This window comes from Pseudoalteromonas sp. SR44-2 (assembly GCF_014163745.1).
Classification (GTDB): domain Bacteria; phylum Pseudomonadota; class Gammaproteobacteria; order Enterobacterales; family Alteromonadaceae; genus Pseudoalteromonas; species Pseudoalteromonas distincta.
The window spans coordinates 1-57,671 of sequence record NZ_JACJDW010000025.1 but is presented as its reverse complement, the minus strand read 5'-3'; the positions used below and the strand labels follow the sequence as shown (position 1 = coordinate 57,671).

The following is a 57,671-nucleotide window of genomic DNA, read 5'->3' as shown; positions in this document are numbered from 1 at the left end:
TTTTGATACAAAGCCTAAGGTGTCACAAGCTAAGCAATTTGCCCAGCAAAAAAAGCAGGCTCAATCTGAATTTTTCTTCTCAGACGTTTATATTCCAGATATAGACACCCACGGCACGGTTAAATATGTAAAACCTGGCCAAGATACTTTCCTAGCTAAACAGCTTCGCCGTGGTGACTTTGCACCCGATTTGACGCTAGATTTACATGGCTTAAATAAAGAACTTGCTAAAGATGAACTCGCTGGACTCATTCACGAATGTAAAAAGCAGCATTATTATTGTGCATGTGTAGTGCATGGTATTGGTGGCGGTGTACTAAAGCACAAAGTACCGCAGTATTTAGTACAGCACCCAGACGTAATAGCGATGCACCAAGCCCCTCTCGAATATGGTGGAAGAGGCGCTGTACTTATTTTAATTAATTTACCGCAAAGTGATGAATTTAGACGCTAACTTTAGCCATTACTAGGATGTAACTACGTGCATATATTTTCAATTATTTTTCCGCTCATTTTTATTGTTGCGCTTGGTTATAGCTGTTGCCGATTAAAATTTTTCGACAAGCAGCATATCGCAGGCCTGAGTAAGTTTACTTTTTATATTAGTTTGCCAGCTTTTTTATTATTAAATATGTCGCAAATTAACTTACAGCAAAGCATTAGCCTTTTTGCATTTTTGAGCTTTTACATACCTGTTCTGAGTGTATTTGGGGTGGGTATTTTAATTGACCGCTTTTATTTAAATAAAAAATACTTAAAAAATCACCAACAACACGGCGTCTTTGGACTTGCTTCTAGCTATTCAAATATGGTGTTAGTGGGTATTCCTATTGTTATTGCCTCGCTTGGCAAAGAGATGATAGCCATTGCATTTATGATCATTACTTTTCATAGCACATTGCTATTTGCACTTACTTTTTTAATAGGCGCTAAAGGTAGTAGCGATAAATTTTCGTGGTCGCACTTTGGAAAAAGTATGGTGTTAAACCCAATAGTACTGAGTATTGGGTGCGGGCTTATATTAAACATTTTAGGAGTTACACTGTTTACCGACTTAGCAAATAGTTTAGAGCTATTAGCTAAACCAGCAATTGCCTGTGCGCTATTTGTACTTGGCGCAAATTTAGCTTTTTATAAAATAGCTGCAAATTGGCAACCGGCGTTAATAGCATCAATTTTAAAAATATTTTTATTGCCTGCGCTAGTTTTATTAGTAGGCACCTATGTATTTAAGCTAGACACGCAAATACTTAATGTATTGGTACTTTTAAGTGCGTCTCCTGTTGGCGTAAATGCTTATCTTATTGCGACTCAAATAAAGCAGCATGAAGCTACTCTTGCTGGGGCTGTCGTACTTTCTACTATCTTAAGTGTTATTAGCTTTACATTTTGGCTAGCTTTATTACTTTAGCTTACAAACCGCCGGCTACATCAACAAAGCTACCCGTTGTAAAAGAAGCGTGCTCTGAAGCTAAAAAGTAAATTGCTGCAGCAACTTCCTTGGGTGTACCGCCTCTGCCAAGGGGCAGTTTACTTTTAAGCCGATCAACTCGATTTTTTTCACCACCATCGCCATGCATATCAGTGTAAATAAGCCCTGGTCTAACCGAGTTAACACGAATACCTTTACTTGCCACCTCTTTAGCCAACCCAATAGTAAATGTGTCCATTGCACCTTTAGATGCTGCATAATCAATGTACTCATTAGGAGAGCCCGTTTTAGCAGCTCCCGATGAAACATTAACAATACTACCGCCATTTCCCATTCGCTTTATTGCCTCACGGCTACATAAAAAAGCACTGGTAATATTTGTAGTCAAAACTTCGTTTATGCGCTCAGCACTCATTTCTAACAAAGGCATTTGTGGTTTTAAAATACCAGCGTTATTTATTAATACATCAAGTTGGCTAAATTCTTTATCAATAAAATCAAACAACGCCAAAACATCTGCCTCTTTCGATACATCAGCTTTTATAACTTGAGCTCTAACGCCAAAGCTTCTTACTTGATCAGCTACTAGCTTCGCACTAGCTAAATCTGCTTTATAATTAATGCAAACATTATAACCGTGCTTTGCAAAATATAATGCGGTAGCTGCGCCAATACCTCGACCAGAGCCTGTGATGAGTACAACGGGGGAGCAATTCATTAAAGCTATTATTCTTTTAAAGCTGCAACTACTGAAATTTCAACAAGGAGTGCATCACGTGCCATTTTAGCTTCCACGCAGGCACGTGCTGGTGCATACCCCTCGGGTACCCATGCATCCCATACTGCATTCATATCTACAAAGTATTCCATGCTCTTTACATAAATAGTCGCGCTAAGCATATGCTCTTTTGAACTCCCAGCTTCATCAAGCAGCGCCTCTACCTTATCAAGCATAGTTTGAGTTTGCTCTTTAATACCTTTTTGCGCGTCGGCGCATACCTGCCCACATAAATACACAGTGCCGTTGTGTTTTACTATGCGGCTCATGCGCGCACCTGTTTGTAAGCGTTCTATCGTCATATTACTTTTCTCAATTATTTATATTTAAAGGTTTTCTGGGGCATTTATACTTATATAACTACTACGCTGGGTTTGCTCATCATAACTAATAACAGCAACAGCACCTGTATTAAAAATTGGCATATTACCAGGGCTTAATTGGTCCACTAAATAACTTACAATAGGCATGTGTGCCACTATAAGCCATGTGTTGCATTGGGGATGAGTAGCAATAAGCGTTTCAAGATAGTCAGCAGCAATTTGAGGATTGCCTTCGGGGATAATATCGGACGTGGTTTCGCTAAATTTAAATACGTTATTTTTAGCCACACCTGCAGCTGTTTGCTGTGCACGAATGTAAGGACTAACTAACAGTGCATCAGGGCAATGTGCTTTACTGAGCCAAAGGCCCATTTTTTCAGCTTCATCGTGCCCTGCTTGGGTTAAATTTCTACCTGCATCATCAGCCTGCATGGGTGTTGCTTCGCCGTGGCGCATTATTAGGATTGTTTTCATAAAAAATCAACCGATTAAAGAATATAAAACAGTAGCCAGTTTGCCCATTTGTCAGCTATATTAACAACATAAATCTATTTATTTCTAAATAATTCTTTCATGAGATTCAGGTAAACCTTTAAGCTGTATTTCGCTTTCCTGAAGCCATCATCTGTTGTTAACAAGTAAACGTTTAGTTTCAGGAGCATCATTTGAATATCAGCCGCAATGATAACAGAGCATACCGCGCCTTTACACTGGACAATGGTCTAAAAGTACTATTAGTGCAAGATAAAGATTCTACAAAAGCGGCTGCATCAATGGCAGTTAACGCCGGGCATTTTGACGATCCTCTTGATAGGCAAGGTCTAGCACACTTTTTAGAGCACATGCTTTTTTTAGGCACAGACCAATACCCAGATTCAGGCAGTTTTAATAATTTTGTTTCGCAAGCTGGCGGGAACACTAATGCGTGGACTGGCACTGAGCATACCTGTTACTTTTTTGATATTAATAACCAAGAATTTGAACAGGCGCTTACCCAATTTAGCCGTTTTTTTATTGCGCCACTTTTAAATTCAGCCGAAACAGAAAAAGAACGCAACGCAATTGAAGCCGAGTTTAAGCTAAAAATAAAAGACGATGGTCGCCGTATTTATCAAGCCCATAAAGAAACGGTAAATCCTGCTCATCCATTTGCTAAATTTTCTGTAGGAAACCTACAAACCTTAGCTGACAGAGAGCGCTGTATTAGTGATGAGCTTCGCGACTTTTTTAATAGTCAGTACCAAGCTCAGTGGATGACTTTAGTTATTTGCGCAAACGAAACATTAGACACACTACAAAGCTGGGCACAAACTTACTTTAGCGCAATTAAGGGTAATAAAAACCTCAAAAAGCCAGAGATCAGTGAGCCCCTCTATCGCAAACAAGACATAGGAAAAATACTTCATATTGAGCCGCATAAGCATATGCAAAAACTTATCATAAGTTTTGCTATGCCTAATATTGACGACTTTTATCGCCACAAAACAGTGAGTTTTATTGCCCATTTACTTGGCTATGAAGGCGCGGGTTCTCTTTATTCTATTTTAAAAGAGCAAGGCTGGATAAACGCGCTTTCTGCTGGCGGTGGTATAAACGGCAGCAACTTTAAAGACTTTAATATTAGTTTAGCGCTTACCGATGAAGGTATTGAATACTTCGAAGACATTATTGAAATGGTGTTTGAATACATTTGCTTAATTAACGATAACACCGAAAAATTGCCGCGTTTATATCAAGATAAAAAAAATCTATTACAAATAGCATTCGATAACCAAGAAAAGTCACGCTTGATTGATTGGGTCAGTAATTTAAGCATTAATATGCAGCATTACGATGAAGCAAACTACGTGCAAGGCGACTATTTAATGGAAGGCTTTAAAAAAGCGACCCACGAAATGGCCATGCAGTGGTTAACGCCACATAATATGCGCATCGTACTTATACATCCAGATGTAGAGCCTGAACATAAAACCGCATGGTACAACACACCATATAAAGTAGAACATATTTCACCTAGTTGGCTTGATGCACTTAGCGAGATAAATAAACCGCTGAGCGAAATGCTGCTGCCTACCGCTAATCCTTATTTAACAAAAGAAGTGGTGTTATTTGATGTCATAAAACCACAAACAAAACCCGAGTTATTAGTAAAAGAACCCGGTTTTGATTTTTGGTTTAAACAAGACAACACATTTCGTGTTGCTAAAGGCCATTTTTATTTGGCCATGGATTCTGATTTTGCCGTAAAAGATGTAAAGCATATGGCACTCACCCGCTTATTTACAGATTTATTTATGGATAGCGTAGGCGAGCAATTTTATCCTGCAGAACTTGCGGGACTTAGCTACCACTTAACCTCGCATCAAGGTGGATTAACTCTACATACCGCAGGGCTTTCATCTAGCCAGTTAGAGCTTGTTGATCAATTAATAGATGCTTTATTTAATGTAGAAATTTGTGCAAAACGCTTTGCTGAATATAAAAAACAACTTGTAAGGCATTGGCGCAATAGCAACCAAAACAAACCAGTCAGTGAGTTGTTTAGTATTTTAGGCGCAAAAATAATGCCTTGGAACCCTCAACCTGGGGAGCTTGCATCGGCATTAAAAAACACCTGTTTTCAGCAATTTAATGAGTTCAGAACAGACTTTTTTAAAGCACTACATGTTGAATCATTTTTACATGGTAACTGGCAGCAAAGTGATGCATTAGCCTTTCAAAAAAAGGTCGCCGAACACCTAAAAAACGCAGCCATAATTGAAGATTTAAGACGCCCTCTTTTTGAAATTAAAAGAGTAACTCGCTACGAGTTAGAACTTCCTTGTAGCGACCATGCCATGGTAGTTTACTATCAGGCGCAAACGGATTGTGTGGCCGAAAAAGTAAAAATGATGGCGTTAAATCATTTAATCAATCAAGATTACTTTAACGAATTACGAACAACACAACAGCTAGGTTATTTAGTGGGCGCAGGTTATGCACCTTTTAATACTCGTGCTGGAATAGCATTTTATGTGCAGTCACCTAAGTTTGATGCAAAAACATTATTGCATCGTCATAACAGCTTTATTAAAAAATACCTTGATAACATTGATGCACTTGATGAAAACGATTGGCAACAGCAAAAACATGGCCTTAGTACTCATATTGCAGAAAAAGATAAAAACTTACGCCTGCGCTCACAACGGTTATGGCTTGCTATTGGTAACAGAGATCATGAATTTCATATGCAGCAGCGACTTTTAGATGCCCTAAACGCACTAACACTAAGAGAAGTAAAAGTTTATGCTCTAAGCCTATTTGATGATAATAGACCAAGATATGAGCTTTTAAGCTCGGCGAAAGTCAGTAAATCTCAAAATATGCCCGTTTACTCTCAATCTCTTTGACTCTAGGTTTAGCTTGTTTTAAATTATCATTTGTAAATTAGAAGTAATCAAAAAATGATAAAAACAATAATAAAACTAAGCATGCTTGTAGTACTTGCTTACTCATTTGAGCTTTTTGCCTTTGAGTCATCACTTAATTACAACTCAGACAATATACTTATACTAGCAAGCGCCATTATAGCGCTTGCTTTGCCCTACCTGTTATTTGTAATCCACAAACTTAGACGTTCACGCCGCCAACTTCGACTTTCGGAAAAACGCCTTAAAAGTACTGTAGAAGGTAGCGGCGATACACTTTGGGACTGGAACATAAAAACAGGCGAAGTTATTCGTATTAACGATAAGTATTTAATGGACTCAACTACGTTAATGGGGTTTCCACCAAATAAAGGCCTTATCCATCCTCACGATATTAATAACGTTGAGCACTTGCTAAAAGTGCACTTTGCAGAGCAGTCTGCTTTTTTTGAAGCCACCTACCGAATCAAAGATACTTTTGGTCGTTGGCACTGGGTGCTCGATCGCGGAAAAATAATTGAAAAAGACGCCAACTTATCCCCCCTTAGAATGACAGGTACCGTTCGCGATATATCACAGTTAAAATCAACTGAAGAGCGCTTAAACCTTTTTGCAAAATGTGTTGAGTCGCTTACTGACGCCTTAGCAATTTACGATAAAAACTTTAAACTGGTTGATATAAACCCTAGCTTTTTAACCTTGTTTGGTGGCGTACGCGAACAATACTTAGGAAAAGATTTTAGCCTATCTGGGTATGAGCCAAGCTACACAAACAGAATTATTGAAATAGTAAAAGAGCGCGAACATATTCAACAAGAAGTGAAGCTTCGTAATAGTGAGCGTATTTTATTACCGATAGAAATATCCATAGATGAAATTAAAAACGATCAAAATCAAATAACTAATTATGTCGTTGTATATTCAGATTTAACAGAGCGTAAAAAAGCTGAATCGCAATTACATAACTTATCGAATCGAGATCGCACAACCAGTCTGCCTAACCGAAATTTATTTTTTACTGATTTACATAAACTAGTAAAACTCAATTCGCATCACGCCTTGCTTGTATTCGATTTAGATAACTTTAAAAAAATAAATGACTCGTTAGGACATCAGCTAGGTGACAGCTTATTAGCTAAACTAGCAATGCGCTTAAATAAACTAACCCGCGAAAATGATGTGTTTTATCGTTTAGGCGGCGATGAGTTTGCTCTGGTAATGTCTGACACTAACGACATACATGTAATTACACGCATGGCTAAACAGTTTTTAGCAGCCATTGCTACACCATTTAAAATGGCAGGCCACGAACTAGCAATCACCTCAAGTGTAGGTATTGTATTATTCCCAGAAGACGGTAATACACCTGAACTGCTTTTAAAAAATGCAGATACCGCGATGTATCATGCTAAAAAGAAAGGTAACAGCTACTTATTTTTTAACGACACGATGAACCGTCAAGCCGTTAAACGACTGCAAATTGAAAACCTCATGCGCTTTGGTTTAAAAGAAGACCATTTTGAAGTGTACTACCAACCAAAAATGAATATTCGCACAGGCAAGCTAACCGGAATGGAAGCATTAGTGCGCTTTATTACACCCAAAAAAGGCATTATTAGTCCGGGAGTTTTTATACCTATCGCCGAGGAAACGGGCCAAATAATTGAAATTGGTGAGGTGGTATTAAACAAAGCCTGCAGAGACGTAAAAGAATGGCTAGATAACGGTTTATTTAGCGGCCGAGTAGCTGTCAACTTATCAGCAAAGCAATTTAGCCTCCCCGATTTAACCTCTCGTATTGACGTTATTTTGCAAAAAAATGAATTACCTTCTTACTTTTTAGAGCTTGAAATAACAGAAGGTACTGTAATGGATGACCCTAAAGAAGCCATTGCAATTATGCGTTCGTTAAGTGCCCGAGGTATTCATTTAGCAATGGATGATTTTGGTACTGGTTATTCATCATTAGCGTATTTAAAGCAATTTCCGCTTAATACACTTAAAGTAGATAAAGCATTTATAGATGACATGACCAACGAACGTGGCCGTAATATGGTCGACTCAATAGTCACTATTGCGCATAACCTTGATTTACATGTAGTTGCTGAAGGTGTAGAACAAGCCCATCAAATTGATATACTCAAAAAGCTTAATTGCGAAACAGTACAAGGTTATTACTATTCTAAGCCACTATCAAAAAGTGAATTTACTGAATTTTTAAAGCAGCAACAAACTAAAGCGGCCCCAAGTTTAATTAGAAAAAATAAAAATGTGGCATCGATAAATTAAGGGCGCCATATACACGCATTTATTCCTACATTTCTAACTAAAGCACGACGATAATGTAGATTAAACAAGCACCAGGCTACAGGTCCAAGTAAACCGCCTAAAATCAGCCATCGTTTAATTGGCATGCCTTTTTTAATGGTTTCTAAATACATTAAAGCTATAAATGCACTGCTTAGTAAAACTATAAACAAAGCTACCCCTTAAAGTTGCTCAAAAATACGGCGCTTATTCTAACGCTAACGTGATTAAATTTAAAGCAACAAATCCCCGCGCGCAAAAAAGCCGAAGCTGTTAAATACAGATTCGGCTTTTAAAATTATAATTTATCAGTTACTTTTCAGCACGACCCATAAATTTGTGTTCAACAGTATTAATACGGATACGGTCACCTGTTGAAATATGCTCTGGCACAGAAATATTTAAGCCAGTTGACATACGTGCAGGTTTTGAACGAGCACTTGCAGATGCACCTTTAATAGATGGGTCTGTTTCTTCAACAACAAGTTCAACACTTGATGGTAAATCAAGTCCTACTGGCGCGCCATCAATAACAATTACATGTACGCCTTGCGTTTCTTCATTAACAAATAAAATTTCTTCGCTAATAGCATCTTTGTTTAAGTTGTAAGGCGTGTAATCTTCATTATCCATGAACACATACTCGTCGCCATCAATGTACGATAGCATTACTTCACGGCGTGTTAAATCAGCCAGCGTTAGCATGTCACTGTCTTTGAATGTTTCGTCAACTTTACCACCGGTTACCACATCGTATAAACGCATACGGTATAAACTACCACCAGCACGACCTTGCGGCACAGAGCGCACAATATCTTTTACAACTAAAACGCGGCCATTGAAGTCAATAGCAGTACCTTTTTTAACATCACTCGCCTTTGGCATGTGTGAATTCCTATTATTTTTTTGATTGGCAGAAACATACCACGAACTGGATTTTGTTCAACTAAAATTACGTTGGTTTTACGCTACATGTTGTATTAGCTTGTAAAATTTTAATTTATACTAAAATACATATAATCAAATGTGAAAAAAACTGCTATGGTAGCTTTACCGAGTATGACTTCAAGGAATGGATCATGGACCAGAAAAAAGTACATGAGTATTTAGTTAAAAAACCACTTGTTCAGGTTACAAAACCATTTGCGCAAGAGGTTGATGTATATAAAGTGAATCATAAAATGTTTGCGACTCTTGCTATTGGCAATGACGGTCAAACTAATGATGATGGTGAGGTTATTTGGTGGCTTAACTTAAAATGCGATCCTGATGAAGCAATATCATTGCGTGATACTTTCCCGGCAGTGATCCCTGGTTACCATATGAATAAACGCTTATGGAACACAGTAATTTTAGACGGCACAATTGCACAAAGTGAAATTGAGAGAATGATTGATAACTCATTTAATTTAGTCGTAGAAAACATGCCAGAAAAAGACCGCAAAGCTATCGCACTTCACTTGTAGCACTTTTTGGGCTAGGCTACTAGCCCATTAAAACCTTACACCTTAAGCGTATAAATTAAATCGTCGTATAACTTTTCGCCTATTGTATGCACTTTAAAAAGTGTATCGGTATGGGTTAAGCCGCACTTACTAAGCACCTTTTCAGAACCAATATTGCCACGCGTTACGACTGCTTTAAACTGCCTAATACCACATTCTTTCCAAGCCCAATCAATCACAGCTCTTAACGACTCTGTCGCGTAGCCTTTATTAAAATACTCTGGCAATAATAAATAACCGAGCTCTGCGGTTTCTCCGTCATAGGCAAAGCCTGTAACACCCACTGGTTGTTTTGTTTTATTATTAATAATGAGTAAGCACAGTGGATGGCGTGATTTAGTATTCCACTTAGGTAAGCGTACCTCAAAGCGGTTTCTTATCAGTGACTCCATTGACATATCAAAACAATACTTAAGGACTTGAGGATCGCGATGAAGCGCTAGAAAAAGAGGCCAATCAGACTCTTCTATTTGGTACATGCTCAATCTTTGTGTAAATAATGTCATTAAGCTCCTCATTTAAATATTAAAAATCATAAAAAAACCGCATCTAAATGCGGTTTTTATAAACAGTAGAAACTTTATTCTTTTGTTTCAATCTCTTTAGTAACTTCAGGCTCAGTGGCACTTTGCTCTTGTGGCTCAGTGCTTTGTACTTCAGGAGCTACAACCTCAACAGTTGCTGCATTATAAAAAGTAGTACCAGAGCTTGCCATTGTTACCAGTGACTCACAAGGAGCAAAATTAGCATCGCTGTTAGCCAATGTAGACATATCAGAGCTTATTTTACTTGCGCCTAATTTATCCATATAGCTAAACGGGCCACCTAAAAATGGTGGGAAACCAATACCAAATATTGCACCAATGTCGCCATCACGAGGGCTGGCAATAATTCCATCATCTAAACAGCGTACTGCTTCGTTAAGCATTTTTGATACACATCGCTTAGCAATTTCGCTTTTGTTTAAACGTGGAGCTAGGGTAACACCCAATAGTTCGTAAACTGACTCATCAACCTTTTTGCCTTTTTTATCGTATTCATAAAAACCACGACCCGACTTACGGCCAAGGCGTTTTGAATCAATCATACGCATAAATGCATCAGGACCTTTAAAACGCTCACCTAATTCTTTTTCAAGAATTGGAGCAATTTTAGAGCCAATATCAATCCCTACTTCATCAAGTAGAGCCAGCGGTCCTACCGGAAAGCCAAACTCAACTAGGGCTGCATCAATCTTTTCAATTGGTTCACCCGCAAGCATTAAGTTAGCAGCTTCATTTAAGTAAGGCGCTAAAATACGATTTACGTAAAAACCGGCCATGTCTTTTACAACAATTGGCGTTTTACCTTGCTTACGTGCAAAGTTAACAACGCGAGCAATAGTCTCTTTAGATGTACCTTCGTGTGGAATAATTTCCACTAATGGCATTTTTTCTACTGGTGAAAAGTAATGTAAGCCAATTACATTTTCAGGACGTGCTGCCTGCGCTGCAATTTGCGAAATTGGTAATGATGACGTGTTACTTGCAAAAATTGTATTTTCTTGGCATTGCTGCTCTACGTCTGCAACCATACCTTGCTTAAGTGCAAGATCTTCAAACACCGCTTCTATTACTAAATCAATGTGTTTAAAGCCGCTGTAGTCTGTTGTACCTGTAATACGGTTCATTGTTAACTGCATATCAGCTTTAGACATAATACGGCGCTTAAGACGCTTATCTAAAATTTTGTAGGTGTAGCTCATTGCATTACTAATGCCCTGCTCTGCTACATCTTTAATACGTACCGGTACTTTAGCTTTAACAGCACTTACGTGCGCAATACCTGCGCCCATTAGTCCACCACCTAAAACAGCAGTTTTGCTAATTGCGGGGGCGTCATCATTGCGCCACTCTTTTTTCATTTCAGTGGTTGCAAAGAAAATACCGCGAAGCGCTTTCGATTCGTCACTCATTACAAGTGTTGCAAAGCTTTCAGCTTCTGTTTTATACGCTTTTAGCTCATCAAGCTCTACACTAGCACGCACAGCTTTAATAATAGCGAGTGGTGCTGGGTAGTGCCCGCCCGTTTTTTTAAGTACGTTTTCTTTGGCTTTTTTAAAGATAAAGTTACGACCAAACGGGTTTGACTCTAATAATTTACTAATATTGTCGAGCTTTGGCTCTTTTGCTTGTGGCTTTTTCTTAGTCGCAAATTCTTTTGCAACTTTTAGCAGCACACTGTGTGGTACACAGTCATCAAGCACGCCTGCTTTTTTAGCTTGCTTAGGGCGAATTTGTTTACCTGTTAGCATCCACTCAAGTGCTTTTTGAATACCAACAATTTTAGTTAAGCGCTGCGTACCGCCGCCACCTGGTAGTAAACCAAGTTGCACTTCTGGTAAGCCAATTTTTGTTAAATCGCTGTCGGTACCAACACGGTAGTCACACGCTAAAGCAAACTCTAAACCACCACCTAATGCAGCGCCATGAATCGCGCTTACTGTTGTGTATGGCAGTTTTGTCATATCAAAAAATGCTTGATGACATAGTTCGCTAATAGCTAGCGCATCTTCACGCTTTTGAACGCTATCGAGCATTTTTACATCGGCGCCCGCGATAAAGTTATCGCTTTTTCCGCTTATAAATACCATGCCTTTTACATTTTGCGACTTAGCGTCTTCTAATAATGCTTTTAAGTCATCGGCAAAACTACTGCGCAGGGTATTCATTTTCTCCCCTGGCACATCAATCGTTACTACGGCAATTTTGTTTTCATCTACCGCTAAATTAAATACTGAATCAGTCATTACGCGCTCTCCAATACAAAGGCTGCACCTAAACCACCAGCAGCACACGCTGTTGTTAATGCCAAACCGCCACCACGACGTTTAAGCTCGTGTAAGCTTTGCGTAATTAAGCGTGCACCTGTTGCTGCAAATGGGTGACCATATGCTAAAGAGCCGCCGTTAACGTTAAACTTATCCATGTTAATTTCGCCAATTGCTTTGCTGCGACCTAAATGCTCTTGTGCAAATTTGTCTGAGGCAAACATTTTCATATTGGCAAGTGTTTGCGATGCAAACGCTTCGTGCATTTCAATTAAATCTAAATCAGCAAGCGTAATACCCGCTCTATCTAGTGCAATAGGCGTTGAATGAGCTGGGCCCATTAACATGTCTTTTTCTACGCCAATTGCCGAAAATGCAAAGCTACGTACGTAACCTAGTATTTCATAGCCAAGTGCTTTTGCTTTGCTTTCGCTCATCATAAGTACGGCCGCTGCACCATCAGTTAATGGTGTTGCATTTGCAGCGGTAACAGTACCGTGCTGACGGTCAAAAACAGGTTTAAGCTTGGCGTAGCCTTCAACCGTTGAGTTTTTACGAATGTTGTTGTCTTCTGAAATAAAGCTTTTATATGGCGGTAAATGCGCCGTCATTACTTCATCTTTTAACTTACCATCAGCCCATGCTTGCGTTGCAAGTGAGTGAGAACGATGCGCTAATGCATCTTGATCTTCACGGCTAATATTATGTGTTTTAGCCATTTGCTCAGCAGTTTGCCCCATTGAAAGGCCTGTTGAGTACTCTGCAACTGCAGGAGGCACTGGTAATAAATCTTTTAAGCGCAGTTTTGAAAATATTTTTAAACGTTGACCAAGCGTACGCGCTTTATTTAAATCAACTAAGCTGCCTGCTAGCTTTTTACTAACACCAATCGGTAGTACTGATGACGAATCTGCGCCGCCTGCAATACCTACACTTACAGATCCCGCCATAATAGACTCAGCTACATTAGCAATAGCCTGAAAGCTGGTAGCACATGCGCGCGATACAGAATATGCATCAACCGATACAGGCATACCTGTGCCCAATACAATTTCACGTGCAATATTTGGCGCTTCTGGCATTTGTACTACTTGACCAAATACAAGTTGATCAATTTCTGACTTATTGAAATTTAATCGTTCAAGCATTTCGTTAACCACCAATTTACCCATATCAAGTGCTGGTACATGGTGAAACGCTGTTGCTTGTTTTGCAAAAGGTGTACGTAAGCCGCTAACTATGGCAATACGGTCGCCCTTTGGTGTTTTTAGTATGTTTTGCTCAGACATTTATGCTCTCCCGCTGACAGGTCTGACCTGTTTGTTTTCCTCGATTCTAAACAACCCGTGCCCTAAAGCCAATAGATAAACACAAATTTATATAAACAGTGTTTAATTACGACTATCACAATAGGCTTTTTTAGACGCATTTACAAAGTTTTGTGGTACGCTAAAATTCGTTAAAAAATAACGAACTATTTTAAAAAATACAGTCTAACTCTTGAGTTACCCAATTATAAACCTTATAAATAGGTCAGTATTTATCACCTAACACTATTAGGTACAAACCCAGCTGACGAGGACAGTCCACTTATTATGGCAGCTAACGCATTTTCACAATTAAAAACGTACTTAGATACACAAATCATTGGCCAGCCAGAGCTTACACAAGCACTACTTATTGCTATTTTAGCTGATGGTCACTTATTAGTAGAAGGCCCTCCTGGGCTTGCAAAAACACGTGCAGTTAATGCACTTGCTAAAGGCATTGAAGGCTCATTTCAGCGCGTACAGTTTACGCCAGATTTATTACCAGCTGATGTAACAGGTACCGATATTTACCGCCAACAAACTAGCGAGTTTGTATTTGAAAAAGGCCCTCTTTTTCACAACCTAATTTTAGCTGACGAGATTAACCGTGCACCAGCCAAAGTACAATCAGCACTATTAGAAGCCATGGCAGAGCGCCAAGTAACCGTGGGTAAAAATACCTATCCGCTTAGCGAACTGTTTTTAGTTATGGCAACGCAAAACCCGCTAGAGCAAGAAGGGACTTACCCGTTACCAGAAGCCCAGCTGGATCGCTTTTTACTGCACCTAAGTATTGGCTACCCTGGCGCAGAGCATGAGCTTGATATACTGCGTTTAACACGCGGCGAAGCGCTTAATGAACAACAACCAGTAATGCAAAAAATTAGTCAAAGCGACTTATTTGCAGCTCGTAAAGAAATATTAGGCCTTTATTTAGCAGAGCCGCTTGAGCAATATTTAGTACAACTTATTATTGCTACCCGTGAAGGCGCTAAATTAGACGCACAACTTGGTAGCTGGATTGAGTTTGGTGCAAGCCCGCGTGCAACAATAGCACTTGATAAATGTGCTCGTGCTCATGCATGGCTTCAAGGCCGTGATTTTGTAGCACCTGATGACATTCAAGCTGTTGTGCATAACGTACTGCGTCATCGCATTATTTTAAGTTACGAAGCCCAAGCCGATGGCATTACTAAAGATCAAGTAATAAGCCGTATAGTTGAACTTGTAGCCGTACCATAAGTTATGCAAAAACAATTAGAAACCCAAGCATGGCTCAAACAGAGCCATAGCCACGGTGTTAATTTAGCACTCAAAGAGCTGATGTATTACAAAGCCAAAGCGCAATTGCTTGAACTTGCCCCTAAGGTAAAAATAAAAAACACCTTAACAGGGCAATACCTTGCACCGCACAAAGGCCGAGGAATGGAATTTGCCGAAGTGCGACATTATCAGCAAGGTGACGATATTCGCTCTATTGATTGGCGAGTTACTGCGCGTACCGGCGAGACTCACACAAAGCTCTTTCAAGAAGAAAAAGAGCGCCCTGTGTTTGTGTTCACTGATTTTTCAAACTCAATGCTGTTTGGCTCAAAGTTACTGTTAAAGTCGGTGCAAGCTGCGCATATAAGCGCTCTTGTTGCATGGTCGGCGTGTCAGCGCGGCGATAGAATTGGCGGTATTGTGTTTAATCAGCACTCGCATTTAGAGCTAAAACCCAGCGCCCGTGAAAAAGCCGTGCTTAAGCTTTGTCATAATTTATGCGACAACCACCAGCAAGCGCTTACCAATATTGATAAAACAGCCACTAACAACTTTAGCGATAACCTAAAGCGCCTTAACCATTTAGCAAAACCAGGCAGCTTAGTGTATTTAGTGTCTGATTTTAATGCTCTGGATGATGCCAGCTTTAAGCAACTTGAAATATTAAGCCGCCACTGCGAGCTGATTGGTTGCCACATAAGCGATCCATTTGAGCATCAGTTACCTGCGTTTAAGCAAGCCGTTACCGTTAATGCAAATGGTCAAGACTTTGCCCTACCATTAATGGATAACAGCTTTAGAGAACGCTTTGCTAAAAATGCTGAGCAAGCATTTAGCGCGCGCTTTAATCGCCTAACTAAATCGGGTCTTAATTTAATATCATTCAATGCAGCAACACCGCTTGAGCTGCAATTAGTGAGAAAATAACCATGCAAACCAATCCACTCGATGGCCTGCACGATATAATAGCGCCAAGCCAAGTTAATTGGTGGCCACTCGCCCCTGCTTGGTGGGTTATTATTGCACTGCTGTTTTTAGCACTGTGCGCAGCTATTTATATATTTTATAAAAAACATAAATTTAAAAAGCCTAAACGCTTCGCAATACAATTGAGCCAAAGTGAGCAAAACCCTCAGCAACTGCATATTATTTTAAAACGTTTAGTGATTGAATATTACGACAAGCGACTTGCTGCGCAATCTACCTCTAAATGGTGCACAACACTTAATACACTCACCGGTTTAAGCTTTACAGAACAAGAAATACTAAGCTTGTATAACCCCAACCAAAAAGATACAACACTGTGCGAAAAATTTCGCCAAGGTATTAAACAATTTAAAATAAAGGAGTCAGTAAATGTTTGAATTTAGCTGGCCATGGTTATTTTTATTACTGCCCTTGCCTTTATTACTTTTACTATTAAAACCCGCAGCAAGTAATGCCAGTACGCGTTTACGTATACCCAGTTTTGCAAAGCACAATTTAACCAGCCAAAGTATCGAGCCACACGCACGACGTTTAAATCCATTCGAGTGGATAATTTGGTTATTACTTGTTATTGCCGCTGCTAATCCAACATGGTTAGATGAGCCAATCTCATTACCAAATGAAGGGCGCGATATAATGTTAGCGGTCGATTTATCGGGCTCGATGACCGAACAAGATATGGCTTACAATGGCCAATATGTTGACCGCCTCACCATGGTAAAAGCCGTACTCAGTGATTTTATAGAGCAACGTCAAGGCGACAGGCTTGGGCTGATATTATTTGGCGACACCGCGTTTTTACAAACCCCCCTCACGCGCGACGTTAAAACAGTAAGTAAAATGCTCAGCGAAGCCCAAATTGGTTTAGTAGGACGCGCAACAGCCATTGGTGATGCATTGGGTCTTTCGGTAAAACGCTTTGCCAATAAAGATGAAAGTAACCGAATTGTGGTGCTATTAACCGACGGACAAAATACCGCTGGTAACCTAAATCCAGAAGATGCTCTACTGCTAGCCCGCGAAGAAGGGATTAAAGTGTACACCATTGGCGTTGGCTCAGATAATCCACGCGGCTTTAGTCTCTTTAATATGGGTGGCTCTAGTGGCAGTAATTTAGATGAAAGCTTACTTAAAAAGATTGCCGAGCAAACTGGCGGATTATACTTTAGAGCCAAAGATGTAGCTGGCCTTCAACAAATTTACGCAGAGCTTGATAAGCTTGAACCTATTAGCGCTGATGAACAAACATTTCGCCCACAAAGCTCATTATTTTACTACCCGTTACTTATCGCTATTTTACTTATTAGCTTAAAAGTAATGCTTAGTACACTGCGTGCATTAAAGGAGCCAAACTAATGGATTTTGAATTTATTCGCCCCGCTCTTTTATGGTTACTCATACCTGCTGTGGCATTATTTTTTGTTGCCTTAATTAAGCATAAAAAAACGACTAGTGAGCAGCTAATTGCACCTCATTTAGCACGATTTATAATGAGCGAAGCAAATACTAAAGCCAGCCAGCCACTTTGGTTAGTTGCTTTGTTTTGCAGCCTTGGCATTTTATTTAGTGCTGGGCCTAGTTTTGAGAAAAAACAAGTTCCTGTATTTCAAAGTAAAAGTGCCCGTGTAATTGTTATGGATATGTCGTACTCAATGTACAGCACCGATATTTTGCCAAATCGTTTAATGCAATCACGCTTTAAAGCGCTTGATATGATTGAGCTATTTAAAGAAGGTGATACCGCGCTTGTAGCTTACGCAGGCACGGCCTATGTAATTTCACCACTAACAAACGATGCCACAACACTCAGTAATTTAATTCCAAGCTTAAGCCCTGAAATAATGCCAGACAAAGGCTCAAACGTTTTAGCGGGTCTTGATATGGCCAAAGAGCTATTAACGCAAGCGGGTTATATTGATGGCGACATTATTTTAGTGACCGACGGTATTGACCAACAAGAACAAAGCGACGTGAGTAGCTTTACCAGTAACACCCAATATAGATTAAATATATATGGTGTAGGTACCGCTCAAGGCGCACCAATTAAGTTACCTGAAGGCGGCTTTTTGAAAGACAGATACGGCCAAATTGTAGTACCTACAATTAATGCCTCTCAGCTTAAAAATTTAGCATCGAGCAGCGGCGGTAAATTTGCTAGTTACCAACCTAGCAATAACGACATAAATACGTTTGCTCCAAATGCGCAGAGTGAATTATTGAAAGACGAAAAACAAAGCCATGCGCTTTGGCGAATAGATGCAGGTATTTACGGGCTCTTGTTATTACTGCCATTTGGTTTGTATTTATTTAGACGTGCTGCCTTATTAGGCGCGTTTTTAGCTTTTTGCTTTTTACCGCAGCAAAATGCGTATGCCGTAGAGCTCCCTACTCTTTTGCAAAATGCAGATCAACGTGCATTAAAGGCTTACAATAATAAAGAATACGATGCAGCTACACAGGCGCAATCGAGTGAGTTAAAAGGCGCGGCGCTTTACCAGCAAGGTAATTTTGATGCTGCACTTAATGAGTTTAGTAATGATAAGTCGGCTACCGGTTTATACAACTACGGTAATGCCCTTGCCAAAGCTGGCAAACTTGAGGACGCAATTGAAGCGTACAAACAAGCCCAAACCTTGCAAGATGACTTTACGCAAGCAGTCGATAACCAAGCCTTAGTTGAGCAATTACTAAATCAACAAGAGCAACAAAACCAGCAAGATCAGCAAAGCGACGGCGACGACTCTCAAGACCAAGATGATAGCCAGAAAGAAGATGAGCAAAACCAAGGGCAAAATTCTGATGAGTCAAAACAGGATCAGCAACAAAATGGTGATAAAAGCGATTCTGAAAAAGGCGAAAACGAAAGTCAAAGCTCAAGCGATGAAAAATCAGATAAAGAGTCTGAACAATCAAAAGATCAAAAAGGTGAGCCTGGCGAGCAATCAGATAAGCAAAATGAACCTGATATGCAAGCCCAGCCACAAAGTGAGCAAGGGCAAAATAAAGACGCTGACCAGCCTAAAGAAGACGAGCAGCAACAAAGTAAGCCGCAAGCAATAAGTGAGCAACCAGCTACTGATGAGCAAAAACAAAATGCTCAGCAACAAGCGATGCAAGCCCAAGCAAGTGAGCTCACTAATGAAGAAAAAGAAAAAGCACAACAGCTTAATCAACTACTTAGAAAAGTACCGGACGATCCGGCTATTTTATTACGGAATAAAATGCAATTAGAAGCCCAAAAAAGACAATATAAACGTCGCCCTACAGGAGTCGAAAAATCATGGTAATGCGATTATTTTGCTGTTTATTGCTATTAAGTACGATGCCTTCGTGGGCTGCCACCAAATTAGAAGCCAGCATAGATAAAAACCCTGTATTAGCGGGTGAATTTTTTATGCTTAATATATCGGTAGACGATACAGTTAAAGGCGAGCAACCAGACACCTCATCGCTGTTAAAAGACTTTGTTGTAGGCCCGACGAGCTTAAGCTCTCGTACCAACATTATTAATGGCAGTATTAATAAACAAACTACGTGGTCAGTTAAACTAATGACCCGTACAGAGGGTGATTACACGATACCGGCATTTAGCGTTGCAGGGTTAACCTCACAACCTATTAAATTAAAAGTGGCAAAACGCTCAGTTGATGCAGATAAAAATAACGAAATATTTTTAAAAACGTCGCTCTCAAGTAATTCATTATTTGTGCAAGAAGCCGGTGTTTACACTGTTAAGCTCTACCTTGCCAAAGAACTGCTTGATGGCAGCTTAAGCACACCAAGTATGGAAGATGCTCAGCTAACCCAACTAGGTAAACAAACTGAGAGTTATGAGCTAGTTGATGGCAAACGCTACCTTGTTATTACTCGTGAGTATTTGATTCAGCCACAAAAAAGTGGTGCCTACACGATTGCAGGCCCTGCGTTTCAAGGGCGAGTACAGCAAAATTACCGCCAACTGGAGGTATCTGCTCTTGGCGATGATCAGCAAGTAGAAATAAAACCAATCCCGAGTGACTATAAAGGTGCATGGTTACCAAGCGAATTGGTTAACCTTGATGAAGAATGGCAACCTAATGACAACACAGTAGAAGTAGGTACGCCTATAACTCGTACTATTACACTTACCGCGCTTGGAGTTACAAAAGAGCAATTACCTGAAATCTCTATGCCTACTATTGATGGCATACGCAGTTACCCTGATAAAAAAGAAAATAACAATGCTGTACGAGACGGACGCGTTGTGTCGCAGCAAACGGCATCATATGCCTTACTGCCGCAAAAACCAGGTACTTATACTTTGCCTGAAATAAAGCTGCCTTGGTTTAATACCAAAATGAACCGTATTAGCTTCGCCACATTACCAAAGCGTACTATTACAGTAACGCCAAGTACTACCGCGCCTAATACAGCCATAGCAAACCCACAACCCAGCACAAATAATTCACCTACTCTTGAAAATATTTCGAATCAAGCAACTGGCACACAACCTATTGAAACTAAAAGTGATACTCCTCTTTGGTTAATAGTTGTTGCCGCTTTAGGGTATATTTTATGGATTGGTACTGTAATTTTTTACTTAATAAGCCGTTCTACTAAAAATACGACTGAAAAATTACAGCTAAACACCCGTGGTACTTCTCAGCCAAGCTTAAATGAGCTTAAAGCATTAGCCAAAACACACGATGTGAAAGCCTTTTACACCGCATTAAATAACTTTTCTGTAAAGGTGACCCATAAAAATGTTGGCGCAATTGATGAGCTCTGCATCCACGTAAACAGCAGCGAGCTTAACGGTCTCATTAGCCAATTGCAGGCAAAACTTTATAGTAATAAAGGCGCAAACACGGATCTTAATGCTATTATTAAAATTCTTGAGATCTATCAAACTCAGGCATCAAAGTCGCAACAAGCTGTATTAAAAGACCTTTATAATTAATAACTACGAACCTTAGGTCTTTTTTTGCAATAACTAATAATTTTTAATTAAAAAAGTGCTTATGCTTGGAAAGAAAAAATCAAACAATCAGGTCTTAATCGATATGGCAGAGAAACAAAAGCGTTATGAAGCCTTGGTCCACGTTTACAATAAAGAGCTTTATCGCTTTGCTTATTGGTTATGCCGTGATCCGCACATAGCAGATGATTTAGTACAGGAAACGTTTTTACGCGCATGGCGTTCACTCGACTCTTTACTTGATCAAAAGGCAGCTAAACCTTGGCTGCTTACTATATTACGAAGAGAAAACGCACGCCGATTTGAACGTAAACAGTTTGATTACAGCGACGTAGAAAACGATACGCTTGTTGATGAAACCAGCCATTCATTAGACGATGAAATGGAACAAACGGTAATTCAACGCCAGATTGCACTGCTATCTGATGAATACCGAGAGCCATTATTACTGCAAATTGTAATGGGCTGCTCTGGTGAAGAAATTGCAGGCATACTTAATTTAAATAAAAACACGGTAATGACTCGTTTATACCGTGCCAGAAATCAACTTAAAGAGGCTTTAAGCCGTGATGATGAACAACTTAAAGGGGCATCAAAATAATGGATGAACTTGAGTTTCGTCGCCGCACTATTGCGCAGCCAAACGACATTGACAAGGAGCTTATGGAGTTTGCTGACAATAACCCAGAGCGACAAAGTTTTATTAACGATATGAAAGATTTTGATAAATTCATTCAAGATTCTTTAGATATACCTGTGCCTGAAAATCTTGCAGACCGCATTCTTTTAAACACATCGTTAAAAGAAAAAGCACTCCAAGAAGAACAAGCAACAGGCAAAAACGTGGTTGATGCTCGATCGCGTTTTAAGTTTGATCGTATACATATTGCGTTAGCAGCGTCTTTTGTAGTGGCGATTAGTGCCTTCTTTTTTAGTACAGAGCAAAATATTGCACACGAAGCGGGTGAGCATGCGCTTGCCCATGTGTACTACGAAATTAATGCGCTTGATAAAAAAGAGCCCATTAGCCTACAAAGCGTTAACGACAAGCTTGCAGTATTAGGTGGTCATCTTGATGAACTTCCTGGCGCTGTAACTTATGCCATGTTTTGTGATTTTAAAGGCGAAAAAGGTCTGCATTTAATATTTGAGTCTGACTTTGGTCCAATGACGGTATTTATAGTGCCTTCTGAAAATAAATCATTTGGTTTTGGGGATGACAACTTCCGCGATGAGCGCTTTGAAGGTCACATTAATCGTGGCTCACAAGCTGATACTATTTTAGTGGCAAGTCTTGGAGCACCTCTAGATACATACAATGAACGCGTTACTGGCGCAATTCGTTGGCTTTAAAATAGACAAATTTACCGCTTAGTTTCTACTGAGCGGTTTTTTGATTATATACTCACCAATAAAACGTTTCTTCTACACCCAAAACCTCTGATTTTTAAAGTAATTAATTAAATTCCTAAAGAAAGTAAATTATAATCGCGGCTCGATTTTAATTAGGGAATTTCATGAAGAACATCATCGTTATTTTTTCATTATTGGCATTATTATGTACTGCCAATTTTGATGCACACGCACGTAAAAAGTTTGGCAGTAGTAAACGCGGACAGACACCTGCAACACAACAAACAGCGCAAAAACAGCAAACAGATACAACAACACCTAAAGCCACATCAAATAAAAAAGGCATTATGGCAGGCGTTTTTGGAGGGCTTTTAGCGGGTGGCTTAATTGCAGCAATGTTAGGCGACGATTTTGAAGGTTTTCAGCTATTAGAAATTATTTTATTAGCTGGCGGACTCTTTATTTTATTTAAGCTAGTAACGGGCTTTTTACGTGCTAATCGTGCCCCACAACTTGCCAGTGCAAGTACAAGTGCTCAGCAAAATGCTTTTAAACAAGCACCTATCGAGCAACCAACAAGTACAGGCTTTGCAAGCAGCGCCCCACAAGGTGAAAGTGTGCCTTTTAATTTACCACCTAACTTTGACGTTAATGGCTTTTTGCAAGGTGCCCGTAGTCATTACCATACGCTACAAACTGCATGGAACAATGCCGATTACACCACAATGGCTGAATACTTAAGCCCTGCACTTGTTGCCGAGTTTAAAGCTGAACGTGAAGCTATACAAAGCGTAGAAACAGAAGTGATGTTTATTGATGCCGAACTTGTGCGCGCAGATACAAACGCGCAATCGTGGCAGGTTAGTGTTCGCTTTAAAGGTAAGTACCGTGATTTAGGCGATAAAAAAGAAGAGCCTATTTTAGAAATCTGGCACTTAGAGCGTCTAATTTCAGACGACGCTCCATGGCTAATAGTGGGTGTTGAAGATTTAATTGATACTCAATAATTTTGTATTGTTTAAAGCACCGCGCTTTTAGCGCGGTGTTTTTTTATTTAAAAAACAATTGATTTACCACGTCCTGATGCTTCAGAAGCGGCATCTAATTGGCCCTCTTTATTAATAATAACGTGTAAGTCACCAAAGTGATTCTCATCTATGGTGTAACCCATTTTTGTAAGCTCTGCTTTTACGCTATCGGTTAAACCTATGTGTGTTCTAATTATATTTTTAGGCCACAGTTGATGATGAAAACGAGGGCTATTTATAACCTGCTCTGCAGTCATATCAAACTCTACCGCATTTAAAATAGATTCGTACACAGAGCTAATAATTGTTGTGCCACCAGGCGAGCCTGTCACCATTTTAACGGTATTGTCTTTAAGGAGTATTGTAGGCGTCATAGAGCTAAGCATACGCTTGTGCGGCTGTATTTCGTTAGCTTTACCGCCTATTGCACCAAACACATTCATAACGCCTGGTTTAGCACTAAAGTCGTCCATTTCATCATTTAAAATAAACCCTGCACCTTCAACAACTACACCGCTACCAAACCCTAAGTTTATTGTGGTGGTATTTGCGACAGCGTTACCCATTTTATCAACGATTGAAAAGTGCGTAGTTTGCTCACTTTCTTTAAGGCCCGGTTTAATATTTTCGGTAGTCGAGATAGCGGTTAATGAAATGCCATTACTTCGCTCTTTGAGGTAGTTAATATTAGTTAATGCGTTGACTGGTACATCAAAAAAGTCAGGATCGCCTAAATACTCCGCTCTATCTGCAAATACACGTTTACCTATTTCAGAAAGTAAGTGTACATATTGAGTAGAGTTATGCGCTAAGCCCGCATCTGGTTTTTGTAACTCATACATTTTAAGCCACTGTAAAATAGCAATACCACCTGAACTCGGCGGTGGCGAGGTAAGTACTTCATAACCATTCCAACTCGCTTTAATAGGTGTACGTGATTTAGCGGTGTAACCTTTTAAATCATCTTGATTAATTATACCGCCATGTTGGTGCATAAATTTAGCAATAATATTTGCAGTTTCGCCTTTATAAAACCCATCTTGTCCGTTATCACGGATACGCTTTAGCGTCGCCGCTAACTCGGGTTGCTTAAATACTTTATTAGCTTTTACATCAGCAAAGTATTTTTCGAAGTTTACATTTATTTTTTGCTCTTTTAGGTGGGCTATATAATTGCTCACACCTTTTGCTAACTTAGGCGGAACTACAAACCCTTGCTCAGCCAACGTTACCGCAGGTTGTACTAATTCTTCCCACTTTAAAGTGCCATGCTTTTGATGGGCAAGCCACATGCCCGCTACACTGCCAGGTACACCGCTTGCGTGAATGCCATATATTGATTTGTTTGCAATAACATTACCTTGCTCATCTAAATACATATCACGATGAGCTGCTGTTGGCGCTGTTTCGCGATAATCTATAAAATCACCCTTGCCATCTTTTTGAATAAGCATAAATCCCCCGCCGCCAATATTGCCGGCTTCAGGAAGTGTTACTGCAAGTACAAATTGTGCCGTAATAGCCGCATCAACAGCATTACCGCCTTGCTCTAATATACTTTTAGCAGCATCGGCACTGAACGAGTCAGGCATTGCTACCGCGCTTTGCGATAAAGGCTGCGCTAAAACGCTAAAAGCAGCGAACTGTAAAACCAGCACACTTTTGACGATTAATTTACTTGGTGCAAAAAACAATCCCATACAACATCCTTAATTTATTATTTTTTAGTTACGCATTCTTATTAATGCACGTCACTTAAGGACAGGTCAATCTTTATACTGTTGATATTTAATCATCTTTAAACATTTTTTGAATAAAGCACCGCAGGTAAGTCGCCTTGCTCGTCTGTATGTGTATAATTTTTTATAAATTGCAGACCTAGCTTTTTCATTATATTTATAGAAGCCGTATTATCTTTTAGTGCCGTTGCACTTATCGCCTTAACGTCATCTTGCTTTATAAGTTCATCACATAATGCTAAAGCCGCCTCGGTTGCATAACCATGCCCCCAACTTGCTTGCTTAAAGCGCCAGCCTATTTCAATATCACTGTAGTTTGGTGCATCAGTAAAAAAGCCCATAGGCCTTATTAATACCCAACCTATAAATGTATTGGTTTGCTTTATAGTGACACTCCACAGCCCCCAGCCTTTAAGCTCATTTCGATATGCGAGCATACGAGGCACTCCCTCATTTTTTATTTGCTCTAAAGAGGTAGGTTCACCTCGTGTTAAATACTGCATTACAGCTGGGTCTTGGTCGAGTTCAAATAATTGAGGCCAATCATGCTCATTCATTAATTTAAAATTTAATCGTTTTGTTACGGGGGCGTTCATTTTCATTGTTGTATAGTCTGCCTCGAATTAATTATCAGTCTCTAAAGGAGATAGCACATGAATAAATTAGCAGGTTTAGCTTTATTAGGCACTTTAATTACATTAACTGGTTGTGAAGATGCCAACGAAGTAAAAGAAGATGCAAAAGATAAAAGCGCACAAATGCAAGAAAAGCTTGGTGATGCATGGAACGACGTTAAAGAGACAACTAACGATCTTAAAAATGACGAGTCTTTAAACGAGCTATTAGAGCAAAGTAAAGCAATGGGCTTAGACATGTACGACGACGGCAAAGAGATTGCGGTTGATGCATGGATTAAAAGCAAAGAAGCTGCTGGCGAGTTAACTGAAAAAACTAAGCAAAAAGCGCAAGAAATTGCAGACGAAATTGAGCAAGCGCGTCAAGAACATAACGAAGGTTAATTGAACTCTCGATAATAAAAAAGGAAAGCCTAGGCTTTCCTTTTTTGTTTTGGGCTATTTAGCCCAGATATACGTTTGCATATAGGGCTTATAAGCTCAAATTAACCTTTGTACTTACTCATAACTAAAGTCGCGTTTGTGCCACCAAAGCCAAAGCTATTAGACATCACAGTATTTAACTCAACGTCACGACGCTCAGTAATAATATCTAAACCTGTCGCTTGCTCATCTAGCTCATCAATATTAATTGAAGGTGCTACAAAGCCGTGCTCTAGCATTAATAATGAGAAAATAGCTTCGTGAACACCTGCAGCACCTAAGGCATGACCCGTCATTGCTTTAGTTGCGCTGATCATTGGTGATTTGCCACCAAACACTTCTTGTATCGCACCTAACTCTTTAACGTCACCTACTGGCGTTGATGTACCATGCGTGTTTAGGTAATCAATACTATCTACATCTTGCATAGCTTGGCGCATACAACGTGCTGCACCTTCGCCAGATGGAGCAACCATGTCGTAGCCATCTGATGTTGCACCGTAGCCAACAATTTCAGCGTAAATGTGCGCGCCACGTGCAAGTGCATGTTCAAGTTCTTCAACTACAACAATACCGCCACCGCCAGAAATAACAAAACCATCGCGATTAGCATCGTATGTACGAGATGCTTTTTCAGGTGTTTCATTGTATTTAGTAGAAAGTGCGCCCATAGCGTCAAATTCCATTGCCAATGTCCAGTGTAGCTCTTCACCACCACCAGCAAACACAACGTCTTGCTTGCCAAGCTGGATTTGCTCTACGGCATTACCAATACAATGCGCAGATGTTGCACACGCAGAGCTAATTGAATAGTTAACACCTTTAATTTTAAATGGTGTTGCTAAACAAGCAGATGTAGTGCTCGCCATAGTGCGTGGCACCATATAAGGCCCTACACGTTTTACGCCTTTTTCACGTAAAATATCAGCAGCTTCTACTTGCCATTTAGACGAACCACCGCCAGAGCCAACAATAATACCCGTGCGCTCATTTGATACTTGGTCGTCAGACAAACCTGAGTCTTCAATTGCTTGCGTCATTGAAATATAAGAGTAAGCAGCAGCATCTCCCATAAAGCGCATTGCTTTGCGGTCAACGTGTGCTTTAACGTCAATATCAATTTTACCCGATACGTTACTACGTAACTTATAATCGGCAAATTCTTGATTAAAAGCGATGCCGCTTTTGCCCGTTTTTAACGATTCTAATACTTCTTCTTTGTTGTTACCTATACTTGATACAACACCGATACCTGTAATTACAGCTCTTCTCATGGGTAATTCCCTTAGCTTAATACTTAATTGCATTCTATTTTACGCGAATTTAATCACCTAAGTGGTCAGCTTTCTAGCGTACACTTGTACTCTGAACTGCTAGCTTATAAATAACGCCAGACTATTTCAAAGAAAACCCGTAAAATAATTAAAAAATATATCTATAAAATTAAAAAATCATGATCAAAAATGCACATATACACTTTAATAATTTAGGTACACCTTTCGCTAATGACTTCGGTGATATTTATTTTTCTAATGACGATGGCTTAGCTGAATCGCATTATGTGTATTATGAGCAAAATAATATAGATGCACGATTACAAAATCATGACCAGCCACATTTTGTTATTGCCGAAACCGGCTTTGGTACAGGTTTAAACTTTTTAAATACATGGCAACGCTTTACTGACCACCTTGCACGTCAACAAGTTCAAAATCAATTAGATAATGGTGTTAAACGCTTACACTTTATTTCATTTGAAAAATATCCACTGCACATAGACGATTTAAACAAAGCACTACAGGCATGGCCATCATTAAGCGCCTTTAGTAACAAATTATCTAAACAATACCCAATTAATTTAGAAGGATGCCACAGACTCGAATTTGACAATGGACTTGTTGTTCTCGATTTATACTTTGGTGATGCACTTGAATCAATACAAGCAATGAGCTATCCGCAAACAGGAATTGTTGACGCTTGGTATTTAGATGGTTTTGCGCCAAGTAAAAACCCCGAAATGTGGCAGCAAAGTTTATTTAATTCTATGGTCAATATATCAAGGGCAAATGCAACCTTATCAACATTTACTTCAGCAGGTTTTGTTCGCCGTGGATTAATTGATGCAGGCTTTAATACTAAAAAAGCCAAAGGCTTTGGCCAAAAAAGAGATATGCTTGTTGGCCAACTAGAGTGCGTAAATGATGCTCAATCAGCTCCTGCATATTTTCATCAAGATAGCAGCGCTTTAAAAAAAGTAGCGGTCATTGGCGGCGGTATAGCCAGTAGCTGCATTTTATATAGTTTGGCTAAACGAGGCATAGCAAGCCAATTATTCTGCCAAGATGAAAAACCTGCTATGGGGGCATCACACAATGTGCAAGGTGCTATTTACCCTCACCTACAAGCAAAAAACTCGCCGCACAGCGAATTGTTTGCACATAGCTTTTTATACGCAAAGCGCCTATATAACAACTTACTTAGCAGTGGTTTTAATTTTGATTACGATTGGTGCGGCGTATTACAACACGCAGTAAAAAAACCACTGGCCGATAAACATGAAAACTTAGCACAAAAACAACTGTGGCCAACCCAGCTAATGCACAACGTAACCGCAGAGCAAGGCGACGAAATAGCCGGCGTAGTAACAGGTTATTCGGGCGTATTTTTTGAACAAGGCGGCTGGGTTAACCCTCCTCAATTAGTAAACGCCATGTTAAGCGCTGCAAATAGCATAAACCCATTTAAAAGCGTATTTAACTGCAATATAAAACAGCTTAAAAAAACTGACAGCGGTTGGTTTTTATTAACGAATGATGAGCAGTTAGGTCCTTTTAGTGATGTAATTCTTTGTGCAGGCGAGCACAGTGATGCATTTGAGCAAACAAAAGCGCTACCAATAGTAGGCGTACGCGGGCAAGTTTCACATATTGAGGCAAGTGAGCAATCACGCAAACTTAAAACAGTGCTATGCCATAAAGGGTATTTTACCCCAGCCTATTTAGATCATCACTGTATGGGTGCCACGTTTGAAAAAAATACCAAAAGCCGTCAAGTTACAGCGCTCGACAACCAATTAAACCAAGAGCAACTACTTAGCTTTTATCAGCAAAGTGAATTTGCCTCACCCCTTGGCAACATTACCTCGGCAAAAGCAGCTGTACGATGCACATTTATAGATCACCTACCAATGGCAGGGCAATGGTGCGAACAAAGTGATTACACTATGGCTTTTGCTAACCTACGTTTAGGTAAACGCTATCAATATGAGCAACTTAATAAGCCACAACAAGGCCTACATATTTTTACCGGCTTTGGCGCACGCGCTTTATGTAGCGCACCGCTAAGTGCAGAACACCTCGTAAGCTGTTTAAATAACGAGCCCCGCCCATTAAGCGAACGTGTAAGCCAAGCTATTCACCCTGCTCGGTTTATAGTACGAGATTTAATTCGTAATAAAATTTAAATGACAAAGGTGCTTATTGAAGTAAAATGAGTACCAATAAATGGAATTTATTATTTAAAGGACTTTAATGAAAACTTTAGCATTTTTAATAATACTGCTATGCACTCTATCGTTTAATGTACTTAGCCAAAACGTCACTGAAATCCCACTTCCTGAAGAGTTTGTTACAACAATGGATGTAGCCGGCGAATACCCAATGGTTCGCACTGGTTATTTAACAGATTCAATTTCTGATATCGCTCGCTTTTATCAGCAAAAATTAGGAGAGCCGTTAAAAACAAGCGGCAATAATACATATCGCACTTTGTTTTATAATTACCAAGAACATAAAGTTCGTATTAGTCTATATCGCCGTAGTTATGTGACCGAAGTGAGTATAATGGTTGAATAAAAAGTTCTAAAAAACACGCCAAAAGCAGCTAATTTTAATGCTCAGTTAAGTATTGAATTTTAATTAAAGTATTTTTTGAAATTAGCTCATTTAAACTCTTTTTTACCCTTTAAAAATTATCCCCTACCCCCAAGGTCTGTTTGTAAGCACATTACTTTTACTATTTATTGGAAGGAGTTAATTATGAGTAAGACCCTAATTATTGGCGCAAGCGGACAAATAGGTAAAATGGCAACTGAGCTACTTTTAAAAAATGAGCAAAATGTTGTGGCATTAGTGCGAGACAAAAACAAGCTAAGTGATTTAAACAGCTCTTTTTTAACTATTGTTGAGCAAGATCTTGAAGGCGATTTTGGCGAAGCAATGAAAGGCTGTGACCAAGTGATTTTTGCTGCAGGTTCTGGCGGAAGTACGGGCGATGATAAAACTGTACTTATTGATTTATGGGCTGCAACTAAAGCAGCTACCTTTGCAAAAGAGCATGGCGTTAAACACTTTATTATGGTCAGCTCAATCGGTGCAGACGACCCAGATTCGATTCAAGGTGATTTAAAACCTTACTTAGTTGCCAAGCACATGGCTGACGAGCACTTAATCAATAGTGGTTTAAATTACACCATTGTTCGCCCTGGTACACTGACTGATGATAGCGCTTCAATGCAAGTAACGACGCAGCGACCAAGTGATCGTTCTGAGGCTAAAATTAGCCGCGAAAACGTAGCCAATGCATTATTACATATTGCGACTAACTCATTTATTAGTAACCGCATTTTTGAGTTATTTGATGGCGACAAACCAATTAAAGCCGCTGTTAAATAAGCTTTAATACCAATTTAATTAAACGTATGAACAATTATTGCAAATTAGTATAGTTCATCGATAAGCCAAAAAATTACAGTGTAGTCGCTCTATATCAGTAACTTTTTGGCGCAATGAATTATTTAATCCGCTTAAGTGATTTATGTTTAATAAAATTAAATTTACTCCACTAAGTAAATTAGTGGAGTAATATTTTAATACCTTGCCAACCGAGTTGTAGCGTTAATAACGTTAAAACGACTCTAAAAATACGCTTAAATTTATCCCCAGACATACTTTTAAGTAATTTAATTCCAAACCAAGTACCTACAGCACCACTTATTACCATAGCAATTACAAGCGGCATCCATTGCCAAAAGCTAAAGCCAACTGCACCATAAATTACCGCTTTTAACAAATGCTGCACACTCATAATGCTCGAAAACGTTGCCGTAAATTTTAACTTTTCGTAATTATTTATATATAAACAGCTACCAACTAATGGCCCGCTCGCTCCCACAAACATAGAAATAAAAGTCGTTATGCCACCGGCGACCATACGACATAACTTAGAGGTTAATTTTACTGGCGGTGTTTTACCCCACAGTAAATAAATAACAAAAATAGCGACCACTAACTTCATAGCATCAAGCGATATATCATCAATAACAAAACTTGATAACCCCGCCCCTACTAAGCCGCCTAACGCAAAATATACAAACATGCTTTTATCAATATGCTTAAAGCTGAGTAATAACCTATTTGCATTAGAGCCAAGCTGTACTAAACCATGCACAGGCACAACAACTGCCATAGGCATAAACGACGCCATAACAACAAGCAACATTAGCCCGCCACCCGCACCAAATGCAGCAGATATAAAAGAAGTAAAGCCAGCGGTGATCATCATTAATAAAAACAAAAATAAAGACATACTGTCGGGAAGTAAAAAGTCCATAAAACTCCACTGCCTATTTAGATACTTTAAAGTCGCAGTATTTTAAACAATAAAAGGTACAACATACACTTATAGCAAGCGTTATAAGCCTCTATTTCAGGCAATGTATTATGTTGCGTTGTTTTTGCACTTTGTTTGCACATTTAACAAATATTATACATTCAACTTCATTACCGGATATTTTTGATGAGAAGATTTAACGCACCAATTTTAGCACCGCTTGCAGTGTGCATACTTGCATTGGGCTTAGCTGCCTGTAACGGTAGCGATACTCAAAGTACCGTCGTAACTGAAACAACCACCGATGAGGGCACTACAACAGATACTTCAACCGATTTTGTTGTAGAAGTTGACCCTTTTAACTTTGAAAGCGATGCGCTCATTTCATCAATTACCACTCAAACATGTACGCTAAGTAATGGCGATGAAGCTTCATGCTACAAAATTGATATTGCCGGTGCGCCTTCAAATTACGAGATTGGTGTATTTTGCCCTAGAAATATCACATCAACAGCAGACGAAGCCGGTATTTGGTTTGATGGCACCGGTGAGGTTTACGATATAACTGGCGACTTTATTTTAAATCTACCAACATTATATAACGATAGCCATTGGCAGCTATACGACGAAGGTACAGGCCTTGTAAATGTAACCGACACACAAGAATCGTGTGATGGCGCTGCACGTCCAAACGTAGAGGAGCAATACCAAAACCACTGCGTAGAATGCTCTATTGATTATGTTGATGGCGGTATATCAGAATCATTTTTAATACCAATAACGCCTGTTGCAACCACTCAAAATAGCAGTATTGGTAACGCTAATGTGGGTGTTGCTCTCAATGGTGTTGTACTTGCTGCACCCGCCCCTGTTGAGGCTATTTTAGGCGCATACACTATTGCAGCCTTTGATGATTGCGCAGGGCATATTAACTTAGTAGCAGGTTATCACTACCACGGTGAAGCAGGTTGTAGCCAAACACAAATCCAATCAGACGGTCATGCCGCCATGATGGGTTATGCACTCGATGGATTTGGTATATTTGGCATGCTTAACGAAGATGGATTAGAACCCACTGATTTAGACGAATGTAGAGGCCACACCGACGATACACGCGGATACCACTACCATGCAGCCGATGTATCTGAAAACATGTTTATTGGTTGTTTTAAAGGTGCTACCGCAAGATAACTCGCATTCTGGCCAAATAATTAACTGAGATACTAATGAAAATATTTAACGTAATAAAAGCACTAACCACTGGCTTTTTACTTGCTACCTCATGCTCAGCGCTAAGTCATGCAGGCCACGGTTCAAACGCGCCTTGGGAAGCATGTGAAGAAAAAGCCATTAATGAAGATTGCAGCTACACAAGCCATGATAAAAAAGCGACAGGCACATGCCAAGCAATGAACAAAGTACTTATGTGCGTTCGAAATAAACCACTTGAAACATTAATAGACAAAGCAACCCAACCAGCAAGTGATCAAAAGCAATCTATAAAATCACTCGCTAAACGATAAAGTAACAGCTACACGCCAAAGCCTTAACGCTGTTTGTTAAGGCTTTTTTAATCGCAAATCATTAGAAAGCATACCCTTTATCTGTTAAGTTAACTTTGTGTATCAAATAATAAAAATAAAATTCCAAAAATGGAATTACACAAGCAAGGTACTAACGTGAGCGCCACATTTAAAATTGTTTTTAATGGTCAGTTATATCAAAATACTGACATTACCTCTGCCCAAGAAAAACTTAGCCAACTTCTTAATATTCCTCATAATATAGTTGTTCAGTTATTTGATGGAAAAGCTTACGCTTTAAAAAAAGACTTATCGAGTATTGATGCTGTTAAAACAGAATCCTCACTAAAAAAGCTAGGTTTGATTACTAAAGTAGAACCTCAACTCTCTACTGTAAGCTCTCAGTCTCAAAATAATCAAATAGCACTCACTGAGCACAGTAAAAATACAGATAAACACATTAGTGAAAGCACTAACGGCAAAAATATCTCAATACAAAACGAACGCCTAGATACAGACGAAGCCCCAAATACAGCTGCAGCTATTAAGCAAAGTTATAATAAATATAAACTACTGCGTAACACTTTAAAAAGCGCATTGTACTTTTGCTATTGCGCACTTTGTATTATTACCATAATAGGCGTAGTGATCAGTGTTAATGCACTTAAAAATAACTTTGGCACTCTAAATAATGGAACCACAAATAACACAACTACAAACAGCTTAAGTTACCAAAACTATAAACAATATTTGATTGATCAAAATAGCCTAAATAAACCAACACAAAAAGTAACAAACGAGCAAACAGCTAACCCTACACAGCAAAAAAGTAATGAGTACTTTAGTCGCTTTTCATCGCTAATAAATAGCTACGCGCAAAGTACAGGACAAGCTGATATAAAAGCGATGGGGGGCAATAAATTACAACAGCACCTGCAAGAAATAGATGACCTAGGCCCTAAAAATGAATTTTGGCAGCAACTGATACAACTTTCAAAAAGCTTAGATAACGATAAGCACGCAATAGGGATGCTAAACAATACTGACCCCGCCAAAGTACAATGGATAAACGCGGTAGATTGGATCAGCCAAAGCTATATTAGGCAATATCAAAACTCGCAAACTATAAATAACTCTCCTGTCGCTACCTATGAGCTAAGTAACCCCATACTTAACCTAACGTTGTTAATAAGTATGCTGTCATTATTTAGCCTGCTTGTGATTGCAATAAAAATAAAGCTACGTGCTATAAGACATTCTTAAACTTTATTTTTACTTTATAAATTTCATAAAAAAACCCGCAAATTTGGATTAACAAATTTGCGGGTTTCTTATGGTTTTCGAATAACGAGTTCAAAAACCTTTATTGGTGGAGCTGGGGGGATTTGAACCCCCGTCCGAAAAGCCTCGACCGTCGGTACTACATGTTTAGTATTGTCATTTAATTAACCTTTAAGTCCCGGACAAACACGGTAAATAAAGGCGAGGCCGCTTAGTTTTAACGCTTCAACCCCGGCCAGGGTTTCCGTCGCGATCAGGTGTTAGGGTGACACTCCAAAATCCAGTCCACAAGAATACATGGAAGGAGCGCTAGCCAGCCTAAGCTGCTAGAGAGTAGTTATCGTCGTTTGCGATTACTTTAGGTTGCGGCTGTTTAACGAGGCAAACCGCACCTCGACATGCACCTTGGGCTTCTTGAATTCCGTCGAATCCTAATCAGCCCCTGAATTAGTAACTCAATCCAGAGCGTGCAAACAGTATAACTGAGTAAAGTACTGATACTCAAGGCCTAGTAACGCTTTATTTTAATTGCGTGCACTAACCGAGCATTAAGTAACCAAAATTTAGTTTATGCAAGCCCATCTAAACATTTGCTTAACAATGTGTTTAACCTGTGTTCAAATAAGGAGTTAAGGTTTTTGTCATTTCTAAACCTTTAGTTGTAAAAAAAAATAATAACAGGCATAGAGTAGGGAATTAATAAATGTCGGTTTTTTCATTTGATCAAAATACAGGGTTTGTCTCTTTAGTTAGTCACCCTATTGATAGTGGCTTTCCTGTTACGAGTACTCAGCTTACGCAAATGCTCGAACAATCTGAGTTTAGTGAGTACGAAGCTGTCATTCCCAATATTGGAAAGCTTTTTGCGCCAACTAAAAACTATCAGGAAGTATCACTTGTCGTTGCTAAAGCGGTAGATGCGTCGCTTGTCATTAATATTGATGAAAAAAACATGGTCGCAGAAGCAACATTAACTACCGCTAAAGGTGGTGCGCTTTTGTCTATGGAAGGTGCACAAAAAGCGCTTGCTAATGCAGGTGTTAAAAAAGGAATAAGCCCACGCGCGCTTGATACCTTTTTAGGCCAGCAATTTGAAAAACCAGCAGGAAGCTCTTATAGCGCCATAATTGCACATGGGCGTAATCCTAAAAAAGGCAGCGATGCTAAATTTGTGCGTTTATGCTCAACAGCCCAAGACCGTGTGCTTAGCCCACAAGCTAAAGAAGGCGGTAAGGTTGATATGAAAAATCTTGGCGCTATTATCACCGTAAAACCTGGTACTCCCTTAATGCAGCGTATTGCCGCTACCCCTGGAGAAGATGGCTATACGGTATTTGGCGATTCAATTAGTGCAAAACCAGGTACAGATCACCAACTCCAGCCTTTCGAAGGTACAAAAGTAGATCCTAATAATCCTAATATGCTTATTGCCGACTGCAAAGGTGTGCCCGTTGCCCTACCCCGAGGTATGCGTGTAGATGACGTTTTATGCTTTGATAATGTAGATGTAAGTACAGGCCACGTTGATTTTGATGGTAGCGTAATTATTACTGGCGATATTAAAGACGGCATGCGTGTAAAAGCCAATGGTGATATTACGGTACTGGGTTTTGTAGAATCAGGAGCTGTTGAAAGTAAAAGTGCGGTAACCATTATGCTTGGCGCAATTGGTAGAAAACGTGAAGGCGAGGAAGCATTTACATGCTCTATAACCGCTCAACGAACTATTTCTATTGGTTATGCTCAGTACTGCAATATTAAATCAGAACAAGATTTATTTATTGAACGCCAAGCTCTACATTGTGATTTAAGCGCTAGGCGATTAATACGTGTAGGCAAAGCAAATGATCCGCGAGGTAAAATTATTGGCGGTAACATTTTAGATGCTATGCGCATTGAAACGGGTGAGCTAGGCGCGCCAGCCGGTACTAAAACACGCGTATTTTTAGCACAACTCTGGTTTGAGCTTCGCCAAAAGCAAACACAAATAACCGATTTTGAAAAAGTACTTGCGACTAAAGTAACCGCTTTACAACAGGCTCGTGAAAAAGCGAGTAAAATTGCGGGGGCTGCTCAGCGTCAGCAATTCATGAATAAGATAACTGAAAATGAAAAGCATATAAAAATACGCTCTGCGCATATTCATCGTCAAAAACTACTTATTAAGCAAAAAATAGTGCAATTACTTGCCAGTAGTCGTTTAAAAGTAAATGAATTAATGCACCCTGGTGTGGAGCTTAAAATAGCGAAAGATTCTAAACAATTTTCGCGTATTTACCCGCCCCACCTAGTTAAGCTAACTGAGGGTAAAATTACTCAGACGTTTTAGTTTCTTCGTTATTTTGTGTCTCAGTTTCAACTTCGGCATTAGCGTCGCAATCGTCGGTTGGCGCTAATGGCCAACCACCTAATTGCTGCCAGCGATTTACTATTAAACAATAAAGCTCAGCTGTACGTTCTGTGTCGTAAAGCGCTGAGTGTGCTTGGCTGTTATCAAACTCGATACCTGCCGCTCTACATGCTTTTGCTAATACAGTCTGCCCTAACGCTAAACCCGCTAAAGATGTTGTATCAAAGCTTACAAATGGATGAAATGGCGTACGCTTAATGTTATTACGCTCTATTGCTGCATTTAAAAAGCCATGATCGAATGCGGCATTATGCGCCACAATAACTGAGCGTTGGCACCCAGCGGCCTTTTGCGCTTTGCGTACTACTTTACATATTTCTTTAATTACTTCGTCTTCAGGTACTGCGCCACGTAATGGTGAAAACGGGTCTATACCGTTAAAGTCGATGGCTGCTTGTTCAATATTAGCGCCTTCGAATGGCTGAACATGAAAATGAACAGTATGATCTATGCTGAGCAGTCCTTCGTCATCCATTTTTAAAACAGAAGCTGCTATTTCTAACAAGGCATCTGTCTCTTTGTTAAAACCAGCAGTTTCAACATCAATAACAACAGGAAAAAATCCACGAAAGCGTTTTGCGAAAGGTGTTTGCTCAGTATTTGCCATAGTCTTCTTTGTTTATACGTGTAAGCTGACTATTATGTCAAAATTGATGCCCCCTAGGCTAGGGGATTTAAGTATTTATTGCTTTAAAATTGTAGGCACATAACTTGCTTTAACTTGTAAGTTAGTTACGTAGAGAACAAACTAATCATTGCAGTCGTTAATTTGCCAAATTATTGTCATTCCCGGATAGCTGGAGAGCACCATGAAGTATAAGTTGTTATTTATTAGCCTTAGTATAAGTGCAGTGCTTTACAGTACTCACTCGCAAGCTGCTATGCGCCAATATACAGCAACCCAAGACAACTCCAACTGGGAAGTCGTTAAAACAACGCGCTTACAATGCCAATTAAATCATGAGGTTCCTTATTATGGGGAAGCTATTTTTAAAGCTTCAGCAAGTAAAAATAAAAACTTAACGTTTAATTTAGATATGGTTGTACGCCCAGATAACTACGCAATTGCTGGTTTAAAAGCCGTGCCACCGTCTTGGCGTGCAGGCTTACCGGCTCGCGATATTGCAAATATGAAATTACTTAAAAAGTTTGATGGCGAGCTGGGCAATAAAACCGCATGGGAGATGCTTAGCGAGCTTGAAAAAGGCTACTACCCTACTTTTTATTATCAAGACTGGCAAAACAGTGCCGATAAAATTGCCGTTGGTATATCGAGCGTAAACTTTAAACAAGCTTACTGGGCTTTTTTACAATGCCGTGATGAGCTACTCCCTTACAGCTTTGAAGATATTTCGTTTACTGTAATGAACTATCAATCTAACAGCAGTAAATTAACTAAATCGTCGCAACAACGCCTTGATAAGATTGCTGAGTATTTAAAAAATGATGCAAGCATAGAGTCCATTAGTATTGACTCATACACTGATAGCTATGGCGGCCGCTGGAATAACTTAGATTTATCGCGCAAGCGCGCCAAAACTATAAAAGATTATATGGTGAGCTTGGGTGTCGATGAAGCAAAAGTGCAAACCACCGGTTTAGGCGAAAAACGCTTTGTTGATAATAACGATAACATTTTAGGCCGAGACAAAAACCGTCGTTTAATTATTCAAATAGAGAAAATGTAGTAAAACTAATTTGTGTTTACTCTCTTTCGCTTTAAAAATTTATCACCAAATTGGAAAAAACCTAGGCTAATTAAAATAATAACCGCACCAATGATTAGCTCTTGGCTTAATGGCTCATTGTTTAGCCAAGCTCCTAAGCCTAACGCAAAGCTAGGGGTTATGAGCGTAGTAAGTGATACCGTACTCGCATTTAGGTTTTGCAGTACATGAAAATACGCCAAAGCCCCAACTAAAGATCCAAACACACCTAGATAACCAATTGCCCACAATGATTTTGCACTCCAGTTTTGTATATGCAACTGACCATCTAATAACCACCAAGCAATAAAAAAGAGTGGGGTTACAAAAACTAAGGCACCAAATGTTGTCGCCATAGGGTGAATCGCAATTTGTACGCGCTTAATCATCACACCACTTAAGCTAAAAAAGCAAACAGCCATAAACACATAAAGTAACCCGAGCCCTTGAGTTTGCGAGTTTTGTACTTGGTTATAACTAACAAAATATAAGCCGATTAGGGCGCACGCTAACGCCACTAATTTAATCGGGCTAAATTTAGGTTCATTTAGTAATTGCTGAGCAAGCAACCCTGACAAAATAGGTGCAAGGCCAAACATAAGCGAAATAATACCCGAAGGGACTGTTTTAGCTGCCATATAGCTCAGTAACATACCGCCAAAAATACCTATACTCGAATAAAAATAAAGTAAGCACGCATTCTTGCTCCAAGGTACTCTAATGTTTGTTATGGCAACAATTAAACCACCTAAAAACAACCCCACCAGCATACGCATTAATATAGCAAGCGTTGGCGATACTGTTTCACTACTCCACACTATACCCAGTGGTGTAGTGGACCATATAAGAACCATTAAAAAATACGATACTTTTACCGGCACATGCCAATCCTTAGCGTTTTATAACGCAATCCAACGTACATAAAATTATACCCTCACCACCCTATTTTAATACTTTTAAATGCATACAAGTCCTTAATAAATACAGTTGTAAATTGTAAGTTACATTTTAATACAGCTCTTTTATTACAAAACTATTTGAGATTTGAGTAACTAGTTATATCGTGCATGTATATTAATAATAATTAAGGTAATTAAGTGCTTAAAAATAAAACAACTGGAAGCATGTTAATTGTTGCAGGCACAACTATTGGTGCAGGTATGTTGGCACTGCCAATTGCATCTGCCGGGCTTGGGTTTAGTACCGCGCTTGCATTAATAATTGCTAGCTGGTTACTAATGACCTACACCGCACTACTCATGCTAGAGCTACACCAATATGCACCACGCGATGCAACGTTAAATACGTTGGCTAAATTATGGCTTGGAAAGCGCGGACAATACATCGCGAATTTTTCGATGGTTTTTTTATTTTACGCTTTATGCGCTGCTTATATTGCAGGTGGTGGTGCACAACTCCAAGCGCGTATAAATATAGGCTTTGATGTAAATATAGCCCCACAGTTTGGCTCTGTGATCCTCGCTGTTATTATTGCAAGTGTGGTAACGTTGGGCACTAGCAAGGTAGATAAACTAAATAGAGTGTTATTTACAATAAAAATTATTGTATTAGCTAGTTTGTTTTACATGCTAACCCCTTATGTACAAGGTAAGCATTTATTAGAGATGCCTGTAGAGCAAGGATTAATCCTTTCGGCTATACCGGTTATATTTACTTCGTTTGGCTTTCATGGCTCTATTCCTTCTATTGTTAAATATGTTGGTGTAGAAATAAAAGTACTGCGCAAAGTAATGATTGCTGGAGCCGCCCTCCCTTTAGTCATTTATATTTTTTGGCAACTACTTAGCCAAGGTATTATGAGCCAAGCTGACTTACTCAACAGCCAAGGCCTTAGTGGCTTTGTATCAAGCGTGGCAAGTATTGCGCATAACCCAAGTGTGGCAACGGCCGTTAAGTTATTTGCTGATTTAGCACTTGCGACATCATTTTTAGGGGTGAGTTTAGGGTTATTTGATTTTTTTGCTGATACATTTAAAAAAGGTGACAATAAAACGGACCGAATTAAAACGGCCTTAATTACGTTTATCCCGCCGCTTGGCTTTGCATTATTTTATCCTCAAGGCTTTATTATGGCTTTAGGTTACGCTGCAATAGCACTTGTCGTACTTGCAATATTTTTGCCTGTAGCAATGGTTTATAAACAGCGTACAACATCAAGTAAAACAGGCTACAAAGTTAAAAGTGGGAATGTTGGGCTTGGCATAGCAGCTATATGTGGCATAACGATTATTACTGCGCAGTTTATGCAAATGGCGGGACTAATTCCTGCCATCGGTTAAAGCTTTTTTTTAATTTAGATAATAAAAAACCGCACATCATTAGAAATGATGTGCGGTTTTTTATATTAACTGCGTTTATTTACAAACGTCAGCTACAGCATTTGAAAAGTATTCAATATTTGACTGGCTAACGCCTGCAACATTTACGCGGCTAGAACCAACAATGTAAATACCATATTCTTTTTGTAGGCGAGCAATTTGCTCTTTATTAATACCTAAGAAAGAAAACATACCGTTTTGACGTTCAATAAATGAGAAGTCTTGCGCAATATCTTTAGTTGCTAAGCTTTCTTTAATTAAGCTACGTAAGCCATTTATGCGGCTACGCATTTCATCAAGCTCAGAGTGCCATAAGTGTGTAAGCTCTGTACTGCTTAAAATAGTATTAACAATATCAGCACCATGCGCTGGCGGCATTGAGTAAATACTACGTACAACGCTTAGCATTACAGAGTTTGAAATATCTGCTGTTGCGCTATCTTTTGCAATTAGTGAACATGCACCAATACGCTCGCGGTATAAGCCAAAGTTTTTAGAACATGAAGAACAAATAATTAGCTCTTCTACTGCATCAGCTAAAATACGTAAGCCACGTGCATCTTCTTCAAGTGAAGCACCAAAGCCTTGGTATGCAATATCAACAAGTGGTGTAAAGCCAACTTCTTTTGCAAGTTCGGCAACTGTGTTCCACTGTGTTTCGTTTAAGTCCATACCACTTGGGTTATGACAACATGCATGCACTAAAACCACATCACCTTTAGGCACTTGTTTAAGTGTGTTGATCATTTCATCAAACAGTAAGTCTTTATTTTCGTAATCGTAATACGGGTATTCTTTTACTGTTAAGCCTGCAGCTTCAAACAAGCTAATATGGTTTGCCCATGTTGGATTAGTTACCCATACTGTTGCATCTGCATTGCAACGCTTAATAAATTCAGCTGCAACGCGAAGTGCACCCGTACCACCTGGCGCTTGCGCAGTACGTACGCGATTTGCTAGCAATGCTTGATGTTCGCCTAGTAGTAACTGCTCCATCTTTTGGCAGTAATCTAAGTTACCCGCTAAACCAATGTAAGATTTGCTCATTTCGTTTTCAAGACGAAACGCTTCAGCTTTTTTAACCGCTTTAAGAACCGGTGTATTGCCTTGCTCATCTTTGTAGACACCTACACCTAAATCAATTTTATTAGGGTTTGTATCTTGTTTATAGGCCGCCATAAGGCCAAGAATAGGATCTGTTGGTAATGGTTTTAATACTGAGAACATTGGCTATCTCTTATCGTTATTTAGGGGTTAGCTGTTAAGCTAAGCTTAACATAAAAGCACATCATGTTGACTAGCGTTATTTACACTAGAAAGTGAGGAATTTTAATACAACATGCAATTAAAACGGCAAGCGTCTTTTCATCAAAAAAATCATTTTTAAAAGCTTCTGCATCTACAATACCAACGCATTCATTTTGTGTATTAAATAAAGGTAAGCAGGTTTCTGATTTAACTTTAGGATCGCATGTGTAGTATTCACCACCTTGTGATAAGTACTCTTCAACGTTATTAATAATACGGCCCTTGTGAGATAGCGCAACCTGCACGTTATTACTACCTGCCGCAAATGCTTGCGTTAAAGGGAACAACGGACGACTAGGCACACCATGATAAGCCAATTTTAATAGTTGCTTACCTTCACTAGTATTAGTTGATTGATAAATACCATACCAATCAACACTTGTTTGGTGCTCAATGTAGCTCACAATACTTTGTAAATTAGCTAGCTTGAACTGGGTTTGCTCATCATTTTCAAGATAATCAGTTAATTTGAATGGCTCATCTTGTAGGTAACCAAATAAACTACACGCACCGCCCTCGCCAAGCTCAGGTATTTGATACTCCCAACATACATCAGGCAAAGCTGTGTTTGCTAAATGTAGCTCAAGCTTTTCAAGCTCTGTTGAAATCAAAGCTGGATTAGCACTTAGTTGTGCTTTTTTTAGGTAAGAAGAAATCATTTGGCCATCCATACATCTAAAGTTTCGAGAATAATAGCATGGATATTTTTGCAGAGCTAGCTCAACTTGTAGCACATTTCAACTTGGTTACCGCTGGCGTTATAAGTTACCTTTTCGGCTATTTCTTCTAGTAAAGACACCCCTCTACCAAATTCATTATTAACCTTTGCCAACTCATCGTGCTTACTACTAAACCCTCGGCCTGAGTCACAAATAATGAAATATAAACTGAGCGTGTCGGGGCAATAGCGCATATCAATAATAATCATAGCATCTGTAAGTTTAGCAAGAGCTGCCTCTCTTAATTCGTAATATCGAAAAAAGCCGTCTTCTTGCTTTTTAATCTCTGAGTCTAGCCCTAATACACCATGATCAAGCGCATTGTTATAAGCCTCAGACAACAGTAAAAATATATTAGAGCGGTGAGCATTTAACCCCTCAACACTGCTTAAAATATTAACAACGTCGTAAACGGGGTCTGTTTTTTTTATTTGTTCTGAGTTTAAACTCAAAGATAAATTAAACGCTAAAGTAGAGAATGCTTCTCGCTCTTGCTCCTCAGGAACCAAAGGCAGGCAATTTAGTAAAACAATGCTTAAATCATCTTGCTGTTTAGTGCCATCAGCAAAATTAGTAACATTAGCCACTATATCTTCGCTACTAATCATCGATTTACTTTTTAAGGTTTGTAAAAAACGCTCTTCCCCAAAAAATGTATCTTCTTTGTTTGCTGTTTCTATAATACCGTCGGTTGCTAGTACTAGGCGTGTATTACTATTTGTTTCAAAGTGAATAACTTCATATTCAAACTCTTGGTCGTCTAAAATCCCCAGTGCCATATGTTGCGACTCTAATGTTTGTTTTACATTACCGTCTTTATCTATTAGATATGCATCTGGCAGGCCGCCCATCCATGCAGAAATACTTTTACCGGATGCACTAAGCTCTATAATGGTTGCAGCACAAAACATGTGTCCAGGTAGGAGGTTGTAAAGCAATGTATTTAGTTCACAGGCAATGTCATTAATCGCCATGCCTTTTTGTACCATAGTATAAAAAACACGAGAGATAGGTAATGCCCCAATAGCTGCCGCTAAACCGTGCCCGGTAAAGTCTCCCAACATGCAATACAGATTGCCTATTGGACTTTGCGCCACTAAAAACATATCGCCGTTAAACATAGACGCCGGCGATAAATTAAAATCGAGGTATTCTTTAAACTTGCCTTGATTCTCTAATGAGTTATTAAAAATATGCTCAATTATTTCGTGTTCACGTTCAATTTGATTGTGATGATATTCAAGCAGCTTTTTTTGTTGATTTGATTTTTTACTCAACTCTCTGGTGCGGCTATGTGCTTTAATTTTTGCATGCAAAATAACTTTTTCAAATGGTTTATGAATAAAGTCATCGCCACCTACCGCAAGACAGCGCTCAAAACTTGCTTGATCGTCTAAGGAGGTTATAAAAATAATCGGTAAGTATACCTCACTATACTGCTGTTTTATTTTTTCAGCGGTTTCAAAACCATCCATTACGGGCATTAAAACATCAAGTAGAACAATGTCTATTTGCTCTCTTTTAAGTACATTAAGTGCATCTAGCCCATTGTAAGCCAATGAGATTTTATAACCTTCCTGCTCAAGCATTTTACTTAGTAAAATGCGATTGAGCGCCTGATCGTCAACAATCAACACATGTATCATTAGCTAATATCAAACTTTTTATCAAAACGTGAAATTTGTAGGATTTTTCTAAGCTGAGGTTGGCAGTTACTTATCTCGATGGTTTTCACTTGGCTATCAATGGTTTTTTTCATATTAAGTAACATGCCAAGTGCTGAACTATCCATATAATCAGTCTCTCTTAAATCGATAATAACCTTTACTGTTTTTTCGCTCATTTGAGCATAAGCTTGGCGAAAAGATTGCACTAAATTAAAATCAAACTTACCTTTAATTTGTATTGTTAATGTAGTGCCATCGACTGATTCATTCTTAGTTAAACTCATAGTAAACTCCAATAATATTTCCTTTGAACTAAATATAACCTGTTAAAAGTATTTAGCAAAAAGAAAAACACACAACTTCAAATTTGCTATCATTTACACCAGTATTTAATTCATTTTTATGCACAAAGGTAAGGTATGAGTGATAGTCACTTAGTATATTCAACTAGCACGGGTCGCATTGACCAGCCAAAACCAGAAAAAGAGTTACACGCTAAACTTTTTAAAGATGGTTTTATTCGCATTGAGCGTCAAACAAAAGGGCGTAAAGGCAAAGGCGTAATGCTAGTTGTTGGCATTGATCCAAAAGATCACGATTTAAAAAAGTTAGCTAAAACTATAAAAAGCAAAATGGGCCAAGGCGGCGCAGTAAAAGAAGGCATTATTGAAGTACAAGGTGATGACCGAGATAAACTAAAAGGTATTTTAGAAGCGTTAAAATTTAAAGTTAAAATTGCGGGTGGTTAACCCGCAATTTTATTAACTAATTACTTCGCTATTTGCGAGTTCATTTAACCTTTCATACAAATTCGGTAGATCGTGCTCAGCAATTGGCTTACTAAAATAATAACCTTGCACAATGAAGCAATTATTATTTTGTAAAAACTGCATCTGCTCTATTGTCTCAACCCCTTCTGCAACGACGTCTAGCTTTAACTTTTGCGCCATGGCAATAATAGCTGCAGTGATTTCCATATCATTCGTATCCTCTGGGATATCTTTTACAAATGAACGGTCAATTTTCAATATATCAACCGGGAATCGTTTTAAGTAACTGAGCGACGAATAACCTGTACCAAAGTCATCAATAGAAATAGATATACCTAATGCTTTAAGCTCGTGCAATTGTGTAATGGCTGCCTCTACATTACCCATTAGCATGCTTTCGGTCAGCTCTAAGTGAAGGCGCTTTGCTGAAACGCCCGACTTAATTATCATTTTGCTCAGCATTGTAACTAAGCTTGAATCTTTAAACTGGCGGGCCGATAAGTTTATCGATATATTATTTTCTAGACCTTGTTCTGCCAATCTTACGGCAAAATCACAAGACTCTTGAAGCACCCATTCACCTAATTCAACTATAAGGCCTGTCGCTTCTGCAATAGGAATAAATTTATCTGGAGGGATTACGCCTTCAGCTGGGTGGAACCATCTTAATAACGCTTCATAGCCAATAACCTGATGAGTACGGCTATCAACTTGAGGTTGATAGTAAACTTCAAACTGCTTTTCTTTGAGCCCTATACGTAGCTCATTTTCGATAAATAAACGCTCATTTGCGGCTGCGTTTAATTCTTGGCTATAAAAGTGGAATGTATTACGCCCTTTTGCTTTTGCCTCATACATTGCCAAATCAGCATGTTTAAGCAACTGATCTTCCTCTAAGCTGTCGTAAGGAGCCATAGTTATACCAATACTTGCACTGACAATAACTTCGTTACTACCTAGTTTTATAGGCACATTCAGTGTTTTTTGAATTGTATTGGCAACATCAGCCGCATGAGCTTGGCTTTCTATACCGCTTAGCAATACTGCAAATTCATCACCACCTAAGCGCGCTATGGTGTCCTCAGCTCGTAAACGTTTTTTAAGTCTGTTTGCCACTTCAATTAATAATTGATCGCCAGCATCGTGGCCTAATGTGTCGTTAATACGCTTAAATTCGTCTAAATCAAAGTAAAACAAAGCAAATGCATAATGCCCGCGCTCTGCTAATGCCATTGATTTACGCAATTGCATTCTAAAAAATGTTCTGTTGGCAAGGCCCGTAAGGGTGTCAAAGTAAGCTAGTTGTTCCATTTTACGCTGACTTTCTTTTACAAACGAAATATCTTGTGCTGATGCTACATAACTGGTTATTTCACCGCCCTCTTCACGAATTGGCGAAACACTTAAAGACACCCAAATTGGCTCTTTGTTTAAACCAGCTATTAATGTGTCCCCGCGCCAGTAATTACGGCTGCGTAAATCTATGTCTATATCTTCAACTAAAATAGACATTTCTGAGGCAATAATATTAAGTAATGGTGCTCTATTAAAATGGCTTTCTGGATAGCCTGTCATTTCGAGCATTTTGGGGTTTACGTACTCAATGACAAAATTTTCATCGGTGATCACAACCCCAGTGCCCGAGAACGCGACCGCTTTAGATAAACGATTAGCTGCTTTCTCAGCAATTTCTTTTTCTGTAATTCTTTGGTTTAAACCATCAATAAGCTTGCGGATTTCTACCGTCATGTCTCTAAATGAGCCATTAAGGGTACCAATCTCATCTTTGTTTTCTGGCGGAAACTCTGTTGTTAGCTGGCCTTTACCAAAGCTTGTTACTGCATAAACTAAAGTATGTAAACGGCGAAGCACTAGTTGATAAAGCGCCTGATGCAGCAATAAGGCAACTAATATTGCGTATAAAATAAAGAGTCCAAAAAACTTCAGTTTTAAATCTTGTAACGCAGATAACGTTGATGAACGTTTTTTATAAACCCCTATGTACCAATCTAAATCATCAATTTTACGGATATTAATAATGTGAGCTTCATCATTTTGTTCAAATGAATTGGCGTATTCTGGTAACTTCACCGCAATTGCATCGTCAATAATTGACTGCAGTTCTGGGTTTACAAATTCGTTAGTAGCGAGTGCTTTATTGTCACTACCGTAGTCAGCTAATAATGCAGGGTTTAGATTGGGATGGGCTAACAATTGCCCTTTACTATCAAATACAAGTAAGTGTTTTTCTTTATCGCCAACAGGTAAAAATGAAATAAGTTTGTTAAGGGAAATATCGCTTCCCGTTACACCTAAAAACTCGTTATCAACATACACAGGCACTAGTAAGCTAATAACCCACTTTCGCCATACTGTATCGTAATAAACTTTTGACCATGCAGGCTCTCGCTCTGACCCCAACATACTTTTAATATATTTATACGTTGTACCTTGCGTAACTCTAAACTCGGCTGGTGCATTTAATGCCCAGTTTGGAGGAGAAACACGAATGAAATCGTCATCGGTAATTAAATAAAAGTTAAAAAAGTCATGTACCAGAGTCGGAGAAATTATACGCCATAACATTTCAGAATCATTAAATAGGCGTTTATAAAAAGGAGAGTAATTTTGCTGTGGTAAAAATGCTGCTGATAACCCATCAGCCGAGGCACTTCGAATGGTACCATCGCTATTAAACTGTAATTGTGATTTATTACCTAAATTAATTGGTGAATTAGATTGAAAAAGCTGCTCTGTCACTACGTTATTAGCTTGCTGAGCAATATTTATTTTTGTTTTAATACGCTCATTAAACTGCTTCACTAATAAATCTGTAGAGCTTTTTAGCACCTCATGTTCTTCAAAAACAAGTTGTTTCTCTTCAGATTTAAGCATTAAGGCAGCCGCACATACCCCTGCTATTAAACAAATAGCAGATATAAGCAGTGAAAGTTTTACACTTAAAGAATTCAATCCAAAACGAGATGGAGGCCGTCTGTAAACCACGGGTCAACCTTAATTATTAATAATTGTTATTATTTGAACCAGTTAACGAAATATACCAGATCCGCATTCATATTTATAAATTATTTGTAAAGTTTCTATAATAACCACCTAAGGTAAATAAATAGTACCCTAAGCTTATTTAGATCTTTATTGACATTGTTGGCAACTCTCCATACATTAACCGTATGAACATATTTATCTCTCGCACTTTTTTTTCGTTTTTTAGCTTCTTTATATAGAAGAGGCTTACCTGTTTGTGAGATAAAATCAATCGAATAGTAAAGCCTCCCAACAGGGAGGCTTTTTTGTTTTTGCTGTGTAATAACAGCCTACTTTTGGAATGAGGATACCAAAATGACAAATGATGTATTAAATGCATTAAGACACGATATAAATGAAATAGACTCCGACTTACTCGTGTTATTAGCTAAACGCCGTCGCATTAGCCACGGTGTGGTTGAATATAAAATCGCCAACAACAAACCAATTCGCGATGAAGCACGTGAACTCGCACTTCTAGAAAAATTAATTGGTTATGGTAAGTCACTGGGTTTAGATGCTTACTACGTAAATAATGTGTTTCAAACTATTTTGGAAGATTCAGTTTTACACCAACAAGCAATGTTACAAAAAAACCTTAATCCAGATGCACTGAGTGAAACACACCGTGTAACTTATTTAGGTGGTCAAGGTTCTTATAGCCAGCTTGCATGTCATAAATATTTTAGTCGCCGCCCTGGTAAATTAATTGAAATTGGCTGTACATCGTTTGACGAAATAACAGGTAAAGTAGAAAACGGCCAAGCTGATTTTGGTTTATTACCGATTGAAAACACAAGCTCTGGTAGCATTAACGAAGTATTTGACTTATTACAGCACGCACAAGTCTCTATTGTTGGAGAAGTCACTCACAGTGTAGAGCATTGCTTACTCGCAAACCCTGATACTGAACTTAGCCAACTAACAAAAGTATTTGCACATCCACAACCATTTGCACAGTGCAGCCGTTTTTTACAGGGCTTAGGTGATTTACAACACGAAACTTGTGACTCTACATCAAGCGCATTACAATCAGCTCTAAACACACCAAATAGTGCTGCAATTGGCTCTGCACAAGCAGGAAAAAATGTCGGCCTTGAAGTCATCAAATCAAATCTTGCTAATCAAAGCGAAAACCATAGCCGCTTTATTGTTGTTGCGCGTAAACCTCTGCAAGTGTCTAACCAAATTCCAACTAAAACTAGCTTAATCATGTCGACAAAACAGCAAGCGGGCTCACTAGCCGATGCGTTGATGATTTTTAAGCAGCATAAGATTAATTTAGTAAAACTTGAGTCGCGCCCAACTCCGGGCAATCCGTGGGAAGAAGTATTTTATGTAGATCTTGAAGCAAACTTAGCTGATAGCCAAGTAAAAGAAGCACTAGAAGAGCTTAAAGAACACACCCAATATGTGCGTATTTTAGGCTGCTATCAAAGCGAGTCATTACAGGCTGTAAGCGTTAATACCTAATACACACTTTCATAATTAAAAAGGGCCGATATCGGCCCTTTTTAGTAAAAAGTGACAAGTATTAGTCTAAAACTTTTGAATCATTTGCTTTATTTAATAAGCTTCGGCTTTGTGTTAAAAAGTGCTCTGTTGAGTCAGAAAAGTAAACTTTCGCCTGCGCAAAAGAATCAATAAGCGCTGCTTTATTTCCTGCTTTTAATTTTTCCAATGTACTTGCAAAAGTGTCTTGGTACTGTGCGAGTAGGCTCTCTACATCATCGAATTGCGCTAACATAATATCTGAGTACAACTCCGGCGACTGCGCAAATAAACGCCCTACCATCATCAGCTCTAATTGATATATAGGTGACGAGCAACTACGTAACTCTTCTAGTGTATGACTTTGTTTTGCTAAAAACTGTCCGTACACAAATGTTGTTAAATGGCGCATTACCTGAATAATTTGCATTGCTTCGTCGTGCTTTTTAGCATCAAGCTCAACAAGCTGACAACCCCATACTTGTAACTGCTGTAACAAGCCTTTTGCCGCTTGGTGCTCTCGCCCTTCACATACAACGACCGTTTGTTTTACCCAGTGTGATATGTCAGGGCCAAACATAGGATGCAAACCAACCACAGGGCCACTGTGCGCAGCTTTTAGTGCTTTAATAGGCGATTGCTTTACCGATGTAATATCAACTAGTAAACAGTCATCATCTAGTTTAGGTAACTTAGCAACTACTGCGTCCAATGCATTAATTGGTACGCTAATCATTACCAGCTTGGCACCTTTTAAAATATTTTGCGCATCGTTTTGCTGATCTTTATCTAAAACTTTAACTTCGTAACCTGAGCGAATAAACTGCTGAGCAAATAGCTGCCCCATAGCACCTTGGCCACCTACAATAACAATTGGCGAAAGCTCTGGCGCTGCACATGCAAGTTTTGCTTGTTGGTTTTGATAGGCTTCTCGCATCATGCGTCTTAGTATATCTTCTACTAGATCGGGGCTTACATTTTGATTTATCGCTTCTTGTCTTCTTGCCGCTAATAGCTCTGCTTCACGATTAGGTGCATGTAAAGGCGCGCCTGTTTGTTGTTTTATCTCACCAATTTTTTGCGTAATACCATTACGTTTAGCAAGTAAGGCAACAAGTTGTGCGTCGCATTCATCTATACCTTCTCTCAGCTGTGCTAAATCACTTATGTCAGCCACGTTCATACCACCTTAAAAAACAAATAACGTAAATATAAATTTACATAAAAGTAAACTAATCAATACGATAAATACTAACAGGATCAGCTAACTGATAAAAGGCTAAAGCTTAAATTTTACTAATGAGGAAATAAGAATTGAGAATTGAGAATTGAGAAAATAATATTCTAAAACCAAAACGGGTTGCAACCCGAAGGATGCAACCCGTTTTTTTGCGTTGATAAACAGCGCGTATTAGTTAAGTTTTTCTCTAATACGTGCAGATTTACCAGAACGCTCACGTAGGTAGTAAAGCTTAGCACGGCGAACTGCACCGCGACGCTTAACTGCTACGCTATCAATAAGAGGGCTGTGCGTTTGGAATACACGCTCAACACCTTCACCGTTCGAAATTTTACGAACTGTGAATGCTGAGTGAAGACCACGATTACGCTTAGCGATTACAACACCTTCAAAGGCCTGTAGACGCTCTTTAGCACCTTCTTTTACTTTTACCTGTACAACCACTGTATCACCAGGGCCAAATGCAGGTACGTCTGTTTTAAGCTGCTCATCTTCAAGCGCTTTAATAATATTTTGGTTTACTTTTGCCATTATGTTTCTCACTTTCCTAGGTGTAACTGTCTTCTAGCCACAAGCTTTTTGGTACTCTTGCTGAAATTCTGCGAGTAATACCGCTTGCTCCTCAGTCAGAGCTAGGTTATGCAACAAGTCAGGACGTCGTAACCAAGTTCTACCTAATGACTGCTTAAGCCGCCACTTTGCTATCTCTTGGTGGTTTCCACTGAGTAATACAGCAGGAACCTGTTTGTCGTCCAATGTTTCTGGTCGTGTATAGTGTGGACAATCTAACAAGCCATCCGAAAACGAATCTTGTTCTGCTGACTGGTTATGACCTAACACACCTGGCACTAATCGCGCTACTGCGTCAATTAATGTCATGGCAGGTAGTTCACCACCACTCAAAATAAAATCACCAATTGACCATTCTTCGTCAACATATGATTCTATTATTCTCTCATCTATACCTTCATAGCGACCGGCAATCAAAATCAGTTTATTAGAGTTAGCGAGTTCGCCAGCGCCCTGCTGATCAAGTTTGCGCCCTTGCGGGGACATATAAATTACTTTAGCGCCATCACCAGCTGCTTTTTTAGCTTCGGCAATCGCTTTTTTTAATGGCTCAACCATCATTAACATACCTGGTCCGCCCCCGTAAGGACGGTCATCTACGGTTCTATGCTTATCTAAAGCGTAGTCTCGCGGATTCCAACAGTTAAAATCAATTAAACCATTTTTTACTGCGCGACCGGTAACACCTTGGTCTGTAATAGCGTCAAACATGTCTGGAAAAAGGCTTATAACCCCTACCCATAATGAACTAGTTTGCGTCATTAAAACCCTGGTTCCCAATCTACGGTAATTTCTCTTGCGTCGTATTTAACTTCTTTAATAACTGAATCAGTTAAAAAAGGAATCAAACGTTCAGCTTGACCAAATGCGTCTTTACTGTTTGCTTTCACAACTAGTACGTCATTTGACCCTGTCTCCATAAGGTCATCAACAATGCCTAAGCTATAACCTTTATCGGTTACAACAGACATGCCAATGAGATCTCGCCAATAGAACTCACCTTGCGGAAGTTCTGGTAAATGCGCTGCATCCATTGAGATTTCAGCATGGGTATAAGCCATTGCTTCGTCTCGGTCGTTTATCTGCGCAAATTTAGCGATAAAGCCTTTGTTGTGGCGACGCCAGTCGACCACTTCTAAGGACTGCCATTTACCTTGCTGCCCTATCAACCACGGGCTGAAATCGAAGATCCCTACGGGATCATCAGTAAATGAATGTACCTTAAGCCAGCCCTTTATACCATATGGGGCACCGAGCTTTCCTACGACAATTATTGATGAGGTGTTCTCTTGACTCATGGTTACACTTACGCCTATTAAGCCGCTTTACGAGCGTCTTTTACTAACTTAGCTACGCGATCTGAAAGAGATGCGCCCTGACCTACCCAGTGTTCAACACGTGGTAAATCTAAACGAATTTTTTCTTCTTGACCTGAAGCAATTGGGTTAAAAAAGCCTACTTTCTCGATGAAGCGACCGTCACGCGAGAAACGGCTATCCGCAACCACAATTTGATAGAAAGGGCGTTTTTTAGCGCCACCACGTTGCAAACGAATAGTTACCATACCGTCCTCTATAAAGATTGACTGTTTTCATTAATAAGATTTACTCCCCAGAATGGGGAGCTGGGGAATTGTACGAGTTTTTGGCAATAACGCAAGTAAGAAGTGAAGCAAAAAGACAGTTTAGTAGGTTAAACCGTGATCTCAACGACAAATTAGGGTTAAAGGTGTATTACATGCATAATTTATTCAACAAAAAAGGAGCTATTTGCTCCTTTAAATATGATTCGCTATTGTTTTAAAAAATAACTCAAAAGTATTTTTTAAAACTTAGGACCACCGCCACCCATCATCCCAGGTGGTAACATGCCTTTCATACCGCGCATCATTTTAGTCATGCCGCCTTTACCTTTCATCTTTTTCATCATTTTTTGCATTTGCGTAAACTGCTTAAGCAACTTATTAATCTCTTGTACTTGTGTACCAGAGCCTGCTGCTATACGTTTTTTACGCGAACCTTTGATGATTTCTGGACGTGCGCGCTCTTTTTTAGTCATTGAGCTAATAATAGCTTCCATTTGGATAAATGTTTTGTCACCCATTTGGCCTTTAACAGCATCTGGTAAGTTAGACATACCAGGGAGCTTATCAAGCATCGACATCATGCCACCCATATTTTTCATTTGCTTTAATTGATCAGCAAAGTCGTCAAGGGTAAAACCGGCACCTTTAAATACTTTTTCAGCAACTTTGGCAGCTTGCTCTTTATCTACTTTCATTTCGACTTCTTCGATTAATGAAAGTACATCACCCATACCTAAAATACGCGACGCTATACGGTCTGGATGAAAAGGCTCTAGTGCGTCAGTACGCTCACCCACACCCATAAATTTAATTGGTTTGCCTGTGATATGACGAATAGATAAAGCAGCACCACCACGTGCATCACCATCGGTTTTTGTTAATATTACACCGGTTAGTGGCAGGGCTTCGTCAAATGCTTTAGCTGTATTTGCCGCATCTTGACCCGTCATTGCATCAACAACGAATAAAGTTTCAATTGGGTTGATTGCTTTGTGAAGATCTTTAATCTCGTCCATCATGTTGCTGTCAACATGTAAACGACCTGCGGTATCAACAAGTACCACATCTATAAATTTCTTTTTAGCATGAGAAATTGCAGCGTTTGCAATATCCACTGGCTTTTGCGAAATATCACTTGGAAAGAAATCAACGTCAACTTCTGTAGCAAGCGTTTCTAGCTGTTTAATCGCAGCAGGGCGATAAACATCGGCACTTACTACAAGCACTGATTTCTTTTTGCGTTCTTTTAAAAACTTAGCAAGCTTAGCTACACTGGTGGTTTTACCCGCACCTTGCAGACCCGCTACCATAACAACGGCTGGCGGTTGTGCATTTAGGCTTAGCTCTTCATTGGCCTCACCCATTGCTTTTTCTAGTTCTTCACGCACTATTTTTATAAATACTTGGCCTGGGCTTAAGCTTTTTGTAACTTCAACCCCAACTGCACGTTCTTTAACTTGTTTTACAAACTCGCGAACAACAGGCAGTGCCACATCGGCTTCTAAAAATGCCATACGCACTTCGCGAAGTGTGTCTTTTATGTTGTCTTCAGTCAGACGGCCACGGCCACTGATATTTTTTAAGGTTTTACCTAATCGTTCTTGGAGGTTCTCAAACATGTAACGGTTCCGATAAGACGTTTATATCAATCCATTAAAATTTTACGGTTAGTTTAATTTTCAATTAACCAGGATTGACTTATTAAGTTTCAATTAAAAGTAGTATACCGTATATAGCGTCTTACAATACAGTGTTCAAGTGCACCTTGTTGAGTTTCTTTTTTTAAGGTCTATGCATTTGCTTTGCTATAAAATACAATGGCTATATAACAACAAGGATTATTTTGTCTCAAATTAAGTGGCCCAAGCACAATGCTGATTATTAGTTTAACTATTATTGCCAGTTTATTTTATGTGTTAGCAACGTCTCACGTGCTCTCACGCCTGTTTCATCAACAAGGCCCTAGCCAAAAGGTAACCGTCATATTGAGCACTGTTGCTATAGTGGCGCATATGCTGCTGTTAGTTAACTCTGTTTTTAGATCCGACGGTCAAGACTTAAGTATTGTAAACGTCTCCCTTTTAACATGCTGGGTTATTGTCGTTTCAGTAACAGCTGTGTCGCTAAAGTTCCCTGCCACTTTATTATTGCCCGTTGTTTATGGTTTTGGTGCTTTACTTACCATTGCCAGTTTATTTATTCCTCATCATATTTTACTGCAAAGCATTAATATTGAGGTTGGCTTAGTAACACACATTTCCTTATCCCTATTGGCCTACTGTATTTTAATTATTGCTACTTTATATGGTGTACAGTTCTACTTTATTGATAAACGTTTAAAACGTAAAGATTTAGCAATTGTGCATAGTCACCTTCCGCCTTTGATGGTTGTTGAGCGCCAGCTTTACCAACTCCTTAATTTAGGCACCATATTACTCACGTTCGCATTACTCTCGGGGTTTGTATTTCTTGATGGGATGTTTGCTAAAGAGTTCATTCATAAAACGATATTGTCGTTAGTTGCGTGGGCTATTTTTGCCATTGCAGCCATCGGGCATATGAAAAAGGGTTGGCGCGGTAAACCTGTGGTTATTACGATCATGGTCGCTGCATTTGTCCTCACACTCGCATATTTTGGCAGCCGTTTCATACAAGAAGTGATACTAAATAAGTTTTAACTTGACTCTGCTTGCTCACTCTAGCTTAATACGCATTGATTTATAAGAAAAGGATCCATCGTTGGACGACATATCGACAAGTACCCTATTTATCATTTTAGGTTTTTTGGTGCTTTTTTCTGCTTATTTTTCTGGTTCAGAAACCGGAATTATGTCAATCAATCGTATACGCCTGCGACACCTCGCTAAAGAGGATCATCGTGCAGCTAAACGAGTCAGTAAATTACTTAGCCGTCCAGATAGGCTCATCGGTTTAATCTTAATTGGCAATAATCTTGTCAATATAGCTGCAGCTCAAGTTGCTACCATTATAGGTATTCGCCTTTACGGTGACCTTGGTATTGCTATCGCTACGGGTGTGTTAACTTTAGTCGTGCTTATATTTGCCGAAGTAACACCTAAAACTCTTGCTGCCCTCTATCCTGAAAAAGTTGCCTTTCCAAGCTCAATAATACTTAAAGGGTTACTAAAAATTCTTTTTCCTTTTGTTGTTATCGTTAACTGGATGACCAACGGGATATTGCGATTATTTGGTATTAGTGCCGCTCAAATCGACGAGCACAGCATGAGCAAAGAAGAATTAAAAACAGTGCTCAATGAGTCTGGCGCTCTTATCCCTGCTCGCCATCAAAGTATGCTGACCTCAATTTTAGATTTAGAGCAAGTAACCGTTGAAGATATCATGATCCCACGTAACGAAATTGTGGCTATTGATATTAATGATGATTGGAAACTAATTAGTCGCCAGCTTACCCATGCACAACATACTCGCGTGTTGTTGTATCGCGACAATATAGATGACGCAGTAGGCTTTATTCACTCTCGAGATGCACTTCGTCTACTTACAAAAGAGCAATTTGATAAACCATCTTTGCTGCGTGCTGTACGCGAAATTTACTTTATCCCAGAGGGAACATCACTTAACACTCAGCTGTTAAAGTTTCAGCAGTCTAAAGAGCGTATTGGCTTAGTAGTAGACGAGTATGGCGATATTCAAGGTTTAGTAACGCTTGAAGATATTTTAGAAGAAGTTGTTGGCGATTTTACAACTACACAAACTCGTACGCCAAGCGAAGAAGTAGAAACACAAACTGATGGCTCTTGTATTGTAGATGGCGGCGCTAACGTACGCGATTTAAATAAAGAGATGGGTTGGGATTTCCCACTAGACGGCCCAAAAACTTTGAGTGGTTTAATTGTTGAATACTTGGAAGATATTCCCGATGCAAATATTAGTCTACGTATTGCGGGCTACCCTATTGAAGTACTCGAAGTAAAAGAGAATATGATAAAACAGGTGAAGATTCAGCCTAATAAGCGTTCTCGCTAAGTATAAAAGGAGCCGATTGGCTAATGCCAGTCAGTTAAGCTGACTGGCATCTTTCTTTTTATGGGGATACTTAGATGGTTTTGGCTTAACCCATCGGGGATATCTTCTATCCTCTCGTCTAGCTGGAAGCTTAAATAAGACCA

Annotated in this window: 53 protein-coding genes and 1 other RNA gene (1 of these 54 running past the window's edge); 28 read left to right on the top strand and 26 right to left on the bottom strand. The window is 39.2% G+C overall.

The genetic code is table 11. The features are described from left to right. Both smrB and H5115_RS14860 read left to right on the top strand, forming a co-directional pair. Positions 1–454 carry the 3' portion of an endonuclease SmrB gene (gene smrB, locus H5115_RS14865; protein ID WP_007377742.1) on the top strand. 104 nt of this gene lie to the left of the window's left edge, so the window shows 454 of its 558 coding nt (coding positions 105–558); its start codon lies off the left edge, out of view; it ends in the stop codon at positions 452–454. A gap of 27 nt (positions 455–481) precedes the next feature. Next, positions 482–1,411: an AEC family transporter gene (locus H5115_RS14860; protein ID WP_182756078.1), complete on the top strand. Its 930-nt coding sequence runs from the start codon at positions 482–484 to the stop codon at positions 1,409–1,411. A gap of 1 nt (position 1,412) precedes the next feature. Here the strand turns inward: H5115_RS14860 and H5115_RS14855 are convergent, their stop codons facing one another. Genes H5115_RS14855 through sixA form a run of 3 tightly spaced genes read right to left on the bottom strand, consistent with a single transcriptional unit; the run spans position 1,413 to position 3,007 of the window. Beyond that, positions 1,413–2,150, bottom strand: coding sequence for an SDR family oxidoreductase (locus H5115_RS14855; protein ID WP_182756077.1), 738 nt, complete (start codon positions 2,148–2,150; stop codon positions 1,413–1,415). Between the two features lie 8 nt (positions 2,151–2,158). Next, positions 2,159–2,512, bottom strand: coding sequence for a RidA family protein (locus H5115_RS14850; protein WP_182756075.1), 354 nt, complete (start codon positions 2,510–2,512; stop codon positions 2,159–2,161). A 24-nt stretch (positions 2,513–2,536) separates the two neighbouring features. Beyond that, a complete protein-coding gene (sixA, locus tag H5115_RS14845) occupies positions 2,537–3,007 on the bottom strand; it encodes a phosphohistidine phosphatase SixA (protein WP_182756073.1) in 471 nt (156 codons plus the stop codon). 191 nt (positions 3,008–3,198) lie between these two features. On the opposite strand from sixA, the gene H5115_RS14840 reads away from it, so the two are divergent. Both H5115_RS14840 and H5115_RS14835 read left to right on the top strand, forming a co-directional pair. Further along, positions 3,199–5,922 carry an insulinase family protein gene (locus H5115_RS14840; RefSeq protein ID WP_182756071.1) on the top strand — a complete coding sequence of 908 codons (2,724 nt, stop codon included), beginning with the start codon at positions 3,199–3,201 and terminating at the stop codon, positions 5,920–5,922. 54 nt (positions 5,923–5,976) lie between these two features. Then, the gene (locus tag H5115_RS14835) at positions 5,977–8,229 is read left to right on the top strand and encodes an EAL domain-containing protein (RefSeq protein WP_182671286.1); all 2,253 of its coding nucleotides are present in this window, start codon (positions 5,977–5,979) and stop codon (positions 8,227–8,229) included. On the opposite strand, the gene H5115_RS14830 is transcribed toward H5115_RS14835, so the two are convergent. Continuing rightward, positions 8,226–8,420, bottom strand: a complete 195-nt coding sequence (locus H5115_RS14830) for a hypothetical protein (RefSeq protein ID WP_024604473.1) — start codon at positions 8,418–8,420, stop codon at positions 8,226–8,228. The two genes, H5115_RS14835 and H5115_RS14830, sit on opposite strands and share 4 nt — an antisense overlap. 139 nt (positions 8,421–8,559) lie before the next feature. Continuing rightward, positions 8,560–9,132, bottom strand: coding sequence for an elongation factor P-like protein YeiP (yeiP, locus tag H5115_RS14825; protein WP_002962153.1), 573 nt, complete (start codon positions 9,130–9,132; stop codon positions 8,560–8,562). A gap of 194 nt (positions 9,133–9,326) precedes the next feature. Here yeiP and H5115_RS14820 point away from each other — a divergent pair, with 194 nt between their 5' ends. Next, the gene (locus H5115_RS14820) at positions 9,327–9,713 is read left to right on the top strand and encodes an MmcQ/YjbR family DNA-binding protein (protein WP_024596739.1); all 387 of its coding nucleotides are present in this window, start codon (positions 9,327–9,329) and stop codon (positions 9,711–9,713) included. Between the two features lie 35 nt (positions 9,714–9,748). Here the strand turns inward: H5115_RS14820 and H5115_RS14815 are convergent, their stop codons facing one another. The 3 genes from H5115_RS14815 to fadI form a co-directional block, all read right to left on the bottom strand. Further along, positions 9,749–10,258 (bottom strand): GNAT family N-acetyltransferase, encoded by a 510-nt coding sequence (locus H5115_RS14815; RefSeq protein WP_182756069.1) that lies wholly within the window; start codon positions 10,256–10,258, stop codon positions 9,749–9,751. Between the two features lie 74 nt (positions 10,259–10,332). Beyond that, positions 10,333–12,540 carry a fatty acid oxidation complex subunit alpha FadJ gene (gene fadJ / locus H5115_RS14810; RefSeq protein ID WP_182756067.1) on the bottom strand — a complete coding sequence of 736 codons (2,208 nt, stop codon included), beginning with the start codon at positions 12,538–12,540 and terminating at the stop codon, positions 10,333–10,335. Beyond that, positions 12,540–13,850, bottom strand: a complete 1,311-nt coding sequence (gene fadI / locus H5115_RS14805; RefSeq protein WP_004335629.1) for an acetyl-CoA C-acyltransferase FadI — start codon at positions 13,848–13,850, stop codon at positions 12,540–12,542. The genes fadJ and fadI overlap by 1 nt, the downstream gene beginning before the upstream one ends. A 306-nt stretch (positions 13,851–14,156) precedes the next feature. Between fadI and H5115_RS14800 the strand changes: the two genes are divergently transcribed. From H5115_RS14800 to H5115_RS14760, 9 genes are all read left to right on the top strand, one after another. Further along, complete coding sequence (locus H5115_RS14800; RefSeq protein ID WP_004335627.1) at positions 14,157–15,113, top strand: MoxR family ATPase; 957 nt, start codon at positions 14,157–14,159, stop codon at positions 15,111–15,113. Positions 15,114–15,116: 3 nt separating this feature from the next. Next, complete coding sequence (locus H5115_RS14795; RefSeq protein WP_182756065.1) at positions 15,117–16,061, top strand: DUF58 domain-containing protein; 945 nt, start codon at positions 15,117–15,119, stop codon at positions 16,059–16,061. Positions 16,062–16,063: 2 nt separating this feature from the next. Then, on the top strand, positions 16,064–16,498 hold the full coding sequence (locus tag H5115_RS14790; protein ID WP_182756063.1) for a DUF4381 domain-containing protein: 435 nt from the start codon (positions 16,064–16,066) through the stop codon (positions 16,496–16,498). After that, entirely contained in the window at positions 16,491–17,477 is a 987-nt protein-coding gene (locus H5115_RS14785; protein WP_182756061.1) for a VWA domain-containing protein, read from the top strand. Before H5115_RS14790 ends, H5115_RS14785 begins: the two co-directional genes overlap by 8 nt. Then, entirely contained in the window at positions 17,477–19,408 is a 1,932-nt protein-coding gene (locus tag H5115_RS14780) for a VWA domain-containing protein (RefSeq protein ID WP_182756059.1), read from the top strand. The genes H5115_RS14785 and H5115_RS14780 overlap by 1 nt, the downstream gene beginning before the upstream one ends. Continuing rightward, positions 19,402–21,060, top strand: a complete 1,659-nt coding sequence (locus H5115_RS14775; RefSeq protein WP_182756057.1) for a BatD family protein — start codon at positions 19,402–19,404, stop codon at positions 21,058–21,060. Before H5115_RS14780 ends, H5115_RS14775 begins: the two co-directional genes overlap by 7 nt. Before the next feature lie 61 nt (positions 21,061–21,121). Further along, positions 21,122–21,679, top strand: coding sequence for a sigma-70 family RNA polymerase sigma factor (locus H5115_RS14770; protein ID WP_182756055.1), 558 nt, complete (start codon positions 21,122–21,124; stop codon positions 21,677–21,679). Continuing rightward, positions 21,679–22,431, top strand: a complete 753-nt coding sequence (locus H5115_RS14765; RefSeq protein WP_182756053.1) for a DUF3379 family protein — start codon at positions 21,679–21,681, stop codon at positions 22,429–22,431. The genes H5115_RS14770 and H5115_RS14765 overlap by 1 nt, the downstream gene beginning before the upstream one ends. Positions 22,432–22,595: 164 nt before the next feature. Beyond that, the gene (locus H5115_RS14760) at positions 22,596–23,438 is read left to right on the top strand and encodes a Tim44 domain-containing protein (RefSeq protein ID WP_182756051.1); all 843 of its coding nucleotides are present in this window, start codon (positions 22,596–22,598) and stop codon (positions 23,436–23,438) included. Between the two features lie 47 nt (positions 23,439–23,485). On the opposite strand, the gene ggt is transcribed toward H5115_RS14760, so the two are convergent. Further along, positions 23,486–25,159 carry a gamma-glutamyltransferase gene (gene ggt / locus H5115_RS14755; protein WP_182756049.1) on the bottom strand — a complete coding sequence of 558 codons (1,674 nt, stop codon included), beginning with the start codon at positions 25,157–25,159 and terminating at the stop codon, positions 23,486–23,488. Positions 25,160–25,257: 98 nt separating this feature from the next. After that, positions 25,258–25,800 carry a GNAT family N-acetyltransferase gene (locus H5115_RS14750; protein WP_182756048.1) on the bottom strand — a complete coding sequence of 181 codons (543 nt, stop codon included), beginning with the start codon at positions 25,798–25,800 and terminating at the stop codon, positions 25,258–25,260. A gap of 51 nt (positions 25,801–25,851) precedes the next feature. Between H5115_RS14750 and H5115_RS14745 the strand changes: the two genes are divergently transcribed. Beyond that, positions 25,852–26,217 (top strand): hypothetical protein, encoded by a 366-nt coding sequence (locus H5115_RS14745; protein WP_024596750.1) that lies wholly within the window; start codon positions 25,852–25,854, stop codon positions 26,215–26,217. Between the two features lie 101 nt (positions 26,218–26,318). Here H5115_RS14745 and fabB read toward each other — a convergent pair whose 3' ends face one another. Then, on the bottom strand, positions 26,319–27,530 hold the full coding sequence (gene fabB, locus H5115_RS14740; protein ID WP_182195330.1) for a beta-ketoacyl-ACP synthase I: 1,212 nt from the start codon (positions 27,528–27,530) through the stop codon (positions 26,319–26,321). Between the two features lie 179 nt (positions 27,531–27,709). Between fabB and mnmC the strand changes: the two genes are divergently transcribed. The 3 genes from mnmC (at position 27,710) to H5115_RS14725 (ending at position 30,929) form a co-directional block, all read left to right on the top strand. Further along, the gene (mnmC, locus tag H5115_RS14735; RefSeq protein ID WP_182756046.1) at positions 27,710–29,719 is read left to right on the top strand and encodes a bifunctional tRNA (5-methylaminomethyl-2-thiouridine)(34)-methyltransferase MnmD/FAD-dependent 5-carboxymethylaminomethyl-2-thiouridine(34) oxidoreductase MnmC; all 2,010 of its coding nucleotides are present in this window, start codon (positions 27,710–27,712) and stop codon (positions 29,717–29,719) included. A gap of 67 nt (positions 29,720–29,786) precedes the next feature. Next, complete coding sequence (locus tag H5115_RS14730) at positions 29,787–30,110, top strand: hypothetical protein (RefSeq protein WP_024596752.1); 324 nt, start codon at positions 29,787–29,789, stop codon at positions 30,108–30,110. Between the two features lie 183 nt (positions 30,111–30,293). Next, positions 30,294–30,929 carry an NAD(P)-binding oxidoreductase gene (locus tag H5115_RS14725; protein ID WP_182756044.1) on the top strand — a complete coding sequence of 212 codons (636 nt, stop codon included), beginning with the start codon at positions 30,294–30,296 and terminating at the stop codon, positions 30,927–30,929. 178 nt (positions 30,930–31,107) lie between these two features. Here the strand turns inward: H5115_RS14725 and H5115_RS14720 are convergent, their stop codons facing one another. Then, the gene (locus H5115_RS14720; RefSeq protein WP_182756042.1) at positions 31,108–31,866 is read right to left on the bottom strand and encodes a sulfite exporter TauE/SafE family protein; all 759 of its coding nucleotides are present in this window, start codon (positions 31,864–31,866) and stop codon (positions 31,108–31,110) included. A gap of 186 nt (positions 31,867–32,052) precedes the next feature. Here H5115_RS14720 and H5115_RS14715 point away from each other — a divergent pair, with 186 nt between their 5' ends. The 3 genes from H5115_RS14715 (at position 32,053) to H5115_RS14705 (ending at position 34,652) form a co-directional block, all read left to right on the top strand. Then, positions 32,053–33,057 carry a YHYH protein gene (locus H5115_RS14715; protein ID WP_182756040.1) on the top strand — a complete coding sequence of 335 codons (1,005 nt, stop codon included), beginning with the start codon at positions 32,053–32,055 and terminating at the stop codon, positions 33,055–33,057. A 35-nt stretch (positions 33,058–33,092) separates the two neighbouring features. Then, positions 33,093–33,389 carry a hypothetical protein gene (locus H5115_RS14710; protein WP_182756038.1) on the top strand — a complete coding sequence of 99 codons (297 nt, stop codon included), beginning with the start codon at positions 33,093–33,095 and terminating at the stop codon, positions 33,387–33,389. A gap of 156 nt (positions 33,390–33,545) precedes the next feature. After that, on the top strand, positions 33,546–34,652 hold the full coding sequence (locus tag H5115_RS14705) for a hypothetical protein (RefSeq protein ID WP_310736290.1): 1,107 nt from the start codon (positions 33,546–33,548) through the stop codon (positions 34,650–34,652). A 104-nt stretch (positions 34,653–34,756) separates the two neighbouring features. Here the strand turns inward: H5115_RS14705 and ssrA are convergent. Then, positions 34,757–35,113: a transfer-messenger RNA gene (ssrA, locus tag H5115_RS14700) on the bottom strand. A gap of 260 nt (positions 35,114–35,373) precedes the next feature. On the opposite strand from ssrA, the gene H5115_RS14695 reads away from it, so the two are divergent. Beyond that, positions 35,374–36,999 (top strand): DUF342 domain-containing protein, encoded by a 1,626-nt coding sequence (locus tag H5115_RS14695; protein WP_182756035.1) that lies wholly within the window; start codon positions 35,374–35,376, stop codon positions 36,997–36,999. On the opposite strand, the gene rnt is transcribed toward H5115_RS14695, so the two are convergent. Continuing rightward, positions 36,983–37,687, bottom strand: a complete 705-nt coding sequence (rnt, locus tag H5115_RS14690) for a ribonuclease T (RefSeq protein ID WP_165744211.1) — start codon at positions 37,685–37,687, stop codon at positions 36,983–36,985. The genes H5115_RS14695 and rnt overlap by 17 nt on opposite strands. Positions 37,688–37,889: 202 nt before the next feature. Here rnt and H5115_RS14685 point away from each other — a divergent pair, with 202 nt between their 5' ends. Then, the gene (locus tag H5115_RS14685) at positions 37,890–38,768 is read left to right on the top strand and encodes an OmpA family protein (RefSeq protein WP_002961265.1); all 879 of its coding nucleotides are present in this window, start codon (positions 37,890–37,892) and stop codon (positions 38,766–38,768) included. Positions 38,769–38,773: 5 nt separating this feature from the next. Here the strand turns inward: H5115_RS14685 and H5115_RS14680 are convergent, their stop codons facing one another. Then, positions 38,774–39,667 (bottom strand): DMT family transporter, encoded by an 894-nt coding sequence (locus tag H5115_RS14680; RefSeq protein ID WP_182756033.1) that lies wholly within the window; start codon positions 39,665–39,667, stop codon positions 38,774–38,776. A 216-nt stretch (positions 39,668–39,883) separates the two neighbouring features. On the opposite strand from H5115_RS14680, the gene H5115_RS14675 reads away from it, so the two are divergent. Then, positions 39,884–41,086, top strand: coding sequence for an aromatic amino acid transport family protein (locus H5115_RS14675; RefSeq protein WP_182756031.1), 1,203 nt, complete (start codon positions 39,884–39,886; stop codon positions 41,084–41,086). A 75-nt stretch (positions 41,087–41,161) separates the two neighbouring features. Here the strand turns inward: H5115_RS14675 and H5115_RS14670 are convergent, their stop codons facing one another. The 4 genes from H5115_RS14670 to H5115_RS14655 form a co-directional block, all read right to left on the bottom strand. Beyond that, positions 41,162–42,352, bottom strand: coding sequence for an amino acid aminotransferase (locus H5115_RS14670; protein ID WP_182756029.1), 1,191 nt, complete (start codon positions 42,350–42,352; stop codon positions 41,162–41,164). An 80-nt stretch (positions 42,353–42,432) separates the two neighbouring features. Continuing rightward, entirely contained in the window at positions 42,433–43,092 is a 660-nt protein-coding gene (locus H5115_RS14665) for a GAF domain-containing protein (RefSeq protein WP_182671246.1), read from the bottom strand. A 56-nt stretch (positions 43,093–43,148) separates the two neighbouring features. Continuing rightward, positions 43,149–44,798 (bottom strand): SpoIIE family protein phosphatase, encoded by a 1,650-nt coding sequence (locus H5115_RS14660; RefSeq protein ID WP_182756027.1) that lies wholly within the window; start codon positions 44,796–44,798, stop codon positions 43,149–43,151. After that, positions 44,798–45,103: an STAS domain-containing protein gene (locus H5115_RS14655; protein WP_002962948.1), complete on the bottom strand. Its 306-nt coding sequence runs from the start codon at positions 45,101–45,103 to the stop codon at positions 44,798–44,800. The genes H5115_RS14660 and H5115_RS14655 overlap by 1 nt, the downstream gene beginning before the upstream one ends. A gap of 135 nt (positions 45,104–45,238) precedes the next feature. Here H5115_RS14655 and H5115_RS14650 point away from each other — a divergent pair, with 135 nt between their 5' ends. Further along, positions 45,239–45,568, top strand: a complete 330-nt coding sequence (locus tag H5115_RS14650; RefSeq protein WP_002962947.1) for a translation initiation factor — start codon at positions 45,239–45,241, stop codon at positions 45,566–45,568. A gap of 12 nt (positions 45,569–45,580) precedes the next feature. Here H5115_RS14650 and H5115_RS14645 read toward each other — a convergent pair whose 3' ends face one another. Further along, entirely contained in the window at positions 45,581–48,595 is a 3,015-nt protein-coding gene (locus tag H5115_RS14645) for an EAL domain-containing protein (RefSeq protein WP_182756025.1), read from the bottom strand. 354 nt (positions 48,596–48,949) lie between these two features. On the opposite strand from H5115_RS14645, the gene H5115_RS14640 reads away from it, so the two are divergent. Next, entirely contained in the window at positions 48,950–50,107 is a 1,158-nt protein-coding gene (locus H5115_RS14640) for a chorismate mutase (RefSeq protein ID WP_002962945.1), read from the top strand. A gap of 61 nt (positions 50,108–50,168) precedes the next feature. Here the strand turns inward: H5115_RS14640 and tyrA are convergent, their stop codons facing one another. The 6 genes from tyrA to ffh all read right to left on the bottom strand — a co-directional run bounded on the left by tyrA (position 50,169) and on the right by ffh (position 55,139). After that, on the bottom strand, positions 50,169–51,302 hold the full coding sequence (tyrA, locus tag H5115_RS14635) for a bifunctional chorismate mutase/prephenate dehydrogenase (protein ID WP_182756024.1): 1,134 nt from the start codon (positions 51,300–51,302) through the stop codon (positions 50,169–50,171). A 234-nt stretch (positions 51,303–51,536) separates the two neighbouring features. Beyond that, positions 51,537–51,896, bottom strand: coding sequence for a 50S ribosomal protein L19 (gene rplS / locus H5115_RS14630; RefSeq protein ID WP_002962189.1), 360 nt, complete (start codon positions 51,894–51,896; stop codon positions 51,537–51,539). A 33-nt stretch (positions 51,897–51,929) separates the two neighbouring features. Continuing rightward, positions 51,930–52,697 (bottom strand): tRNA (guanosine(37)-N1)-methyltransferase TrmD, encoded by a 768-nt coding sequence (trmD, locus tag H5115_RS14625; protein WP_149594286.1) that lies wholly within the window; start codon positions 52,695–52,697, stop codon positions 51,930–51,932. Continuing rightward, the gene (rimM, locus tag H5115_RS14620) at positions 52,697–53,233 is read right to left on the bottom strand and encodes a ribosome maturation factor RimM (protein WP_182756022.1); all 537 of its coding nucleotides are present in this window, start codon (positions 53,231–53,233) and stop codon (positions 52,697–52,699) included. Before rimM ends, trmD begins: the two co-directional genes overlap by 1 nt. Positions 53,234–53,250: 17 nt before the next feature. Next, a complete protein-coding gene (gene rpsP / locus H5115_RS14615; RefSeq protein WP_002962192.1) occupies positions 53,251–53,499 on the bottom strand; it encodes a 30S ribosomal protein S16 in 249 nt (82 codons plus the stop codon). A 260-nt stretch (positions 53,500–53,759) separates the two neighbouring features. Beyond that, the gene (gene ffh, locus H5115_RS14610; protein WP_002962194.1) at positions 53,760–55,139 is read right to left on the bottom strand and encodes a signal recognition particle protein; all 1,380 of its coding nucleotides are present in this window, start codon (positions 55,137–55,139) and stop codon (positions 53,760–53,762) included. A 252-nt stretch (positions 55,140–55,391) separates the two neighbouring features. Between ffh and H5115_RS14605 the strand changes: the two genes are divergently transcribed. Both H5115_RS14605 and H5115_RS14600 read left to right on the top strand, forming a co-directional pair. Then, on the top strand, positions 55,392–56,198 hold the full coding sequence (locus H5115_RS14605) for an inner membrane protein YpjD (protein WP_182756020.1): 807 nt from the start codon (positions 55,392–55,394) through the stop codon (positions 56,196–56,198). Positions 56,199–56,259: 61 nt separating this feature from the next. Then, positions 56,260–57,528, top strand: a complete 1,269-nt coding sequence (locus H5115_RS14600; protein ID WP_002962198.1) for an HlyC/CorC family transporter — start codon at positions 56,260–56,262, stop codon at positions 57,526–57,528. The last annotated feature ends 143 nt before the right edge of the window (positions 57,529–57,671 follow it).

Coding starts and splice junctions, on each gene's coding strand:
- H5115_RS14850 (WP_182756075.1), bottom strand. CDS start 2,512: ATGACGATAGAACGCTTACAAACAGGTGCGCGCATGAGCCGCATAGTA.
- H5115_RS14820 (WP_024596739.1), top strand. CDS start 9,327: ATGGACCAGAAAAAAGTACATGAGTATTTAGTTAAAAAACCACTTGTT.
- ggt (WP_182756049.1), bottom strand. CDS start 25,159: ATGGGATTGTTTTTTGCACCAAGTAAATTAATCGTCAAAAGTGTGCTG.
- H5115_RS14725 (WP_182756044.1), top strand. CDS start 30,294: ATGAGTAAGACCCTAATTATTGGCGCAAGCGGACAAATAGGTAAAATG.
- fabB (WP_182195330.1), bottom strand. CDS start 27,530: ATGAGAAGAGCTGTAATTACAGGTATCGGTGTTGTATCAAGTATAGGT.
- H5115_RS14665 (WP_182671246.1), bottom strand. CDS start 43,092: ATGATTTCTTCTTACCTAAAAAAAGCACAACTAAGTGCTAATCCAGCT.
- H5115_RS14775 (WP_182756057.1), top strand. CDS start 19,402: ATGGTAATGCGATTATTTTGCTGTTTATTGCTATTAAGTACGATGCCT.
- H5115_RS14685 (WP_002961265.1), top strand. CDS start 37,890: ATGAAGTATAAGTTGTTATTTATTAGCCTTAGTATAAGTGCAGTGCTT.
- H5115_RS14715 (WP_182756040.1), top strand. CDS start 32,053: ATGAGAAGATTTAACGCACCAATTTTAGCACCGCTTGCAGTGTGCATA.
- H5115_RS14640 (WP_002962945.1), top strand. CDS start 48,950: ATGACAAATGATGTATTAAATGCATTAAGACACGATATAAATGAAATA.
- rplS (WP_002962189.1), bottom strand. CDS start 51,896: ATGGCAAAAGTAAACCAAAATATTATTAAAGCGCTTGAAGATGAGCAG.
- H5115_RS14765 (WP_182756053.1), top strand. CDS start 21,679: ATGGATGAACTTGAGTTTCGTCGCCGCACTATTGCGCAGCCAAACGAC.
- H5115_RS14760 (WP_182756051.1), top strand. CDS start 22,596: ATGAAGAACATCATCGTTATTTTTTCATTATTGGCATTATTATGTACT.
- H5115_RS14605 (WP_182756020.1), top strand. CDS start 55,392: ATGCTGATTATTAGTTTAACTATTATTGCCAGTTTATTTTATGTGTTA.
- rnt (WP_165744211.1), bottom strand. CDS start 37,687: ATGGCAAATACTGAGCAAACACCTTTCGCAAAACGCTTTCGTGGATTT.
- H5115_RS14730 (WP_024596752.1), top strand. CDS start 29,787: ATGAAAACTTTAGCATTTTTAATAATACTGCTATGCACTCTATCGTTT.
- H5115_RS14800 (WP_004335627.1), top strand. CDS start 14,157: ATGGCAGCTAACGCATTTTCACAATTAAAAACGTACTTAGATACACAA.
- rimM (WP_182756022.1), bottom strand. CDS start 53,233: ATGAGTCAAGAGAACACCTCATCAATAATTGTCGTAGGAAAGCTCGGT.
- H5115_RS14750 (WP_182756048.1), bottom strand. CDS start 25,800: ATGAAAATGAACGCCCCCGTAACAAAACGATTAAATTTTAAATTAATG.
- H5115_RS14815 (WP_182756069.1), bottom strand. CDS start 10,258: ATGACATTATTTACACAAAGATTGAGCATGTACCAAATAGAAGAGTCT.
- H5115_RS14660 (WP_182756027.1), bottom strand. CDS start 44,798: ATGATACATGTGTTGATTGTTGACGATCAGGCGCTCAATCGCATTTTA.
- mnmC (WP_182756046.1), top strand. CDS start 27,710: ATGATCAAAAATGCACATATACACTTTAATAATTTAGGTACACCTTTC.
- H5115_RS14650 (WP_002962947.1), top strand. CDS start 45,239: ATGAGTGATAGTCACTTAGTATATTCAACTAGCACGGGTCGCATTGAC.
- H5115_RS14790 (WP_182756063.1), top strand. CDS start 16,064: ATGCAAACCAATCCACTCGATGGCCTGCACGATATAATAGCGCCAAGC.
- H5115_RS14785 (WP_182756061.1), top strand. CDS start 16,491: ATGTTTGAATTTAGCTGGCCATGGTTATTTTTATTACTGCCCTTGCCT.
- H5115_RS14780 (WP_182756059.1), top strand. CDS start 17,477: ATGGATTTTGAATTTATTCGCCCCGCTCTTTTATGGTTACTCATACCT.
- H5115_RS14855 (WP_182756077.1), bottom strand. CDS start 2,150: ATGAATTGCTCCCCCGTTGTACTCATCACAGGCTCTGGTCGAGGTATT.
- H5115_RS14670 (WP_182756029.1), bottom strand. CDS start 42,352: ATGTTCTCAGTATTAAAACCATTACCAACAGATCCTATTCTTGGCCTT.
- H5115_RS14695 (WP_182756035.1), top strand. CDS start 35,374: ATGTCGGTTTTTTCATTTGATCAAAATACAGGGTTTGTCTCTTTAGTT.
- H5115_RS14720 (WP_182756042.1), bottom strand. CDS start 31,866: ATGGACTTTTTACTTCCCGACAGTATGTCTTTATTTTTGTTTTTATTA.
- fadI (WP_004335629.1), bottom strand. CDS start 13,850: ATGTCTGAGCAAAACATACTAAAAACACCAAAGGGCGACCGTATTGCC.
- fadJ (WP_182756067.1), bottom strand. CDS start 12,540: ATGACTGATTCAGTATTTAATTTAGCGGTAGATGAAAACAAAATTGCC.
- H5115_RS14770 (WP_182756055.1), top strand. CDS start 21,122: ATGCTTGGAAAGAAAAAATCAAACAATCAGGTCTTAATCGATATGGCA.
- H5115_RS14710 (WP_182756038.1), top strand. CDS start 33,093: ATGAAAATATTTAACGTAATAAAAGCACTAACCACTGGCTTTTTACTT.
- ffh (WP_002962194.1), bottom strand. CDS start 55,139: ATGTTTGAGAACCTCCAAGAACGATTAGGTAAAACCTTAAAAAATATC.
- H5115_RS14835 (WP_182671286.1), top strand. CDS start 5,977: ATGATAAAAACAATAATAAAACTAAGCATGCTTGTAGTACTTGCTTAC.
- rpsP (WP_002962192.1), bottom strand. CDS start 53,499: ATGGTAACTATTCGTTTGCAACGTGGTGGCGCTAAAAAACGCCCTTTC.
- H5115_RS14655 (WP_002962948.1), bottom strand. CDS start 45,103: ATGAGTTTAACTAAGAATGAATCAGTCGATGGCACTACATTAACAATA.
- trmD (WP_149594286.1), bottom strand. CDS start 52,697: ATGACGCAAACTAGTTCATTATGGGTAGGGGTTATAAGCCTTTTTCCA.
- yeiP (WP_002962153.1), bottom strand. CDS start 9,132: ATGCCAAAGGCGAGTGATGTTAAAAAAGGTACTGCTATTGACTTCAAT.
- H5115_RS14745 (WP_024596750.1), top strand. CDS start 25,852: ATGAATAAATTAGCAGGTTTAGCTTTATTAGGCACTTTAATTACATTA.
- sixA (WP_182756073.1), bottom strand. CDS start 3,007: ATGAAAACAATCCTAATAATGCGCCACGGCGAAGCAACACCCATGCAG.
- H5115_RS14795 (WP_182756065.1), top strand. CDS start 15,117: ATGCAAAAACAATTAGAAACCCAAGCATGGCTCAAACAGAGCCATAGC.